A 55,961-nucleotide genomic window follows, 5' to 3' on the forward strand; every position below is an offset into this window, starting at 1 on the left:
CGACTCCACCAACTCGGCGTCACCACCACCCGCCTCGCCACCGGATAACCCCAAACAGTGGCCCCCAGGGCCGCTCCGCGGCCCCGCGGGCCATCCACCCCACCCAACCAAATCCCCAACCGCTGCCTAACAACTGAGCCAAACCAAAAAGCAACAGGCTCCCTTGTGCGCCCGGACCGGAAACCTTCCGCGGGTCTGCACGTCGTCCGCGATGCGGACGAGTGGACGCGGCACTGGGCGGGATCGTCCGCCGGCCAATCATCCGGGCCAGCGGTGCCGGCGGTGGACTGGCAGACCGAGATGTGCGTTGTCGCCGCGCTCGGGGCGTGTTCGAACACCGGATATTCCGTACTCATCGGAGCGATCACCGTCGTCGGCGACCGGATGACGGTCCTGGCGCATGAGATCCGGCCAGGCCCCAACTGTTTTGCGCTGTCTGCCATCACCTATCCGTTCCATGCTGTGGCGACGCCTGCCCACGCCGGCCCGGCCGAGTGGGTCAAGCGCGTCGCCTACGAGGACTGCGAAGCGGGTTCATCTACGTGACTTTCGGCCACGCCCACGCGACCCGGGTGATGATCAGCAGGAGCGCTATCTCGATCATGGTCCCGGCGATGTAGTAGACCCAGGTTTCACCGATGAGCGTGGCCGCGGCGGTGACCACATAGAACAGGCTGACGACCATGTTGGCGATCCGGTTAACTTGCGCCCGGGCGAGCAGCGAGATGACGACCATCAATGCCGCGACCACGATGTACAGCGTCGTGAGTACGAGAAACGTCTGGTCGATCGTGAACTCGGTGCCGGACACCTCACCGGCGAGCACTCCATCGATCACATCAGCGCGGTAGAAGCCGAAGATGTCGACGTAGGCGAACACGAACAGCGTGGTGACCCATAAGCCGCTGAGCATCACCTTGACGTCGGCCCTGGTGTCGAGCAGGGTGCTTGCCTGATTTCCGTTCACGGGTCTTCTCCTCCGGTAGGCGCCCAGTCTCAGGCGTACCGGCGGTGGGGCGCCCGGCTCCTGCGGCCGGGGCTTTCCTGGCCTATCGGCCAGGGAAACGGCTGGTCGCGCGGCGGGTTCGCGGGAAGCGCCCGATCGCTACCGTGACAATCGTGTCCGACGCTGCGACGAGTCTGCTGTCCGCCGTGCGGCGCCCGTCGCCGTACACCCGGCGCGACTGGGCCCTCGCCGCGCTGGTGCTGACCGTGCTCGTGTTCGATGCGGCATTCCGAGACCTGGCTTGGCGGCCGGTAGCCGTCGCATTCGGATCCGGCCTGGCGCTCGCCGTCCTGGTCCGGCGGATCCACCCGCTGCCGGCGGTGGTGTACGCCTTCGGAGGGTTCGCGGTCCTCGACCTCGCCACGTTCGTCATGGGCACCGAACCCGTGGTGCTGCACAGCGGATGGGTGGTTCTGGTGCTGGCCTACTCGCTTCTGCGATGGCGTGCCGGCCGCGAGGTGGTCGTCGGGATGGCAGTCATGGCGGTGGCGCTGACCGTCATTGTCAGCGTCGACCTCCCCGGGTTCGCTGAGGCGATCGCCGGGATCGCCATCGTGCTGCTCGCCGCCGCCCTCGGGGCGTCGGTGCGCTACCGGACAATCGCCCGCGGACAGCTGATCGTGCAGGCCAAGCTTCAGGAACGCGAACAGCTGGCTCGGGAGTTGCACGACACCGTGGCTCACCACGTCTCCGCGATCGCGATCCAGGCGCAGGCAGGCTTGTTCCTTGCCCGGTCATCGTCGCTAAGCGGAGCGACGGAGGCCCTCGAAACCATCAATCAGGAGGCGGCCCGGACGCTGGCGGAGATGCGCACGATGGTCAGTGCACTGCGCGACCACCGGCAGCAGCCGCCGCTGGTACCCCAGCGCGGGATCGCCGACATCGACGGTCTCGCCACCGGCAGCACCGGGGCGCTGCGCATCGACGTCGAGCTGCGCGGTGACCTGACGTCCCTCCCGCCTGCCGTCGAGGGTGCCCTCTACCGCGTGACGCAGGAATCGATCACCAACGTCCAGCGCCACGCCCGGCAGGCGACCCAGGTCATGGTCGAGGTGACCGGCGGCGCCACCGATGTCGAGCTGACGGTCAGCGACGACGGCGCCCGCATCGTGTCTGCCGGCGGCCTGCCCGGATTCGGGCTGCTCGGCATGACCGAACGGATCACGCTCCTGGGTGGCACGCTCACCGCCGGACCGCAACCGGAAGGCGGCTGGATCGTCCGGGCCGTCCTGTCCCGCCGGAGCGCCGCGACATGACCATCCGCGTTCTTATCGCCGACGACCAGGGCATCGTACGAGCGGGACTGTCGACGATCCTCAACGGACAGCCCGGCATCGAGGTGGTCGGGGAAGCGGCCGACGGACGTACGGCCGTCGTGCTCGCCCGCCGGCTGAGGCCGGACGTGTGCCTGTTCGACATCCGGATGCCCGTGCTGGACGGCATCGAGGCCACCCGTCTGCTCGCCGGACCGGACATCGCCGATCCGATCGCCGTCGTCGTGATCACCACGTTCGACACCGACGAGTACATCTACGGAGCCCTCAAGGCGGGCGCCCGCGGCTTCCTGCTCAAGGGCGCCGAACCGGACCAGCTGGTCCAGGCGATCCACGCCGCCGTGCGGGGTGACGCGCTCATCGACCCGGCCGTCACCGGCCGGCTGCTCGCCACGTTCGCCACCAGCGGCCCGGCCACCACACCGGCCCAGCCGGTCCACGCCCTGACCGGCCGGGAGGAAGATGTGCTGGACCGGGTCGCGCGGGGCAGGACGAACGCCGAGATCGCGCGGGAGCTGCACATCAGCATGAGTACGGTCAAGTTCCATCTCACCGGCCTGATGACCAAACTCGGGGCCCGGAACCGCGTCGACCTCGCGCTGTGGGCCTACCAGACCAACCGCGTCACGTGACGCCCGTCCCGGGTGGCGAGCCGGGGTTGATCCCCGGAGCAGTGGTCCGGTGAAAATATGTGGCGCGGTGTGGCGCGTGTGCGAATACTGCCCCGGTGACCGATTCCGCATCACCTCAGTTGCTGCGACCTCGTGCGCTCAGGCCCGGAGATCTCATCGTCATCGCGTCGCTGTCCGGGCCACTGCCAGCGGCCTACGAGCGCAACGTCGAACAGACGGTGGTGGTGCTCCAGCGGATGGGCTTCCGCGTACGCCGGGCACCGTTGCTCGAAGTGGGACGGCACCGGTGGTGGAGCGCGGCGGCGCCGGCCGAGATCGCCGCGGAGTTCAACGGTTTTCTTCGTGATCCTGAGGTGCGTGCGATCGTCGCGGCTGACGGCGGCCAGACGGCGTTCGGCTACCTCGACCTGATCGACTTCGAGGCGATCGTGGCCGACCCGAAGCCGATCCTCGGCTACAGCGACATCTCCCTGCTGCATCTGGTGCTCTACGCACGCGCGGGCCTGGTCGGTTTCCATGCCGACATGGCCGTGCCCGGCTTCGGCGGGCACTGGCAGACGGCGCCGGCGGCGCGCCGAGCGGAACTCGAGACGCTCTACTCCAAGCTGCTGACCGATACCGAGCCGATCGGTGCCCTACCGGCGAGCTCGTCGTGGGAGTGCTGGCGCGCCGGGCGTGCCGAAGGCCCACTGATCGGTGGGGTGATCAATCGCATCGCTCTGGTGCAGGCGACGCGCTTCGCTGTGCCGCTCGAGTGGTTCGACGGTGCCGTGCTGTTCTGGGAGGAGATCGGCGGCCACACTTCGCACGTGTGGAGCTATCTGCAGGTGATGCGGCACTGCGGCATCCTCGATCGGATCTCCGGCATGGTCGTGGGCGTCCCGCGCGACATCGCCGGACTCGAATCGCCCGAGGCGGGCCCGGCGCTGTCCGAGATCGTCCTCGACGTACTCGGCGACCGTGACATCCCGGTGCTGGGCAACGTCGACTTCGGACACGCCGGCCCGAATCTGCCGATGCCGGTCGGCGTCCGCGCCGGCCTCGACACGCGGCAGCGGACGTTGTCGCTGCTCGAACCGGCAGTGCGCCCACGGCGGTAACCTCCAGCCGGACCTGGGCCGCCGGCATGCGAACCGCCACCTTCCGGGGTGGAGATCCGCGTGGATCGAGTGCCCGCCTAACCGGTCAGCTCGGTCAGCTTCGCGCGGGCGAGCGGAACGTGCCGCGTGGAGAAGTGCGGGTCGAGCCGCAACGCGGTCTCCAGCTCCACCCGGGCCGCGTCGCGCCTGCCCAGGTCGGCGAGGATCATCCCGCGGTGGTAGTGCAGAAGTGCGCTACGGGTGCCCAGCCTCAGCGACCGGTCGGCGTAGGGGAGTGCCTCCGCCGGCCGCCCGGCCGCCCGCAGCGCCCAGCCCATCGCGTCCGCGCCGAGGATGCCCGGCCGCTCGGCGTAGAGGCGGCGGGCGGCGTCGAGCGCGGCCGGATTGCGGTTGTCGGCGGCGAACAGCACCGGGTCGGGCTCCGGCGGGTTGCCGCTGCCGGCCGCCGCGGACCAGACCTCCCACGCGCGGGCATGCTCTTTCGCACCCTCGGCCGGTTGGCCGGCGGCGATGAGCAGGTCACCGAACTCGACGGCGGACGCGGGGTCCAGAGCCGGTACGGACCGGAACTCGGCGATGGCTCCGGCGGTGTCGCCGCGGGCCACGCGTACCCGGGCCAGGCCCGCACGCAGCGGCGGATGGCCGGGCAGCAACCGCAGCCCCTCAGTGAAATGGGCCGTCGCGGTGTCGAGGTCGCCGGTCTCCAGGGCCAGCTGCCCGAGGTGCAGCCGCGCGAACGCGGCGTCCGCCGGGTCGGGTGCGGCGTCCAGGGCGCGGCGCATCGCCGCGGTGGCGCGGGCGAGGTCGCCGCGCAGCTCCCAGGTGTAGGACGCCCGGGCGTACGAGGCGGCGTCTGGCCGCAGGTCCACCATCTGCTGGACGGTCGTGAACGCCTCGTCGTAGCGGCCCAGCTCGGTGAGCGCGTCGGCCACCACACCGAGCGCGGCCGCCCGGTACGGATCCACCGCCAGCGCGGCACGACCCTGCTTCAGCGCGGCCGGGAAGTCGTGGTGTGCGGCGGCGAGTGCACCCAGACCGGTCAGCGCTGTCGCGTTCTCCTCCGGCCGGATCGACAGCGACCTGTCCAGAGCCTCCTGGGCGCGGGCGTAGTCGGCCAGGTCCGCGGTGGTCCGGGCGCGTTGGACGTACGCCATGCCGAGCTGACCCCAGGTCGTCCAGTCGTTCGGCACCCGCTCCAGCCGTCGGCGTGCGGCGGCGATCGGGTCGGTGTCGCCGACGGTCCCCTCGCTCGCCGGTGTGCTGTCCTTCCACGGTTCCAGCAGCGCACCGGCCGTCACGACCAGCGCGACGCCGAGCACCGAGACGACGATGAGCATCACCACGCGGCGCATTTGCGGACCTCCTCGGCTGGGTCTTCGTCGGGCGGGATTCGCACGCGGCGGCCTCCCGGATGACCGATGTCGTCAGGCCGACTCGGCACATCCGGGACGCGCCGGGCCACGAACGACCTCCGACAGCCACAGCGGCTCGTCCGGGCCGCAGCGGCTCCGTGGAGGAGGAAGAGATGTTCCGACAACCGACAGGGAGACCGGCGCTCGGCGTCGCGGCGGCACTCGTCGCGGCCGCCTGCGTCGCGTCGCTGGCGCCGGCGATCTCGCAGGCGTCCAGTCACCGGGAGGCGCCGCTCGTCGCCGGTGAGCCCCAGCTGGACAACACCGACGTGTACGCGTTCGTCAGCCCCGACTCGCCGAACACCGTCACGATGATCGCCAACTGGGTGCCCTTCGAGGAGCCCAAGGGCGGGCCGAACTTCTACCCGTTCGCCAACGACGCGGCGTACGACATCAACATCGACAGCGACGGTGACGCACGGGCCGACCTGATCTACCGGTGGACCTTCGACAACACCTACCGCAGCAAGAACACGTACCTCTACAACACGGGCGTGGTGACCACGCTCGACGACCCGGATCTCAACTTCTGGCAGAACTACAAGCTGGAAGCCATCACCGCCTCCGGGAGCACGGTGCTGGTGAACAACGGGCGGGTCGCGCCGTCACGGGTGGGCGCGGCGTCGATGCCGAACTACGCCCAGCTGTCCAACGCGGCGATCACGAACCTGCCGGGCGGTGGCCGGACCTTCGCCGGGCAGGCCGACGACCCGTTCTTCATCGATCTGAACTTCTTCGACAACTACTTCGGCGGAAACTTCTCCGAGGTCGGCGTGGACACCGTCCGCGGCTACAACACCAACACGATCGCCATCCAGGTGCCCAAGAGCGCGCTGGCCCTCAAGGGTGACGCGACCAAGAACCCGGTCGTCGGCATCTGGTCCACCACGTCCCGGCAGCGCATCGAGGTCGTGGACACGCTGAACAACCGCAACCGGTACGGCGGCTGGCAGCAGGTCTCCCGGCTCGGCATGCCGCTGGTCAACGAGGTCGTCATCCCGGTCGGCCGCAAGGACGAGTTCAACGCGACCGCACCGCAGAACGACTCCCGGTTCCTGCCGTTCGTGACCAGCCCGGAGGTGCCCCGCCGGATCCAGGACCTCTACAAGATCCCGGCACCGGCCACACCTCGCAACGACCTGGTCGAGGTGTTCCTCACCGGACTGTGCAAGGCCTGCGGACCGGTCGCGGCGGACCTCAACTCGCAGCGGCTCAACGGCGACGTCGACCCGGCCAAGTTCATGCCCAGTGAGCAGCTTCGCCTGAACATGTCCGTCCCGCCGGCGGCGACACCGAACCGTCTCGGCGTGCTCGGCGGTGACAACGCCGGATTCCCGAACGGGCGCCGGCTCGCCGACGACGTCACCGACGTCACCATCCGGGTGGCCGAGGGTGTGCTGCTGCCGAACCACCCGGCAGCGGTGGACGGGCTCAGCGACGCCGTCGACAACAACACGTTGCCGTTCCGCGGGACGTTCCCCTACGTCGCGCTGCCCAACGTGATCGCGGTGAACCAGAACTGATCGGACGACTCTGGGGCGCCGCGACAGCGGCGCCCCAAGGGAAGGAGCACATCGTGAAGCGTCCACTGATCGTGGCGGCCACACTCACGGCGGCGGGTGTTCTGACCGGAACCGCCGTACTGATCCTGCGTCCCGCCCCGCCGTCGCGGCCACCACTGGTCTTGCCGGCGGTGGAACAGTTCACGCCGGGTGCCTGCCGCGACGCCGCCGAGGCCGTCCGCTCGCTCGCCCGGCTCACCCACGGCGACGACGTCGCGGCGCTGTCGGCCGCCGACCGTACCGAGCTGCGCCGGGTGCAGGACCAGTTCGTGACGCTCGGGCCCACCGCCACCGCGGACGTCCGGGAGCCGATGGAGGCCTTGGTCCTCGCGCTGGGCTACCTCCGCATCCGGCTCGACAGCAAGACGGCCGAACCGCGGTACCTGCGCGACGTGGAGACGGAACGCTCACGGCTGGAGAAGACATGCGTCACCGCCCGGTGACACTCCCGGCGACCCGCAACCCCGAGTGAGGCCGAGGTGGGGATGAGCGCCCTGTCCCAGCAGCGGGACACCGACGCGGTCCGCGACGACGCGATGCTGCGCGACCGGCTCGTGTACGGCGACGAAACCGCGTTCCTCGACCTGTACGAGCGGTTCGAGTCCCTGGTCTTCACGATCGCCGCCCGGGTCACCCGCGACGGTCAGGCCGCCGAGGACGTCACCCAGGAGGTGTTCCTGGCCATCTGGCAGCGTCCGCTCGCCTACGACCCGGCCAAGGGCAGCCTGCGCGGCTGGCTCGCGATGATGGCTCACCGCCGGGCGGTCGACCTGGTACGCCGGGAGGAGACACACCGCCGCAAGTCTCTGGACGGGCGGCTCTACGCCGGTGCGGTCAGCCGTGGCGATCCGGTCGGCGACCAGGTGTCGGACGCCGACGCGGCCCGGCGTCTCGGCACGGCACTGAAGACCCTGCCCGCCCATCTGGCCCGGGCGATCACGCTGGCCTACCTGGAGGGCCACACCTACCGCGAGGTCGCGATCGTGCTGGGTGTGCCCGAGGGCACCGCGAAATCCCAGTTGCGTGACGCCCTGCGCCGGCTGGCCGTGGCTCTGCGCGGCATCCACACTTCCGAAGGGGAGGAGAAATGACCGGCACCGACAGCCACACGACGGTCCTCCCGCTCCTCGGTGCGTGGGCGCTCGACGCCTGTCCACCCGCGGAGCGCGAACTGGTCGAGGCGCACCTCGGCACCTGCACCACCTGCGCGGGGGAGAGCCGGGAGCTGCGCGAGGCCGCCGCCGGCATCGGCGGCGAACACCTACGGCCGCCGGCCGGGTCGCTGGTCCGGCTGCGGTCGGCGGCGTGGGCGCGGCGGCGCCCGGCGACAGCGACCATGGGGTACGCCGCCCCGTACGCCGCCCAGGTCTCAGCCCTTGATCTGCTGCTGTCGAACCTGGCCCCCGGCGACTGGGAGCGAACCGCGGCCTACGGCGAAATGACGGTGCACGACCTCGTCGGGCATCTGGCCGCCACCGACGGCCTGGTCGCCGCCGGCCTCGGGCTGCCCGTCGAGCAGCCGGTCGAGCCGGGCCAGAAACTCGCCGCGCGCACCGCTGCCGTGCTGCGCCGGGAACGCGAACGGCCCGCCGAGCAGACCCGGCAGTCCTGGCGGGCCCAGGCCGACGCGATGTGCCGGTTCCTCGCCGGACAGCTGGCGCCCGGTTCGGTGACGGTCGTCATGGGCCGCCCGTTCCCGCTGGTGGACGCGCTGCTGGCCCGGGCCTTCGAAACCTGGATCCACGGCGAGGACATCGCCGCGGCGATCGGTCACCAGGTCGCCCGGCCGCTGCCCGAGCACGTGCGCCCGATGGTGGAGTTCGCCGTGCGCATGCTGCCCGGGTTCACCTGCCGCCGCATCGCGCCACCCCACGACCGGTATGTGCGCCTGCACCTGACCGGCGCGGGTGGCGGGGTGTGGACCGTGCCACTCGACGCCGCCGCCGTGGTCCCGGCCGTGGTCCGGCCGGCCGCGGTGGTGGCGCTCGACGTGGTCGAGTTCTGCCGGCTGGCCGGCGACCGTCGCGACCCGGGCCGGATCGACGCCGAGATCGGGGGTGACATCACGCTGGCACGGGAGTTCCTCGCCACCGTACCCGCGATGGCCGCCGTACCGTGACGGTCCTCGCCGGCAGCCATTCACCGGCCGGTCCTACACAGACTCCGCCAGATCGCGGATCACGGCGGCCACCGCGGCGGGATGTGTCATCACGACGTTGTGGCCACCGGCGAGGTCCACCAGCTCACGCCGGTCGCGCCCCGCCGCGATACCGGCCACCTCGGAGCGGCGCCGGGCGTAGAACCCCTGGTCGGGCAGCACGATCGTGATCGGGCAGGTGACCAGGTCGTAGACGTCGACGCTGGGATGGACCGCCGCGTCCTGCGGCGCCTCGGTGGTCGCCGCCACCTCCTCGATCGTCGGCAGCCGCACGAAACAGCCGTCGGCCGCCGGCTCGGCGGTGAAACTGCGGGCGGCGACCGCGCGCACCAGCTCCGGGTCGGCACCGGCGTTCAGCCAGTCGGTCGGCACCCGGGAGACCTGCTCCTCGATCCAGGCGTCGCGCGGGCCGCTGTCGAGGCGCAACCCGTAGCCGAACGCGCGGCGCAAGTCCTCGGCGGTCCTCGCCGAGCGGGTCTCGGCGAGCGCCTTCGCCGCGGTCGGCCGGTCGTCGAGGACCAGGCCGTCGACGATGCCGACGGCGGCCGGTTCGACGAGGCCCGCCGCGGTTACCGCGGTGACCGCATAACCCCCGGTGGAGTGGCCGACCAGCAGCGGCCGCTCCCAGCCCAGGGCCTCGACCACCACCGCCAGGTCACGCCAGTACTGCTCGGCGGTCTCCGACACCGCGGTGCTGTGACCGTGCCCGCGCAGATCGACGGCGACCACCCGGTGGCCGGGGAGCAGCCGGTCCGCGACAGCACCCCATGCGGCCGCGTTGTGACCGGTGCCGTGGACCAGCAGCACGGGCCGGCCGGTGCCGCCGTGATCGAGGGCGGCCAGCGACCCACCGGGTACGGCGAAGGAGACCTCAGTGCTCATGGGTCTTCTCTACACCCATGGCGGCCCACTTTTCAGCCCGTGGACATCCTGATCAGCGCGTTGCCGCCGAGCAGCAGCACGTCGGCGCCGGCGACCAGGGCCATGCTCAGGTTGAGCCGCCGGGCGGCGAGCTCCGGATCCGAGCCGGTCAGGCCCCGCACCACGTTGACGATCGCGGCGATGACCAGCGGGATGCCGCCGATCAGCAGGAAGCCGACCTGCGAGGGCGTGTTGCCGCGCGCCACCAGCATGCTGACCAGCACGACCGGCACGATCCCGAAGATCAGCGCGGCGAGTACGGCGTACCAGCGGAGCGGTCCGAGCGCCATCAGGCGTCGAGCCGCAGGTCGGGGTGGCGCCCGGCGATCGTGCGCATCCGCCACCGGTGCGGGAAGAGGGCGAGCAGGGCGTCGTCACGCACCCGCGTCATCACCTCGACGCCGGCCTCGGTCCGCAGGATCTCGCGGCCGGCGGCGTCGGTGCGTGCCGCTGTCTCGTACGGCAGGTGGTCGAGCTGCACCCGCACACCGAACTCGGCCTCCAGGCGATGGGTGGCCACCTCGAACTGCATCGGGCCCACGGCGGCCAGCACCGGCGACTGGTCGCCGCGCTGCTCGGAGCGCAGCACCTGCACGACACCCTCGCCGTCGAGCTGCTCGATGCCGCGGCGGAAGCGCTTGAAGGCCGAGGTGTCGTTGGTGCGCACGGCGGCGAAGTGCTCCGGCGGGAACGACGGCAGGGGCGGGTACTGGACGGGCTCGCCCACGTACAGCGTGTCGCCGATGCCGAGCGACGTGGCGTTGACCAGGCCGACCACATCGCCGGGAAACGCCTCGTCGATCGTGTCGCGGCCCTGCCCGAACATCTGCTGCGCGTACTTCGTGGTGAACGGCCGGCCGGTCCCGGCGTGCGTCGCGATCATGCCGCGCTCGAAGCGCCCCGAGCAGATCCGCACGAACGCCACCTGATCGCGGTGCGCCGGGTTCATGTTCGCCTGGATCTTGAACACGAAGCCGGAGAACGTGCTGTCCACCGGCTGATCCGCACCGGCCTTCGTGGGCCGTGCCGCCGGCGGCGGCGCAAGTTCCACAAGAACATTCAGAAGCTGGCGTACGCCGAGGTTGGCGACCGCCGCACCGAAGAGCACCGGCGTGCTCGTCGCACCGAGGAAGGTGTCCTGGTCGTGATCGGCGCCGGTCATCTCCAGCAGTTCGAGCTCCTCGGTCGCGGTGTCCCAGTCCGCGCCGTATCGCTCGGCTGCCTCCGCTGCGCTCAGCTCCTCCTCGATCGCCAGGTCGGCGCCGCCGGGGGAGCGCTGCATCCGGGTGAACACGCCGGTGCGCCGGTCGATGACGCCGCGGAACTGCCCGGCGATACCCACCGGCCAGGTCAGCGGGGTCGGCTTCAGCCCGATCCGCTGCTCGATCTCGTCCATCAGGGCGAGGGCGTCATGGCCCGGCCGGTCCCACTTGTTGATGAAGGTGATCACCGGGATGCTGCGCTGGCGGCAGACCTCGAAGAGCTTCAGCGTCTGCGGCTCGAGGCCCTTGGCCGCGTCCAGCAGCATGACTGCGCTGTCCACGGCGGTCAGCACCCGGTAGGTGTCCTCGGAGAAGTCGGCGTGCCCGGGGGTGTCCAGCAGGTTGATCACCGAGTCGCGGTAGGCGAACTGCAGCGCCGCCGACGTGACCGAGATGCCACGCTGCTGCTCCATCGCCATCCAGTCGGACACCACACCACGGCGGTCGCCCTTGCCGTGCACCGCGCCCGCCTGCCCGATCACCCGGGCGTGCAGGGCGAGAGCCTCGGTCATCGTCGACTTGCCGGCGTCCGGGTGGGAGATGACCGCGAACGTACGCCTCCGGCCGGCCTCCACAGCGACGCCCGTCATGGATGCCAGCACGTTCTGACTCACCAACCGCTCCTCGCGAAACACCGCATACCGTCCGCCGACGGTTATCCACCCGCAACCTTAACGTCACGTCAGACCGGAACCACGCAGGCCACCAGTGGGACGCGTCATACCATCGGTCAGCGCCGCACCAGCTCGGCGAGCAGGGTCCCCACGCCGGCCCTGATCTCGTCGCGGATCGGGCGGACCGCCTCGACGCCCTTGCCGGCCGGATCCTCGGGGTGCGATCACGGGCATCGGCATCCTTGCTCGGGCCGGCAGCTCACGGCCCGTTTCCCGCACGGCGTCCCATCGATAGCCGTCGAGGGGGCGCGGATGAGCACAGTGGACAGTATGCTGCTCCCGATCATGGTGGTGGCATCCGTGCGGGGACGGATCGGGCTGCGCTGACCCCCCCGTACCGGATGTTTCCGGCTGTCCGTATACGGGAGGTTCATGTGTTAACGCTAGGAACAGGAACGACAACGCGCGGCGTGGTGCGGGGTCTGGCCGTGGTGCTCACCGCGCTGTTCGCCCTGGTGATCGGCATCGGCCAGCCCGCCAGCGCGGCGACCCAGGCCGGTCTGACCCTGACGGCGGCCGAGCCGGTCTCCGCCCTCGCCGCACCGGCCGGTTGCACGGCCGGCAACCTCTGCTTCTGGAACGGCACCGGCTGGAACAGCGGGCCCGGCAAGCTGTCCGGATCCAACCCCAACTGGGCGGCGTTCTCGCACCAGGGCTGCCCGAACAACAAGTGGACCAACTGCGCCTCGTCGATCTACAACAACGGAACCAGCTGCACCGCTGAGGTGTGGCTGTCCGCCAACTACACCGAGGGCCGCGAGTTCCTCGCCCGGGGCCAGGGTGTCAGCAACCTGGCGACCTGGCACACCGACACCGGTCCCTGGAACGACAACATCTCCGCGAACAGCTGGTCCTGCTGATCGGTTCGCTGTACCGCCGGGCCGGTTCCTCGGTATCGCGCCGATGGAGCCGGTCCGCCGGCGATGTGAGGGAAGACAGGAACATGCGCCCGATCCTTGTAGTTGCCGCGCTCCTCGTGGCGGCCGCGACCGCCGGCTGTGGCTCCGCGTCGACCGCCACCCCGCCTGCTCCGGTCATCAGCACCGAGGCGCTCGATCTCGTCAGGCAGGCCGGCGGTTACGCCGCCGGTCAGGATGCGATCACCAGGGCCGAAGGGCGGTTGGTGGCACGCTGCATGACCGCGGCCGGCCTGCGCTACGTCGTCGACGACAAGCCGTCGCCCGCGACCGCGACCGCCACCGACTACGGTCTGTACGCCACGCACGTGGGCAAGCAGGCCGACCCGAGCGCGAACCGGGCGACGAACGACTACTACCTGGCACGTCTGCCCGACGCCGAACGAGCCGCCTACCTCGAGGTGCTGCGCAGCGCGGACCAGGCGGCCGTGCAGCTGTCCGACGGGCGGCAGATCACCTACTCCACCAGGGGCTGCGAGTCGGCCGCCCGGGTGAGCCTCTTCGGTGACCTGGAGACGCAGGTGAAGGTCTACTACGTGCCGCAGATCGTCAACAAGCCCGTACAGAAGCAAGTCCAGCAGGATCCGCGGTACCTCGCGGCCACCGCCGTCTGGAGCAGTTGCATGGCGTCCGGCGGTGCGCCGTACCCGTCTCCCGCCGACGCCCGCAAGCACATCGGCGAGCTGTACGAGAAGACCGGCCCCACCGCCGAGACGCACCGGCGGGAGATCGCCGTCGCCACCCTGGACAGGTCGTGCGCGACGAAGGCGCAGCTCCCGGCGATCGAGGCCACCATCGCCCGGTCCGTACTGACGGCGTTGCCCGAACCGGACCAGCGGGAACTCAACCGGCTCGCCGACGTGTGGCGCAAGTCGGTGGACATCGCCCGCTCAACGCCCTGACCAGGTCACCCGAACGGGGCGTGAAGTCACCCGCAACGCCGTCGCCCGGCTTGTCGCATGTTCATAGGGTCACGGTGTGCGGAGGATCGGGGCGATGGCGGCGGCTGTCCTGCTGCTGCTCGCCGCCTGCGGCACCAGCCCTCGCGCCCAGGCGGGCTCACCGGCCAGCGCCACACCCAGAATCCTGACCCGCGTCCTGAAGCTCGCCCGCGGCAAGGACCGCCCGCTGCCCACCACCCTCTGGTACGCGAGCGGCCCCGACGGCACCGGCATGGCCGCCGGCCGTCACCCGATCGTGCTCTTCAGCCACGGCCTCGGCGGGCTCCCCGAACAGTTCGCGCCGCTCGCCACCGGCTGGGCGAAGGCCGGGTACGTCGTTGCCGCACCCGCCTACCCGCACACCAACGGGCGGGTGAAGGTCGATTCCGGAGACATCCGGCGGCAGCCCGCCGACGCCGCGTACGTGCTGAAGCAGTTGACCGTAAGTGATCTTGCCCCGCATCTGAACGGCGACCGGGTCGCGGCGGTGGGCTTCTCCGCCGGGGGCACGACCACCCTCGGCCTGTTCCGGAAGGGACACTCACCCGCCCTGCGGGCCGCCGTGTCGGTTGCTGGCCGGCGGCCTGCCACCGGGTTCAGCGGGCCCGGCGCCCCGATGCTGTTCCTGCACGGTGACCGGGACCCGGTGGTGCCGATCGAGGCGGGCCGGGCGGCGTACGACGCCGTGCCCTGGCCGAAGCAGTTCGTGACGGTCCCCGGTAAGGGGCACGGCCAGTACCTGAATCCCGGCGACTCGGACTTCCCGCAGGTCTCCGCACGGATCCTCCAGTTTCTGGAGGAGCACGTCTGAGCTCGCCCGTCTCGGGGTGCGGCTGAACCACCGATAATCGGCGGCGTCCGGCGGCGGACAACCGCTACCGTGCCGCCATGGTGGATGCGCACGAGCGATTTGTGGCCTCCGGGCCGTTGCGGCTCTGGACCGAGCGGACCGGGGATCCCGAGCTTCCCGCTGTCCTGATGGTCATGGGTTCGGCCGCACAGGGTGTCCTCTGCCCTGACGCGCTGGTCAGCCGGCTTGTCGAGCGCGGAGTCCAGGTGATCCGCTTCGATCACCGGGACACCGGCCGGTCCAGCCTCGTCGACTTCGACGCCCACCCGTACACGATCGGAGACATGGCTCGCGACTGCCTTGCTGTGCTCGACGGTTATGGTCTGGACTCCGCTCACATAGCCGGCGCGTCGCTGGGCGGGATGATCGCTCAGTGGCTGGGAGTCCACGCGCCCGGCCGGGTCCGCTCCCTGACCGTGATAACCAGCTCGCCGATGGGCCACGACCCGCGTCCGGCGCTGTCACGGGCACTCGCCGGTGAGCCGGCCGACCCGGACGACCTGCCGCCCCCGGCGCCGGAGTTCCTCGCGCACACGGCCGCCGGGCTGCCGCCGGGCGTGGAATCCGACGTGGCCCTGTTCCGGGTCTTCAACGGCCCGGTCCGCCCGTTCGACGAGCCGTCCGCCCGGGCGATGCTCGAGCTGGCCCTGTCCCGCGCCACCGACCCGTCAGCCGCGGCCAACCACAACCGGGCCGCGTGGATGCCCGACCCTGACCTGAAGGCCCCCCTGTCGTCGATCACCGCGCCGACCTCCGTCGTGCACGGCGACCAGGACCCGGTCTTCCCGCTCCGCCACGGGGAGGCCCTGGCCGCCGCGATTCCGGGCGCGGAACTGCACATCGTCCCCGGCATGGGCCACGTCATGACCTCTCCCGGCCTCCCCGAGGAGGTCGCCGGCCTGATCCGGCTGTGACCGGCCTCGCGCGGGCCGCAGCCGAGCGTGCCACCGGCCCGCGGCGGCAGTGGGGGTGGCACGGTGTGGGCGCGACCGTGTGCGCCTCCGTGGGCTATGGGCACTACCAGGTCGCACGCAACCTCAACGTGTGCGACAAGGGCGGTTTGACATTGACTTATCTCTATTGCTATTAGATGTCAATAGGCTTCGCTCATGCGAAAGGTTGCCCGTTCGGACGAGGGGACGGCAATGTGCCCCGAGGCTTTGCCGATGCCCATTCTGCCGGGCAAATGGACACCCCGCGACCAGTGCCTTACCGACTGCTGAACACGTTCAGTCACCGCACGATTGCGCTAAGGCCCAGTTAAGGAGCGTTCTTCTGCTCCATGCGAAACCTCGCGAGCCGGTCTTCAAGCTTGAGATCCCTCCTAAGTGGAGCAAATCATGGGTGCTGGGCTGATCACCCGGGCTTGTCACGTAGCGATGAACGACGTGTTGCCGTCCCGGCCCGAAGTTGGCACGTCAGCGTCAGGTTGAGGCGTGCCGATGGTATTGCCGGATCGTTGTCCCGCACCAACTGAACCGGTCCCTTAGCACCGGCCGGCGCTCAACGTCAACGCTCCGTGCTGTCAAACAAAATGTCCGCTATCAATGGGCAGAAAATCCTTAAATCTTGCTTAGACTCGCCGTCGGCCCATTCCTGGCGAACGACCGAGTCCGGCCCGCGCCCGCCGCGGCACCGCTCCCTCGTTTGCTTCGTCCCGGAGGACGCCCGATGACTCCTGCCGCTCCCTCGCGCCGTCGCCCGGTGCGTATCGCCCTCGCCGCCATCTGCGCCGGCCTCCTGGTAGCCGCCCTGCCGGCCCCAGCCGCCGCGCAGCCGTCCTCGCCGAAGCAGCCAGGCGCGGTCGCGCCACGGGTGCCCGGTTACGGCGAGGTGGCGCGCCCCGAAGCGACCCGCCCGGCCGCGCTGCCACGGCGTACCGGCAAGGTGGCCGTGCGCTCCGCCACCTCCGCGCTGCCCTCGGCCCGTGCCGCGGCGGGCAACGACCGGGTGGCGCTGCGAGCGCTGGTGATCGCCACGAACACCGAGGACTTCGGCGTGCCCACGTGGAAGACCACGCTCGACCGGGTCGGCGCGGCCTACGACGTGCTCTACACCGCCGACACGCCGCTGACCATCGACACGCTCGCGCGCGCCGACGGCACCGGCCGGTACAACGCGATCCTGCTGACCAACAGCATGCTCGTGTACGCGTCCGGCGGCAGCTACCTCACCGGGCTGGACAGCGCCGAGTGGAACATCCTCTGGGCCTACGAACGCAACTTCGGGGTCCGCCAGGCCGCCCTGTACACCAGTTACGGCACCTGGCCGGAGGATTACTGCCTGACCTCGGCCGGGGAGACCGCGGTCGGCGACACCCCGCTGAACGTCGACCTGACCACGGCCGGCGCTGACGTCTTCGACTACCTCCGGGCCGGCGTGACCGTTCCGGTGGTGCAGTCGTACGTCTACCGCACCCGGATCACCGCGGGCTGTTCCGCCGAGGCGATCGCCACCAGCGGCGCCGACGTGCTGGGTGTCCGTACCACCTCCACCGACGGCCGCGAGCGGATCGCCCTCACCTTCACCCTCAACCAGTACCTGCTCCAGTCCGACCTGCTGGTCTACGGCCTGTTCCGGTGGACCAGCCGGGGCCTGTTCCTCGGTGAGCAACGGCACCACCTCAACGTCGACATCGACGACTGGTTCAACACCGCGGAGCACTACTACCCGGACGGCCACATCGAGTACGAACCCGGCTTCCGGGTGTCGGCGCGCGAGATGGTGAACCTGGACAACCAGCAGAGCGCACTGCGCGCCGCGCATCCGCAGGCCGCCGGGTTCACCTACAACCTGGCGTTCAACGGCAGCGACATCGACCCGTTCGCCGGCAACACGTGCAGCCCGGACGGCGGCCCGAACGAGCTGACCGCGACCACGAAATGCCTGGCGAGCCATTTCCGCTGGCTGAACCACACGCTCAACCACCCCGAGCTGAACCAGACCGACTACGCCACGACGTACGCCGAGATCCGGGACAACCGGGTGGCCGGCAACGCGATCGGGCTGACCGCGCCGGACGACGTCCTGAAGACCCCGGAGTACTCCGGCCTCGGCGTCTACACGGTCGACCCGGACGACGACACCGGCGCCCCGGTGGATCACGGCCTGGCCGGCTCCAACCCGAACCTGCTCCAGGCGGCCACCGACCTGGGTGTGAAGTACCTGCACGGCAACATGTCGTTCACCAGCCACCAGCCGGCGCATCTCAACACCGGTATCGCGCACCCGATGGCACCGGGCATCTCGGTGGTGTCGGACTGGCCGACGAACATCGCCTACTTCGTCACCACGCCGGAGGAGGAGACCGCGTTCTACAACTCCTTCTACGGGCCGAACGGCAAGTTCCCGTACTGGCCGACCGACCGGACCTATCAGCAGATCCTCGACTACGAGGCGGGCGTCGCGCTCCAGCACGTGGCGGCCGGCGGTATCAACACGCACACCTTCCACATCGCCAACGTCCACGACTACGGCGGCGGTGGCTCGCTGGTCAACGACTGGGTGCGGACCGTGATCGGCAAGTACGAGTCGTACTACGCCGTGCCGCTGCTCAACTCGGACTGGTCGGGGATCGGCGCGTACACCAGCGTGCGGGACGCGCACTTCGCGCAGCTCGCGGGCGGTGTCGACGCGGTCTACGACCGGGTGGCCGGTACGGTCGCGGTGAGCTCGCCGCTGGCCGGGACGGTCCAGGTGGGCGGTGTGCAGACGGCGGCCACCACGTCGTACGGCAGCGACCGCACGGCACCGGTGACGCTCACGGCGAACACCGCGGTGACGCTCACCGCGGTTCCGCGGGTCTGAGCGGCGTACCGGCCGGGGGCGGGTGACACGTGCGGATCGCGTTGGTGTCGGAGGGGACGTACCCCTTCGCGATGGGCGGCGTCAGCATCTGGTGCGAGCAGCTCATCCGCGGCATGCCCGACTACCGCTGGCAGGTTGTCGCGCTGACGGTCGACGGCACCGAGAAACCCGTCTTCGGCGCGCCGGCGAACCTGGACCGGGTGCACTCGGTCCCGCTGTGGGGCGGTGGTCCCGGTGACCACCGCGCCCGGCTGGCCCGCCAGGTGCGGCCCGGTACCGCGTTCACCGAGTCGTACCAGGTTCTGCTGCGTGCGCTGGTGACCCCGCTGGAGACCACCACCGAGGAGCAGCGCGCGGCCAACCGCAACCTGTTCCTGCTCGCTCTGCGCGGGCTCCACGAGTACGCGGCCGGCGGTGGCGACCTCAGCGCGGCGCTGATGTCGAACGAGGCGCTGGCCATGATGGTCGACGCGTGGCGTGACCTGCGCGTCGGCGAGTCCGGCCCGGCGCCGACGCTGGCCGACGCGCTGCAGGCCACCTGGCTGATCGAGCACATGCTGCGGCCGCTCAGCGCACCGGTGGTCGAGGCGGACATCGTGCACTGTTCGATGAACGGGCTCTCCACCCTGGTCGCGATGACCGCCAAGTGGCGCCACGGCACACCGTCGGTGATGAGCGAGCACGGCATCTACCTGCGTGAACGCTACATGTCGTACCTGGAGCAGGACGTCTCGCACGCGGTCCGCGTCCTGGTGCTGAGCTTCTTCCGGTCGCTGGCCGGTGCGGCGTACCTGACCTCCGACGTGCTGGCGCCGCACTCCGCGTACAACCGGCGCTGGCAGCTGCACAACGGCGCCGACCCGGAGCGCATGTGGACGATGTACAACGGCGTCGAGCCGGGCGACTTCCCGGCCGCTCTGGAGGAGCCGCAGACACCGACGATCGCGTTCATGGGCCGGATCGACCCGCTGAAGGACCTGCACACCCTGATCCGCGCGTTCACCCTGGTGCGTGCGGAGATGCCGGCCGCCCGGCTGCGGATCTTCGGCGGCACTCCGGCGGTCAACCAGTTCTACCTGGAGTCCTGCCGGCAGCTGATCGACGAGCTCGGGCTGACCGGCGCCGCCGTGCTGGAGGGCCGGATCGGCAACGCTGTCGACGCCTATCACGCGGGCAACATCGTCGCGCTGACCAGCATTTCCGAGGGTTTCCCGTACACCGTGGTCGAGGCCATGGCCTGTGGCCGGCCGACGGTCTGCACCAACGTCGGCGGGGTGGCCGAGGCGGTCGGTGACACCGGGATCGTGGTGGCGCCGCGCGACCACGCCGCGGTGGCCAAGGCCTGCCTGACCCTGCTGCGGGACGACGATCTGCGCCGCCGGCTGGGTGAGGCGGCCCGGCAGCGCGTCCTGGAACATTTCACGCTCAGCCAGTCGCTGCAGATGTACCGCAACGTCTACGAGGGACTCGCCGCACCGCTGAGCGCCGGACAGCCGCCGCGGCACCTGCGGGGGAACGGGCCGCTGCAGCGGCCCACGGACGGTTTCGGGATCAACGAGGTGCTGCGATGAGCGCCGGCGAGGGGGAGACGCCGGGCAGCACCCTGCGGCTGGCGGCCGACACCGAGACAGAGACAAACACCAAGACCGATCCTGTACGCCGAGAGCCCGGTGCCGCTTCGGATGCGCCCCGCGCGCCCCGGCAGCACCCGGCCGGCCGCCGGTTCGCCGCCGGCGATCACCCCGCACCGCCCAGCCACCCGGTGGTGCTTCCGCAGATCTCCACGGACCCGGTGGACGAACTGGTCGACCGGATGCGCCCGCGCCTGCGCCGGGCCGTCGACGGGCTCCAGGTGGCGGCGGCACTGGAGGCGGACGGCTGCACCGACCGCATCGCCCGGGTCGAGTACGGATTCACCGACGTCTTCAGCCTGGCGACCGCGGTCTTCAGCCGGCTCGGGCCGCTCACACCGGACGAAGCGCCGCCGGCCGCCGCGAGCCGCGGCCGGTGGGAGCGGGTCCGGGTGCTGGCGCACGGCCCGCTCTACGCGCTGCCCAGTGCGGTGTTCCCCGCCGTGCTCGCGGTTCTCGGGCAGCGCTCCCTCGTGCTGGCCCTGGCTCTGGCCGGTGGCCTGGGCTGGATGTACTCCGGTACAGCGGCCTACGCGGCGTACAAGTTGCTCGGCGCCGGCCGGTTGCGGGCGACCGCCCGGCTGCTGGCCGGCACCACACTGGCCGCGCCGCTGGCCGGCGCGGCGGCCGGCGTCGCGGTGGTCTTCCTCGCCGGCGGCGGGGCCACGCTGATCCTGCTGACGGCGGGCCAGCTCGCCTATCAGATGGCCGGCACCGTCCTGGTCTTCTACCGGCAGGAGGAACGGCTGGCGGCGACCATGCTGCCCGCGGCCGTCGCGGGCGGCGCCTACCTGATCGCCGGGCCGCAGCTGCGCCCGGCGGCCGTCGCGTTCGCCGTGGCCGGGATGCTCGCCGCGTTCGGTGTGGCGCTGCTGGCGACCCGGGGCCGTGGCACCGACGGGGAGCCGTCCGGCCGCCCGGTCCTGCGGTCGCACCGGTTCGGCCTGGTCGGCGTGACCTGCTACGGGTTCTGCTCCGCCGTACTGCTGCTGCACGCCCAGGCGCCGTACCTGCTGACCCGCTTCGACGTGGCGGCGTCGGTGGCGCCGCTGATCCTGGTGATGGGCTTCGTCGAGTGGCGGGCCGAACGGTTCCACCGCCTGGTCGTCGCCATGACCCACCGCATCGAGCGGCCGATGGAGTTCCGGCCGGCGGTGTGGCGGCTGATCGCCCGGGACACGATCGCCTGCCTGGGTGTGACCGCGGTGCCGGCCGTCGCGCTGGTCGCCCTGTTCGCCGTCACCGGCCGGCTCTCCGCGGGCGGCGTCCTGATGATCGCGGCGCATGTCGTGCTCGGCGGCGCCTACCTGGCCGGCTTCCTGCTCGCGGGCTTCGAACGGCACGGGTGGCTCTGCTCCGCCCTGCTAGCCGCGATCGCGGTGCACGTGGGCGCCGGGCTGCTGCTCGGTGTCAGCCCGCTGTTCGGCGGCCCGGGCGTGGTCGCGGTCGACGCGGCGCTCTATCTGGGCAGCGTCCTGGCGCTGCAAGCCCTTTTCCTGCTGGGCCTGGTCCCGCTCGTGGGACAGGCACGGCACTACCGGTAGATCCCGACTGGGAGGTAGATGTGCTATGCACGCGGTGATCCTCGCCGGTGGCAAGGGAGTGCGGCTGCGGCCGTACACCACGACGCTGCCCAAGCCGTTGATGCCGATCGGCGACCACCACGCGATCCTGGAGATCGTCCTGAACCAGCTGGCCGACTGCGGCTTCCGGTCGGTGACGCTGGCGATCAACCACCTCGGCGCGCTGATCCGGGCGTTCGTCGGTGACGGCAAACGCTGGGGGATGCGCGTCGACTACGTCGAGGAGGACCGGCCACTCTCGACGGTCGGCCCGCTGTTCAACATCCGCGACCGGCTCCCCGAGCACTTCCTGGTGATGAACGGCGACGTGCTGACCGACCTCGACTACAGCGATCTGCTGCACCAGCACGAGCTCGCCCGGTGCGGCCTGACCGTGGCGGTCGCCGAGCGCACGCACCGGGTCGACTTCGGGGTGCTGGACGTGGAGTCGTCCCGGATCGTCGGCTTCCGGGAGAAGCCCAGCCTGCGCTACCAGGTCAGCATGGGCGTGTACGGGATGTCGCGGCGCACCCTCGCCCCGTACCAGCCCGGCCGGTCGTTCGGCTTCGACGAGCTGGTGCTGGATCTGCTGGCCCGCGGCGAGAACCCGGACACCTACCCGTTCACCGGGTTCTGGCTCGACATCGGCCGGCCCGAGGACTACGACGAGGCCAACCGCTGCTTCGCCGAGCTCAAGCCCGTGTTGTTCCGTCAGCGTCAGGAGGAACCCGTATGACCTCGCGAGTGCTGCTGTTCGGCTCGTCCGGCTTCATCGGCGCCCACGTGCGCGCCACGCTGGAGGCCGACCCGGAGGTGGGTGAGCTGATCAGTCCGGGCCGGGCCCGTTACGACCTGGTCGACGGCGACCGGGACGGGCTGATCGCACTGTTGCGTGAGATCGCCCCGGACGCGGTGATCTGCTGTGTCGGCCGGCTGGGCGGCACGAACGAGGAGCTGACCCGGGCGAACACACTGGTCGCGGCGAAACTGCTGGACGCGGTCGAGGCGGCCGCGCCGGACGCCCGGCTGGTGCGGCTCGGCTCGGCCGGCGAGTACGGCGTGGTCCCGCACGGGCACGCGGTCACCGAGACCGACCCCACCGAGCCGATCGGCGCGTACGGGATCAGCCACCTCGCCGGCACGAGGCTGTTCGCGCTCGCCGGTGCGGCCGGCCGGGTGGACGCGATCTCGGTGCGGGTGTTCAACCCGATCGGCCCCGGCCAGTCCGGCGAGAACGTGCTGGGCCGGGCACAGCTGCGGTTGCGGGAGGCGGCGCAACTCAACTCGTCGGAGATCGTCCTCGGGCCGCTGGGCGCGTACCGGGACTTCGTCGACGTGCGTGACCTGGCCGCCGTGCTGCGCTCCCTGGTGCTGGCCCCCCGCCTGTCCAGCCGGATCTACAACGCCGGCAGCGGTCAGGCGGTGACCGTGCGCTCGGCGGTGCAACTGCTGGCCGAGCAGGCCGGGTTCACCGGTGTGATCCGCGAGCACGGCAGCGGACCACAGCGCTCCGCGGCGGTGGACTGGATCCAGGCCGACATCAGCCGGGCCGCGGACGAGCTGGGCTGGGTTCCGGCCGTCGACCTGGCCACCTCGATCAAGGACATCTGGGCCACCGGGGCACCGGGGTGAGTCCGGCCCGGATCCCCCGGCCGGCCGTCGTGGTGGTGGCGGTCGTGGCGGCGGCAGCGGTGGTGGTGGCCGTGATCGTCTCGGCCACCCGTCCCGCCGGGCGGTCGGCGGGGCCGGTGACGGTGCCATCGGCGTCGCCGCCGGCCGGAGGATTCAGCTCCTGGGCCTACCAGCTCCAGAACTATCCCGCGGGCCGCCTCGACCAGCTCGCCGCGGGCCCGTTTCAACTCGTCGTGATCGACCTGGCCCGTGACGCGTACACCGGCTTCTTCTCCGCCCAGGAGATCGCCCGGGTCCGCAGCACCGGCAAGAAGGTCCTGGCGTATTTCGAGATCGGCAGCATCGAGGACTTCCGGCCGGAGTACCCGGGGCTGCGGCGCGACGCCGACGATCTGCTCGCCAACGAGTGGGCCGAGTGGCCGGGCGAATACTTCGTGCGCTACTGGGATCAGCGCTGGTGGGAGCGGGTCGTACGGCCCCGGGTGGATCAGGCGCTGCGGGCCGGCTTCGACGGGGTCTATCTGGACACTCCGCTGGCGTACGAGGAACTGGATCTTTCTGAAACGCAGGGCCGTGACCGTGCCGCCCTGGCCGGTGCGATGGCCGATCTGATCGTCGCGATCAGCCGGTACGCCAAGGACCGGCGGCCGGACTTCCTGATCGTCCCGCAGAACTCCCCGGAGCTGCGCCGGCAGCCCGGCTACACCGCCGCGGTGGACGGCATCGCGATGGAGGAGCTGTTCTACGAGGCCACGAATCGGCGGTGCACCGCCGATTACTGCGCCGAGAACCTCGCCGAGACCAGGGCGCTGCGCGACGCCGGCAAGTTCGTGCTCAGCGTCGATTACGCCACCCGGCCCGCCGCCGTCCGCTCCGCCTGTGCGCGGTACCGGGACGAGAGCTTCGCCGGGACGGTCACCGTTGTCGATCTCGACCGTACCGCCCAGCCGTGCGCGTGAGCGTCACGGACACATCAGGAGGAGGAACCACATGCCTATGACGATCGGGGTCGTCGGCCTCGGTTACGTCGGGCTCACGCTCACCGCCGCCCTGGCCGACAAAGGCTTCACGGTGTACGGCGCCGACGTGTCACCCAAGGTCATCGAGACTCTCCAGCAGGGCCGCTCGCACATCTTCGAGCCCGGCGTCGAGGAGATCTTCACCGCCGAGGTGGGCGACCACATCCACGTCGCCGCGGAGCTGCCCCGCGACACCGTGGACGTCGCCGTGATCAGCGTGTCCACGCCGGTCGACGAGGCGACGTACCGGCCCAACCTGAACAATCTGGCGGCGGCGGCCCGTAGCGTCGCGGGGACGTGCCGGCCCGGAACGCTCGTCGTGGTCCGCAGCACCGTGCCGGTCGGCACCAGCCGCGCGGTCGTGCTGCCCCAGCTGCGTGCCGCCTGGGGCGACGACGTCCTGCTGGTGATGGCGCCCGAGCGCACCATCCAGGGTCAGGCGCTGCGCGAACTGGTCGAGTTGCCGCAGGTGATCGGCGGTCTGGACGAGGCGTCGCTGCGCGCCGGCGTGGCATTCTTCGCCGGCCTGGCGCAGAGCGTCGTCGAGGTGTCCAGCCTCGAGGCGGCCGAACTCGTCAAACTCTCCAACAACTGTCACACCGACCTGATCTACTCGTTCGGCAACGAGGTGGCGCTGATCGCCGAGCAGCACGGGCTGGACCCGCTCGAGGTGCTGCGGGCGACGAACGCCGGCTACCCGCGGCCCGACCTGTCCAAGCCCGGTTACGTCGGTGGCGGCTGCCTCTCCAAGGATCCGTACATCATGCTGGACAGCGCCGGTGACTACCGGCCGTACCTGGTCGGCCGGGCCCGGCAGCTCAACGAGTTCCTGCCGGTGCACGTGGCCGACACGATCGTCCGGCTGCTGCGCGAGACCCGCGGCGAGACGCAGGGGGCGCGGCTGGCGGTGCTGGGCTGGGCGTACAAGGGCTGGCCGCCCACCGACGACATGCGGGGCACGCCGATCGCCACGATGATGCCGATCTTCACGGCCGCCGGGATCACCGTGACCGGCCACGACCCGATGGTCAGCGCCGACGTCATCCGGCAGTACGGCGGCGAGCCGGTCAGCCTCGACAAGGCGTTCACCGACAGCGACGCGATCCTGGTGATCAACGACCACCCCGACTACCGGGCCATCGACGTGACCCGGATGCTCGGCGACGCCCGCCCGGCGCTGATCTTCGACTCGTGGCGGATCCTCGACGGTGCGGCGGTGAGCGCCGCCGGCATCCGCTACGCCGGGCTCGGTTACCTGCCGCGTACCGAGGAGGTGGCCGCGTGAAGGCCCTGCTGCTCGGCGGCGCCGGCTTCATCGGCCTGCATCTGGCCCGGCGGCTGGTCGCCGACGGGCACGAGGTCACCGTCGTCGACGACTTCTCCCGGGGCCGGCGGGACGCCGACCTGGACGCGCTGCGCGCACACCCGTCGGTCCGGGTGGTGTCCGCGGACCTGACCGATCCGCACACGTACGCCGCCCTGCCGCACGGCTGGGACCAGATCTACCTGCTCGCCGCGGTCGTCGGGGTGCGCAACGTCGAACAGGACCCGGCCCGCGTGGTACGGGTGAACACGCTGGTGGCGATGCACCTGCTCGACTGGGTGGCACCCGGCGAACGGGTCTTCTTCGCCTCCACCAGCGAGGTCTACGCGGGTGGGGTGGACGCCGGTGTGGTCGGCGTGCCCACCGCCGAGAACGTCCCGGCGATGATCTCGGACATCACGGCGCCGCGGTTCGCGTACGCGGTCAGCAAACTGCTCGGGGAGGCCGCGTTCCTGCACACCGCCCGGGCCCGCGGTTTCGAGGCGGTCGTCGGCCGCTTCCACAATGTGTACGGGCCGCGGATGGGCGCCGACCACGTCATCCCGGAGATGGCCCTGCGCGCGGCCGGCGGCGAGGACCCGTTCCGGGTGCCCGGCGCCGACCAGTTCCGGGCGTTCTGCCACGTCGACGACGCGGTGCAGGCGATGGTGCGGCTGATGGCGACCCCCGAGGCGGCCGGCCAGATCGTGCACATCGGCAACGACCGGGAGGAGACCAACATCGGCGACCTCGCCAAGCTGGTCCTGCGGGTGGCGGACCGCAGCGCCACTCTCGAGGCCGAGCCGGCACCACCCGGCTCGGTGCACCGGCGCTGCCCGGACCTGGGCCGGCTGCGCGAGCTGACCGGGTACGAGCCGGCCGTCACGCTGGAGGAGGGCGTACGGTCGACGTTCGCCTGGTACCGCGACCACGGGCGCCCGTCGTGACCGGCGAGCGCCCGCCGATCTGGTTCTACTACGGCGCCGGGCGGCTCGCCGACCTGGCCGAGTACCCGCGGGTGGTCCTCCAGCCGGACTTCTACAACCCGGCCGAGCTGGCCTACCTCGCCGAGCGGGGCGTGGAGACCCTCGGCTACCTCTGCCTCTCCGAGGACCAGGGCCCGCCCGCGCCGTGGCAGCGCCCGGAACGCAACCAGGACTGGGGCGGCGCGTTCGTCAACGTCGGGCACCCACAATGGGTGGAGCACGTGGTCCGGCAGGCCCGGGCGGCCGTGGACGCCGGATTCGCCGGCCTGTTCCTCGACCAGCTCAACGTCGAGCTGACCTTCCCGGAGGACGTGCCGCACCTGCTCACCCTGATCGCGGCGATCCGCAACGAGGTGAAGCCCCGCTACCTCCTGGCCAACCGCGGCTTCGGCATGCTCCCGCGCCTCGCCGAACTCGTCGACGGTGTCCTCTTCGAATCGTTCTCGGCCCGCTGGACCGACGACGGCTACGCGCCGTGGCCGCCGGACGTGCTGGAGTTCCACGCCCAGATCGCCGAGCAACTGCTCCAACTACAGATCGACCTGTACGCGCTGGACTACGCCGACAGCCCCGGCCTGACCGATTTCGCCATCCGCCGCGCCCGCCAGTTCGGCATGCACTGCGCAGTCAGCGACCGAGCCCTGTCCCGGGTGTGACAAGCCACCGGCCGGCGCCCCACCGGCGCCGGCCGCGGGTTTCGGGCGGCCGGCTGCCGGCCACCGGCCCCGGGCCGCGGGAGGTCACGCGCCGGTCGGCACTTCGGGTGCGGTGCCTTCGGCGAGGGTGTGCGCGACGAGAGCGTTGGCGTGGCCGTGTCCGAGCCCATGCTCCGTCTTCAGCCAGGAGACGAGTTCCATGTGCCTGGTCAGCGGTGAGGAGCGGATGAGCGCCTTCCAGTGCGTGATCGGGACGCCGTACTTCTTCTCGATCGTCGGAAAATAGCTGGCGGGGCCTTTCGCGGGCTGAGTCATGCCTGGTAGACCGCTCCCGCGGCGCGAACTCATCGGTGACCCCCAACACAGTGCGCTGGTCCGGGCGGCGCCGGCTCAACGTGTGCGCTGATCCGGGTGGCGCTGGGCCTCGCGGGCGGCGAGCCAGTCGACGCCGGCGAGCATGATGACGACCAGGCCGACGATCAGCGCGCTGAGGGTTGCCAGCGTTGCCGCGTGGTAGCCGCTGACGAACGGTGCGGCGAGCAGCCACAGGCCGAGCAGCACGTTGACCAGGCTCAGGGCGGAGGTGCCTCGCGGGCGGAGGATCCGGATGGTGGCGAATATCGCCAGGGTGCCGCCGACGAGCACATCGTTCCAGGCGGCGAAGGCGACGCCGGCGGTGTGATGGTCGAGCAGCAGCGGGGTGACGGCGAGCCAGCCACCGGCGATCACGACGGAGATGTTGGGTACCCGCTCCGCCTCGGGCGGTGGCCGTTGCGGGCTGCGACGCTGAGTCCGAGTCTGCACCTGTCCACCTCCGGTGACTGCCTGATCACCCAGCCTCCGCCCCCCACTTCTTCATCCCGACACAGTCGCGCCACAGCTCTATGGCGACTTCATGACGGCGACCGGGTGCCCGGTCGCCCCTCGTCCTGGTCGGCAAGACGGCAAGTCGGCAAGACGGCAAGTCGGCAAGACGGCAAGTCGGCAAGACGGCAAGACGGCAAGACGGCAAGACGGCAAGACGCAAGTCGGCCGGGCGGCGAGGCGGGCTTTCAGGATGACAAGGGGCTGACAACGATCACTCTTTCGCCGCCTGCGATGGCGATACTGGTTCCGTCTGGGGAGAACACCGGTGCGGCCGTGACCGGGAATGGGAGCTCCATCGTGACCACGTCGGATCGTGCGTCCGCGTTCAGTACGGTCAGCGTCATATTGTCGCAAACGGCTATTCGGGGTGTCGTCGGCGACCAGGCGACGTGTACCCCGGGGACATTCGATGCCGCTCCTCTGCCGTCGACGGCGTAGATCACGGTGCGCCCGTTCCTCGCACTGGAAACTGCGATGTGCCCGCCGTCCGCGGACAGCTGGAAGTCCGGCGCCCCGATTCCCGCGAACAGTGGGCGCCGAATCGGATCCGCGGCGACGTAGTCGTCGGTGACGAGGCTGAGTTCGCGCAGGTCGATGATGAGCCTGCGCAACGGCCGGCGCTTGTCGTTCGTCGAGACGACCATTGCGGCGCGCCTGCCCGGCAGTGTCTGGAGGTGAAGGACGTCCTCATGGCGCACCTCCAGGGGAACCCGTCCGCGGAGGTCGTATGTCTGCGCGTCGTACACGGACAGACCCCCCGATCCCTTCAGTACCGCGTTGACGCGGCCGGGAATGAGCATCGGCAACAGGCTCCGGGTCAGCTGCCTGCCGACGTCTTTCATGTCGGGCAGGAATCCGCTGGTGACCAGCCAAGCCGGATCCCCGTCACCGGTCAGGTCCCAGTGAATCGTTCTGTTGTGAAGGAGGTAGTAGAGGTTGCTGTTGGCCAGCCTTTTCGCCGTCGACGCTCGGCTGGGGCCCGACAGCGACCCATCACGCAGGCCCACCTGGTGCCAGGCGCCCACGCTGATGATGGTGGCGGAGTCCTTGCCGGCACCTGCTGCGGGCAGGATGGAGCTGAACGTCGCCGCAGCATGGGGGAGCGGCAGTGGCGGGTGGTCGAGGCGTTCATCATCCGGCTGTGTCCAGGACACGACGTGGATTCGCGCCAGCCGGGCGCGGTCCACGGGGTTGCGTGTCCTGCTCGAATCCGAGTACGAGGTGATTTCGAATCGGCGTCCAGTCGTGGACGTCGATGTCACGACGGCACCGATTGTCCCAGGTTCGAAACAGACTCCGAGTACCGTTCCGCCCGCTTCGAGACCGCGCACTTCGATCGGCGGCGGTAAAGCGGGCGGAGAAGCGGGCATGGTGCTGATGTGGTCCGGATGGCCGGCGCCCAGGGGATCCGAACGGTCCCGGGTGCCCTCGGAAGGGGGCGCGACGTTCGTTCGCTCACCGGCTCTGTTGATGCCCAGCGCCAGCTCCAGGACGGTTTCCGTGTTCTGCTGCTCGGGCTTGGGGCGGCCGGCCGTTCGCAGGCGCCGGGTCACACCTCGGTAGACGGTCATCATGTCCAGCAGTTCTGGTCCGTCGGGTTCGCCGTTCCACAACAGGTCGAGTAGGGCCCCGGTGAAAGCCGTGTAGGTTTCGCCGGCCGGCGCGTGCGCAGTTTTGGTGGCGCTGGTGGAGGTCAATGTGTACGAACCGGCCACCTCCACGTCACCACCGCAGACCGTTCCGCCCATCGCGCTGATGGCACGTCCGCTGTAACAGCAGTCCAGCAGGACCAAGCGATTCTTGGCTTGAGCATCGGCGAGGGTTCGGCGGACCACCTCGTACGGAAGGCTGCGCAGTCTCCGCCGGTGATTCGACGACTGTGTGGTGGCCAGGTAGAGGTCGCCGACGTCGTCGAGTAAGCCGTGTCCGGCGAAATAGAACAGAATGGTGTCCGCGTCACGATCGGCGAGATCGAGCAGGGCTTCTTCCAGATCGGCGGGATTGCTCGGGTCCCGGATGACAACCGCATGCTCCGGCAGGATCGCATTCTCACGGGCCAGGGTGAGCACCTCGAGCATCGATCCGAGATTTCTGGACACGGCCGGCAGGGCCGGTAACGATCCGTCCGCCGAGGGTGAGGCGGTGCCGGCCAGTAACAGCCACGTGCGCTGGGGATCAGGAAGTCGCATCGGGTGCCGGCACCAAGCCGGTCATCGTGCCCGCTTGGCGAAGGTGCCTGTCGATGTCGCCGGCACTCATGCGAGCATCAAGATCAATCGCTCCCTGCGGCCCCTCCACCCGAATCTTGACATTGCGGCGAGTCGTCAAGAAGGCACTGACGGCGCTGATCAGGGCGGCGCCCGCACCCGCGGGCCCCAGAATGGCCGTGATCGTTTCCACATCGATGCCCATCCGCTCCTCGTGGACGACACCGTCAAGGCGCAGCCGGGCACCGTGCAGATCCGGCTCGTCGCGCAGCCAAGCCAGCAACTTGCGGACTTCCGCCGCGCTGTCGCCGTCAGCGTGGAGCACCTTGAGTGCTGCTTCCACGTCACCCACCTTCTCTCCCCGCCGACCCGCCTGGACTTCTCCTGGGCGTGGACGTGTGATCGCCTCTGTCGGAACCGCCTTCCCGACACGGTCCGCCCATTTCGTCCCCCGCGATAGCGGCGGATCGTCCACGTCAGCGTCAGATGCCCGACTGTCGCAGCGATCGGGTCGCGCCCGAGGCGAGGTGGATCTACTGCCGGCCGCCGAAGGCCCAGTTGTGCACCTCGATGCCGGCGTAGCGGTCCCGCGTCAGGACCGCGCGCGCCGCTTCCGGGTCTGGTGCGCGAATCAGCACCGCGGTGCCCAGCCAAGCGGTACCGTCGTCGGAGAGCAGTGGCCCGTACGCGATCAGCTCTTTGCTGTTGATCGGCACCTCGAGGTCGGTGGGCTGGCCGGTGCCGAGGCCGATCACCAGGTATCGGTTGCCACCGGTGCGGCCGCCGGGGAAGTCCCACATGGTGCGGCCGAGCGTGTTGCGCCATCGGCGGAGCAGCACATCGCGGTAGACGCCGGCCTGGTAGTTGGGCTCGTCGAAGGCGAAAGCGCGGGCGGCGGCGGGGCCGGGCAGGTCGAGGATGTGCACGCTGCCGGTGGGTGTGTCGCCGTCGGGGGCGAGGGTCGGGCCGCGGGCGATCATGCCGGCGGCGAAACCGTCCATGTAGGACCAGTGGTCCTCCAGGAGTTCGTGGCGTAGCGCCACTGATCCGGGCCGGTCACGGTGGTAGCAGAGGAACTCCATCCTCCCAGTCTTCACCAACGCGCCACCCGTCATGCCGAGGGCACAAAACGGTCGAAAATCTATAAAAGGCGAATCGCTCACGGGTCTGATCGGGCGGCCGATGAGATGGGCGTGGAGAGTGCGCCCAGCCTCGGCTCTGACGAGGTTCACGTTCGGCCGTGGCGGCTGAGTCGCACGCTTCTCGCGGCGATCTGCGTGGACGTGGTCGCCTGGCTGTGGTTCCTGGTCGGCATCGGCCGTCCCACGCCGCCCGTGGTCGGCTGGACGCTGCTGATGTTCGCGGTGCCGATCGCCACCGTCACGGCCTGGCACGCCGGGGCCGGGGGGCGCACGTTCTGGCGGTACGTCTCGGTCGGCATGGTCGGCATGGGCCTGGCCTCGATCGCCGCGGCCCGTGACTACTTCAGCGGCGAGCAGACCGGTCAGCAGATCGGCGGGTTCACCGCGATGCTCTACGTCGCGGGCCTGCTGTCGATGCTGCTCGGACTGCTGCGCATCCCCGGTGCGCAACGTTCACGGATGGAGTGGATCCGCTTCGGCCTGGACGTCGCCACCATGGTCGTCACCGTCTTGACCTTCGGCTGGCACCTGATCCTGCCGCGCTGGGAGAGCTGGACCGACGCCAGCGCGGCCGGCACCGCCTCGGTGGTGGTGATCGTCGCCGCCGCGGTCATCGGCATGCTGGCGTTCGTCAAGGTCGCCTTCACCGGCACCGGGCCGATCGACAGGCCTGCGCTGTACATCCTGGCGCTGACCGGCGCGGTCGGATCCGTCGGCGGTGCCCTGGCGCCCCTGCTCGACGAGCGACCGTATTTGAACACTGGTCACGTGCTCCTGCCGACCACCAGCCTGCTGGTCTGCTTCGCCGCCGACCGGCAGATGCGGGTGGCCGCCGCGGCCCGGGCGGTGGCTCGGCCGCTGTCGCGCAGGCCGAGCATCATGCCGTACACGGCGGTGCTGGGAACCGGTGCGCTGCTGCTGGCCGGCGCCGCGGACGGCGCGGCCGATCTGATGGCGATCGCGGCCGGCTCGGTCGTTGTCACGCTGCTCGTCGCGACGCGGCAGATCGTCGCGCTGCGGGACAACGCGCGGCTGCTCGACGCTCTCGACGCCCGCCAGCACGAGCTGGCCTACCAGGCCGGCCACGACGGGCTCACCGGGCTGGCGAACCGCACCACGCTCTCCCAGGAGATCAACGCCGCGCTCGCCGCCGACCCGTCGAACGTTGTCGTCGCCCTGATCGACCTGGACGACTTCAAGGCGATCAACGACGACCTCGGGCATACGGTCGGTGACGCGCTGCTCGCCGCCGTCGCCGAGCGGATCGCCGCACAACTCCCGGCCGGGCGGCTCGTGGCCCGGCTGGGCGGCGACGAGTACGCCCTGCTGCTCTGCGCCGACCACGCCGACACCATCGCCGCGATCGCCGCGCACCTGCGCCGCCCGCTGCACGCCGGCGGTTACGAGCTGGTCATCGAGGCGAGCATCGGCCTGGCACCGGCCCGCGCCGGCGACACCGCCGGTGAGCTGCTGCGCCGCGCCGACGTCGCGATGTACGAGGCGAAGGGCCAGGGCAAGGGCCGCCAGCTCGTCTACGACGAGCGGATGGACCAGCGCACCGCTGAGCAGTCCCGGCTCGCCGCCGACCTGCGCGGGTCCCTCGACACCGACCAGCTGCACCTGCTCTACCAGCCGATCGTCCAGATGCCCGGTGGTGAGCTGTTCGGGGTGGAGGCGCTGGTCCGCTGGACCCACCCGGAGCGCGGTTCGATCGGTCCCGGCGTCTTCATCCCGGCCGCCGAACGTACCGGCCTGATCGTGCCGCTCGGCGCGTGGATCCTGGAGGAGGCGTGCCGGCAGGCGGTCCGGTGGCAGCACGAGCTGGGTGACGCCGCGCCGCGTACGGTCACCGTCAACGTCTCGGCCCGCCAGCTGCGCGAGGTCGGTTTCGCCACCGAGGTGGCAGCGGTGCTCGGGCGTACGGGCTTGCCGCCGGACATCCTGACCGTCGAGGTGACCGAGACAGCGGTGTTCGACGGCGGCACAGCACTGGACGAGCTGAAGGCCATCGCGGCCCTGGGCGTGAAGATCGCCCTCGACGACTTCGGCACCGGGCACTCGTCGCTGGGTCTGCTGCGCACCTGCCCCGCCGACATCCTCAAGGTCGACAAGTCGTTCGTCGACGACGTCACCGAGGGCGGCCAGCAGGCGATCGTGGTGGCCGCGCTGATCGGCATCTGCGACGGCATGGGCCTGCGCGCGGTCGCCGAGGGCGTGGAGACGGCGGACCAGGCCGCCGAGCTCTACCGGCTCGGCTATCGGTACGCGCAGGGCTACCTCTACGGCCGGCCCATGCACGCCGACGCGATCGCCGCCTTCCGCCCGGCACACACCGGCGGCCGCGTCGCCGCGTAGGGCCGCCCGCCTACTTGACGGCCTGGCGTCCCTTGAGGAAGCCCATGACGATCGAGGCGACCAGGGCGATGAGACCGATGATGATCAGCCACTTGACGGCCTTGATGAGCAGGCCGAGGGCGATCAGTACGACGGCGACGACGGCGAGCGTGATGAGCAGCGAGCGCACTTGTTTCTCCTGACGTTGAGGGTCTCAGAGTGCCCAGGTTGGCCGCCGATCAACCCGGCATTGTCGTTTCTGTACAAGACGGCGGTGGGCGGCGGCTCGTAGCCTGCGATCAGTAATCAACACGGAGGAGTGCATCGCATGCGTGAGCTGGTCTACACCGGGTTCATGTCGCTCGACGGCGTGGTGGATTCGCCGGGAGGCGGGCCGGGGGAGGAGCACCGCAGTGGTGGCTGGGTGTTCAAGGACGTCGAGTTCCTGCCGGAGGCGTTCGCGCTCAAGGGCGAGGAGCTCGAGGAAACCTCGGCGCTGATGTTCGGGCGCCGTAGTTACGAGGCGTTCGCACCGACCTGGCGAGAGTCGGACGACCACGCCGCCTACAAGGACCTGCCGAAGTACGTCGTCTCGGGCTCGCTGACCGACGACGCGATTGCCGACGGGTGGGGTCCGACGACGATCCTGCGGTCGGCCGAGGATGTCGCGGAGCTGAAGAAGGGTGAGGGCGGTGCGATCTTCATCCACGGCAGCGCGGAACTCGCCCGGCGCCTGTCCGACGCCGGGCTGATCGACCGCTACCACCTGCTGGTCTTCCCGGTGCTGCTGGGTGGCGGGAAGAGCCTGTTCAGTACGGCGGACCGGGAGAAGCAGGTGCTCAGGCTCCGCGAGTCCGCCGCCTATCCGAACGGGATCACGAAGCTGATCTATGAGGTCGCCGGCTGATCGAGGCTCAGGGCGATCGCGCCGCCGGTGCCGTCGCGCAGGTGCCGGGCCGTCCTGCCGACATAGCGGCGCAGCGCCCGGGCGAGGTGCGGCTCGTCGAAGTAGTCGAGCCCGGTCACGACGTCAGCGACCGGGCTGCCCGAGGCGAGCAGCGTGGCGGCCTCGCGTGCGCGCTCGATCTGCCGCACGGCGCCGCGGGTGAACCCGGTCGCCGCCCGGAACCGGCGTTCGACGGTGCGTTCCGTGACCGCCGGGCCCTGGCCCCGGCGGATCTCGGCGACGAGCGGGTCACGGACCACGGCTCCGGAGCGGACGAGGCGCGCCACCAGGGCCTCGGCGTCGTCGGCGCCGGGTGTCTCCCACCGCACGCCGTCCAGCCGGAACGCCCTGCGGGTGGCGTCGGGCAGATCGACACCGCCGTCGACCAGGGCCGGCGCGGGCAGGGTACGCAGGGACGTACCGACGGCGAACTCGATGCCGACGAAGGACGCGCCCTCCGGCACGGGTGCCGTACCGGTGGCGGTCTCGGGGCCGGTGATGCTCGCGTACGCCCGGCCGTCCTGGTTCCAGAACACCAGGCCCCAGCAGGCGGTCGCCACCGAGGTCATCTCGGTGACCTGGTCGCTCGTACTGGTCCACACCGAGTGGATCCACGGCGAGTCGGACGCCCGCGTCCGGAAGTGCAGGCCCGCCATCAGCTCGACCCTCGCACCGTGAGCGTGGTCGGCAACCGCCCCGGTGCCGGCAGCCCCGGGTCGAGCAGGTGGGAGACAGCTGATGCCGCCTCGTCCTCGACCGGCATGTAGACCGACGACAGGTCCGCCGCCTCCGCCAGCGCGCTGCCGTCGAAGCCGACGACGGCGACATCGTGCGGTACCCGCCGTCCCGCCTCGCGCAGTGCCTGAAGCACACCCATGGCAGTGACGTCGCAAGCGGCGAACACCGCGTCGAGCTGGGGATCGCGGGCCAGCAGCTCCTTGGCCGCCGCGTAGGCGCGGGCGCGGGTGAAGTCACCGTCGGCGGCGACCACCGCCTGCGCCGCGCCGTTCATCACCCGCAGGAACCCGGCCCTGCGCTCCCGCGCGCACGGCGTCGGCGGGCCGAACACCGCACCGATCCGCCGCCGGCCGGTGGTCACCAGGTGAACCGCGGCCTGGTGGCCGCCACTGTCGTTGTCCGGGGCGACGAACGCGACGCCGGGCGCGGACCGGCCCAGAGCGACCGTACGGGAACGCCGCGCGTAGGCCGCACCACTCTCCCCGGGCATGTTGATCAGAAGGCGCCCGAACGGCGGGTCGGTGTCCTCGGCCGGCGGCGCCGAGACCCGGCGGACGTCGAGCGAGATGTCCTGGTCGCCCAGCGCACGCATCGCTCCGGTCAGCACCCGCCCGTAGAACGGTTTCGCACTCATCGCCTCCGGATCGGGGTCGACGATCAGCACCTCGATGCGCTCCCGCCGTCCCGCGCTCGCCCGTCCCGTCGCCAGCGCGCGAGCCACCGAGTGCGGCTCGAAGCCGAGCTCCGCCGCGACCGCGCGAACCCGTTCCCGCACGGCCTCGGAAGCGCCGTACGTCCCGTTGATCGCGCGTGACGCCGCAGCCCTCGACACACCGGCCACGCGCGCAACGTCGGCGAGGGTCGCCCGCTTGTTGTTCATGGGACCCGACGATACCCAGACAGCATGCGCGGCGCGGGCACCGAGCTGCTGTGTCCGGCGCCGCGAGCCAGCACCGGAGCCAGCCGGCGGGCCGACGTCGAAGGGGGACGCAGCTCAGCCTCCACCGCGAAAATGTCTAGATCGGCACCGTGTCCAACACCTCGCGGACGGCGGCCAGCGCGGCGGGAAGCTCGTCCGCCGGCGTTCCGAGAGCGAGCCGGATGCCGTGCGGGACGTGCTGCGTGGTGGCGAACAGATCCGCCGCGCACACCCGGATCCCGCGCCGCGACAGCTCGGCGGCGACCCGGTCCATCCGCTGCTCCGGGTTGATCGGCAGCCACGCGAAGTACGAGCTGGGATGGGCGATCACCGGCAGGTCACCGAGCTCGCGCCGGAGCACCCGCTGATGCTCCCGCGCCACCCTCCGGCTCGCCGCCTCCAGCGAGACCACAGTCCCGTCGCCCATCCAGCGCATCGCCAGCGCCGTGATCAGGCCGGGCAGGCTGGCCATGTTGGTGCGCAGCGCGCTGGTCATCGCCGGCCGGGCCCCCGCGGGTGCCACCACCATCCCGAACCGCAGGCCGGCGGCGACGCTCTTGGTCAGGCTCGACACCCAGAAGGTGCGCTCGGGCGCCAGGGCCACGACCGGCGGCGGTGCCGGCTCGGCCAGGAAGGCGTAGGCCGCGTCCTCGATCAGCGTGAGATCGTGCTCGCGGGCGATCTCGGCGAGGCGCTCGCGGGCGGCGAGTCCGGTCACCCAGCCGAGCGGGTTGTGCAGGGTCGGCATCGTGTAGACGGCCCGGATCCGCCGCCGCCGGCACAGCCCGGCCAGCGCCGCGAGATCAGGCCCGTCGCTGGTGCCGGGCACCGGGACCAGGTGCAGCCGGTGCGTCCGCGCCAGCATCCGGAACCCCGGATAGGTCAGCTCGTCCACAGCGACCGCGTCGCCCGGCGCCAGCACGGCACGCGCCACCAGGTCCAGCCCGTGCTGGGCGCCGCCGGTGAGGAACACCCGGTCGGGGTCGGCCTCGATACCGCGCCCGGCCAGGAACGCCGCTGTCGCCTGCCGGTCCTGCGGCCGCCCGCCCGGTGGTTGCTGCCGCAGCACCGCGTCGAGGTCCCCGGACGCCGCGAGCTCGCGCAACGCCGTTCGCAACAGTTCCGCGCGGCGCGGCGACATCGGCTGGGTCAGCGACAGGTCGGCCTGGACCGCGTCGGCGCCGGGTCCGTATTCGGCCGGAACCAGACGAACAGATCTGTCGCGTACGAAGGTGCCGCGCCCCGGTTCGCCCACCACCAGGCCGAGGCGCTTGAGCTCGGCGAACGCCCGGGTGGCGGTGGCCACCGCGATGCCGAACTCGGCGGCCAGCTGCCGATGGGTGGGCAGCCGCTGCGCCGGAGCCCACCGCCCGCCGCGGATCTGCCCCGCGAGGTCGTCGGCCACGTCCCGGTAGGACCGCATCGGCCCACTGTACCTAGGACAATGTGTTGATTGTCCCGCGCGGCGCTCCGTAACGTTCCCGCCCATGATTATTCGTGACCGTGAGCTGCCGGTTCTCGAGTTGCTCCGGCGGCAGATCGCCGGCGTCGCCACCGAGGACGAACTGAGCCGCTTCCGCTATCCGACAGCCATCTCGCGCACGCTCGGGATCCGGCTGGTCGCCGTCGAGCTCGGCTCCGCGACGGTCGAGATCGACACCGACCCCGCGATCCACGGCAACCAGCAGGGCACCGTGCACGGCGGCCTCCTCACCGAGCTGGCGGACGCGGCCATCGGCACCGCCCACTCCACCGTCGTGGGCCCCGGCGAGTCGTTCACCAGCATCGACCTGCGAGCGGTGTTCCTGCGCCCGGTCTGGGAGGACACCCTGCGCGCCACCGCCCGGCCCGTGCACGCCGGCCGCACGATCACCCACTACAGCTGCGAGGTCGTCCGCGGCGACGGCAAGGCAGTAGCCGTCGTCACCAGCGTCGTGACCACGCTGAGTGCCGCTCGATCGCACGGTCGGTGACCTGATCGGGTGACCCCGTGAACCGGATCGCGGCCGGGGTCGTGGTGGCAGTGAGTTCGCCGGACGGGCGAACCGCAGGAGAGGACACCGCCATGAACCTTCGCCGCATCGCCGCCTCGCTGCTCTCCGGGGCCGCGCTCGCCACCATCCTCGCCGTCGGCACCGGGTCCGCCGCTCAGGCCGCCGGGCCGCAGTGCGACAACGGGGACCGCTCGTCCGCCCGCTTCTGGTCCGACACCGGCGACTACTACACCCCGGTCCGGCGTACGTGGACCAACGGCACCTCCTACAACAAGGTCGAGCTGCGCTTCAACGAGGACAGCCAGTGCGCCTGGGGTGTCTACAGCGGCGGCCGCCGGGCCAACCTCTACCTGGAGTACCGGGAGGACGGCTACCGCTACCAGGTGGACCGCCGCAGCAGCAGCCGGTACGCGTACACCGGTGTCTGGTCCGACCAGGAGCCGCGCGAGATGCGCGCGTGCGCCGCGGACGCCGGCCGCGTCTACTGCACCGGCTGGTACTGATCCGGTACCCATGCGCGCGGCCTGGCCCGACCGGGCCGGGCCGGCAATGGGCTCAGCGGTGGGCGGCGATCGCGTCGGCGACGGCGGCGCGGATCGGATCGGGGTTCGACCAGCTCCAGTTCGGGTGGGCCCGGTTGGTCAGCAGGACGAGGACCGCGCAGCGCGTGCCCGGCGGCGGTGTGCATGGTGACCTTGCCGCCGACCATGGTCAGCGCGACCGCGCCGGCATACCCCGGGTGCCTCTGTCCCGCTGCCGGCTTCAGATGGCGGGTCAGAATCTGACCAACGGCTTTGGCGTACGGCGCCGCTGCGGCCGCCGCACGGTGGGAATCGGGGACACGGCGCCGCTGACCGGGGTGGTCGCCGAGGCCCTGGCGCCGGTCTTGGCGGCACAGCCGGTCAGCGCGGCGGTGCCGGCGGCGAGACCGGCACCGAGGACGGTACGGCGGGAGTGAGGCGCCCGAGCATGGTCGCAGAGCCGGGCGACCGCCGGAAGCCGGGCCACCGGGAGCTGGGAGCCCAGCCGCCGGAGGGCCCGAAGCCGGGCGGTCAGGACGCGGTGCGGCCGGTGACCAGGAACTGCATCTGGAGCTCGTGGCCCGGTGCGACGCCGTACTGCTGGTCGAGGTGGTAGATCGAGGTGAGCGGGACGGCCGTGACGTCGGACAGGCCGGCGTTCGCGAGCATCAGCACGGTCTCGTCGATCGACTTGGCGGTCGCGAGCGGCAGCGCGGCGACGACCTCCGCGTCGTAGAAGCCGGGGACGTCGCCGGGGAACCAGGTGCTGTCGACGACGGCGATCGTGCCGCCGGGGCGCAGCAGCCGGATCCAGTTCGCCAGGGCGGTCTGCGGCTCGCGCAGCGTCCACATCAGATAGCGGCTCGTCACGGCGTCGAAGCTGCCGTCCGGAAAGCTGGGGGAGACGGCGTCGCCGAGCTGGAAGTCCGGGCCGCCGGCCACGGTCGAGGCATGCTGGCGGGCCTGCTCGATCATGCCCGCGGACAGGTCGATACCGGTCACCCGGTGGCCGAGCCCGGCGAGCACCATGGCGACCTGGCCGCTGCCGGTACCGGCGTCGAGCACGTCGAGCGGTCCGGCCGGCAGGCCCTGCGCCCAGACTTCCGACCAGGCCTTGGTGTCGTCGGCGAGCCGCTCGGGACGCTGCTGGTACTGGTCGTAGGCGGGTGCGCGGCCGGTCCAGTAGGAGGTGATGCGGTCCTGAGCGGTCATGTGTCTCCTTCGAAGGGATGGAAGATCAGGTGCGGGTGGCCGTCGAGGTCGATGCGCTTGATACCGATCTCATATATCGGCTCCAGGATCGCCGGGTCGAGCACATCGCCGGCCGGACCGGCCGCGACCACCGCACCGCCACCGAGCAGAACCAGGTCGTCGCAGTAACGGGCGGCCAGGTTGAGGTCGTGCAGCACGACGATCGAGCAGGTGCCGAGGCCGCGGACGAGGCGCAGGATCTCGTGCTGGAAACGGATGTCGAGGTGGTTGGTCGGCTCGTCGAGCAGCAGGTGGGTGGCCTGCTGGGCGAGCGCGCGGGCGATCAGCACCCGCTGGCGCTCACCACCGGAGAGGCCGGCGAACGCCCGCGCGGCCAGATGGCCGGCACCGACCCGCTCCAGGCACCCGGCGGCGATCTCGTGGTCGGCCACGCCGGTGCGCTGGAACGCCGACTGGTGCGGGCCGCGGCCGAGCAGCACCATCTCGGCCACCGTGAGAGCGGTCTCGCCGCCGGTCTCCTGCACCACCACCGCCATCCGGCGGGCGGCCTCGCGCGGCGACAGTCCGGCCAGCGTGTCGCCGTCGACGGTGACCTGCCCGGTGGGGCTGCGCAGCGCGCCGTGGAGCAGCCGCAGCAGGGTGGTCTTGCCGCTGCCGTTCGGGCCGATCAGCCCGAGCATCCGGCCGGGGCGGGCGGTGACCCCCACCCCGTCGATGACCGGGTTGACGCCGTAACGCCAGCTGACCTCGGTTGCTTCGATCATGAGTCGGCCGAGAACCGATGCACGATCTTCTCCAGGCCGTCGATGGACAGCGGCGACTGCGGTTCGGTGAAGTTGAACAGTTGGGTCATGACGTTGCCGCCGGAGATCGCCTTGAGCTTGCCGGCGCCGGGCAGGCCGGTCACCGCCGCCTCCACGGCCTTCGGGTCGCCGTCGCTGTAGAGCAGGATCAGCACGTCGGGGTTCCGGCCGAGCAGTTCTTCCAGGGTGATCTCGAAGACGCGCTCCTTGCTCTCGGCGAACACGTTGGTGAACCCAGCCGCCTCCAGCTGTGGATGAGCCATGCTGGTCGATCCGTAGGCATAGGTGACGCCACCGCCGACAGTGGGGTAGAGCACTGCGGCCGTACGCTGCGGGGTTGTCTTCTTGATGCCGGCCATGCGCGCCTGGAGCGCGCTGACCGCCGCCTCGGCCTCGGCCGGACGGTCGAAGATCCTGCCGTAGGACCGCATCTGCGCGTAGATGTCGTCGAAGGCCGGAACCGCGGTGGCGCCCGGGCACAACGCCGGCTCCTCCAGCAGCGGAATGTCCACCGCGGAGAGGGTGTCGCGGGAGAGGTTGTCGACCTCACCGAGGACCAGGTCGGGCTGCTGGCTGATCACGACTTCCTTGGAGATCTGGAGGTGCCCGCTGGTGTCGGTCTTGTCGGTGAGCAGCGAGATCCTGTCGAGGCCGGCTTGCGTCGCGGCGTCGTAATAGTCCTTGGGGTACTGCCCGGCCTTGGCGGTGACCCGGTCCAGGACGCCGAGCGAGTGCAGGTACGGCACCGCGGCGCTCTTGAGCAGCACGACGCGTTGCGGCGCTTCGTCGAAGGTGACGTCCGCTCCGCAGTTGCTGACGGTGAGCGGATAGCCGCTTCCGGCGGCTGCTGCCTCGTCGCCGGTGGAGTCGTTCGCGCCGCATCCAGCGGCGAGCAGGACAGCGGCGGCGGAGACGGCGAACAGGCGCAGGGCCCTCATGGGTGTCCTCTCTAGGTGACGTGCAGGCGGCGGATGAGGATCAGCAGGAAGGGCGCACCGAGCAGGGCGGTGATGATGCCGATCGGGATCTCCTGCGGAGCGAGCAGGACACGGGCGACCACGTCGGCCCAGACCAGCAGGATCGCGCCGAGCAGCGCGGAGACCGGTACCACCCGTACGTGCGGTGCGCCGACGATGCGCCGGGCCAGGTGCGGTACGACCAGGCCGACGAACCCGATGCTGCCGGAGGCGGAGACCAGCACGCCGACACCGATCGAGACGATCACCAGCAGCCGCATCCGGAGCCGGTCGGGGGAGGCGCCGAGGGTGTGCGCTGTCTCATCACCGACGGCGAGCGCGTCGAGGCTGCGCCCGGTGACGGTCAGGTAGGTGGTGGTGCCACCGATCACGATCGCGGCCACGGCGAGCAGCGCGTCCCAGCGGGCCAGGCCGAGCGTGCCGAGCAGCCAGAACATCACCGAGCGGGAGCCCTCGGCGGAGTTGGACGCGAAGATCAGGAAGCTGGTGGTGGCGTAGAGGGCGTAACCGACGGCGACCCCGGCGAGCAGCAGCCGCATCGAGGTGACCCGGCCGCCGCTGCGGGCGATCAGGAAGACCAGCAGGGAGGCGGCCAGCGCGCCGAGGAACGCGCTGGTGGACAGGGCGTACTGGCCGAAGCCGGCGCCGGCGCCGAACAACAGCGCGGCGGCCGCACCGCTGGAGGCGCCCGAGTTGATGCCGAGCAGGTACGGGTCGGCGAGGACGTTGCGGACCATCGCCTGGAGGGCCACCCCGCACACCGCGAGGCCGGCGCCGACCAGGATGCCGAGCAGGACGCGGGGGAGGCGTACCTGCCAGACGATCGCCTCCTGCGGCGGTGACCAGGTCACCTCGCCGACGCCGAACAGCTGGTGTACGACGATGCCGGCGACGGCGGCCGGACTGATCCCGACCGCCCCCGTGCCGACCGCGATCAGCGCGGTCAGGATCAGTCCGGCGGTCAGGGCCGTCAGCCAGAGGGCGGTGCGGCGTCGCTGCCCGCTGACGCCGAGCACGTCCTGGGCGGTCACCTGCTATCCCCTCGCTGTTGCAAATTCTGTGCAACAAGCTATCAGCAAGATCGAAACAGGTGAAGGGGCCGGTGTCGGGTGGCCGTCCGGCGGTGTCCGCGCTGGCGGGCCTGGCCTACCCTGTGGCCATCGGTCGATGACCGGGCAAAACGGGGGAGGGTACGGCGTGGCGGCGGCGACCATGGTGTTCCTGGCGATCGGCGCGGTCGGCGTTGTGATCCTCGCCATCGCGCTGCTCGGTGGCGAACTCGCGAGCATCGGACACTTCGGCACCGACGGGTTCGTGCCCCTGGAAGCGGTCGCCGGATTCATCGGCGCGCTCGGGTTCGCCGGAGCCATCGCGTCGGAAGCGCTCGATGCCCGTACCCCCGCATTGATCTTGATCGCGGCGGTGGTCGCGACCGTGGCCGCGATCGTGACCGCCTGGCTCGCGCTGCGGCTCTCGCGCGCCGCGCGCAACATGCGCACCGACGCCACACCCACCCGGCAGCACCTGGTCGGCACCCTCGGCGTGGTCGTCACGCCGGTGCCCGCCGGCATCGGTTACGGCGAGGTCCGCATCCGGCTCGGTGGGCAGCCGGTCAAACTCAACGCCCGCGCCGACCAGGCCCTGCCGGCCGGCACCCAGATCTTCGTGGTGGAAGCACCCACCGACACCTCGGTCGTCGTCGAGGCGACCCCAACCCCCGGAAGGGAATAGATGTCACCCCTGCTGATCGCCATCGGCGGCGCCGTGCTGCTGGTCATTCTCATCGTGCTTTTCGTGCTGTCCCGGATCAAGGTGGCCGGGCCGAACGAGGCCTTCATCATCACCGGCCGTAAGGGCCGGGTGACCCAGTCGGCGGACGGCAGCAGCAGCACCGACCTGTCCGGGCAGAAGGTCGTGATGGGCGCCTCGGTGTTCGTCATGCCCGTCGTCCAGCGGCTCCAGTCGCTCGACCTGTCCAGCCGCCGCATCGACGTCGGCATCAAGGGCGCGGTGTCCAAGCAGGGCATCCGCGCGGAGTTGCACGGCGTGGCGATCGTCAAGGTCGGCGGCACCGAGGACGCCATCCGCGCCGCCGCACAGCGGTTCCTGCACCAGCAGGCCGAGATCGAGGACTTCACCCGTGAGGTCCTGGCCGGTGCGCTGCGCTCCATCGTCGGCCGGCTCACCATCGAGGAGATCATCCGGGACCGGGCGGCGTTCGCCAGCGCGGTCGCCGAGGAGGCCGAGCACTCGATGACCAACCAGGGTCTGGTGCTCGACACCTTCCAGCTCCAGGACATCCTCGCCGAAGGCTCCTACCTGCAGGACCTGGGCCGTCCCGAGGCCGCCCGCGTGCTCAAGGACGCCGCCATCGCCGAGGCCCGCGCCCGGCAGGCCGCCGAGCAGGAGCGCCTGCTCGCCGAGGAGGCCATCGCCGAGGCCAACCGGAACCTGTCGCTCAAGCAGGCCGGCATCCAGGCCGAGATCGACGCGGCCAAGGCCCAGTCGGCGGCGGCCGGCCCGCTCGCCCAGGCCGAGCGCGACCAGAAGATCCTCGCCGAGCAGCAGAAGGTCGCCGAGCAGAACGCCGAGCTCAAGCAGCGTCAGCTCGACACCGAGGTCCGCAAGCCCGCCGACGCCGCGCGGTACAAGCTCGAGCAGGAGGCCGAAGCCGCCCGCAACGCCGCCGTCATCGGTGCCGACGCGCAGCGCCAGGCCACCATCGCCGCCGCACAGGCGTCCGCCGAGCAGGCCCGCCTCACCGGTGAGGGCGAGCGGGCCCGCCGGGCCGCGCTCGCCGAGGCGCACGCCATCGAGGGTGCCAAGGAGGGTGAGGCGGAGCAGCGCCGCCGTACCGCGATCGCCGAAGCCGTCGAGCGCGAGGGCACCGCCGAGGCCACGGCGATCCTGGCCCGCGGCCAGGCCGAGGCCGAGGCGATGGCGCGCAAGGCGGAGGCGTTCGCGGCGTACGGCGAAGCGGCCGTCCTGGACCTTCTCGTCAAGGTGCTGCCGCAGGTGGTGGAGGCGGCCAGCGCTCCGTTGAGCGCCATCGACAACATGACGGTGATCTCGACCGATGGCGCGTCGTCGCTGACCAAGTCGGTGGCGAGCAACGTGGCTCAGGGGTTGCAGCTGGGTACCGACCTGACCGGTGTCGACCTGGCGGGGCTGCTCGCCAAGCTGGGGTCGGCCGGGGTTCGCGGCACCAGCGAGGCCAACGGCCGCACGCTCGAGGCCGAGCGGGAGTAGCAGTCGCCTGAAAGGGCCGGCCCGAACGGGCCGGCCCTTTTCCGTCCCCGCCCCCGTTTCGGCTGACTGCTTCGGCTGGCGCTCAGAGGGGCTTTCGCGGCCGAAAGGCACCGCTCACGGCCAGCTGGGTTTGTCGGCTGGCGCTGAGGGGGGCTTTTGCGGCCGAAAGGCACCGCTCACGGCCAGCTGGCGCTGAGGGGGGCTTTTGCGGCCGAAAGGCACCGCTCACGGCCAGCTGGCGCTGAGGGGGGCTTTCGCGGCCGAAAGGCACCGCTCACGGCCAGCTGGGTTTGTCGGCTGGCGCTGAGGGGGGCTTTTGCGGCCGGAGGTGACCGCTCACGGCCAGCTGGCTCGCAGGGGGTGCCCGTGCGCCTTTTTCTCCGAAGAGGACAACCGGAGGGTGGGGCGGGCCCGTCTGAGGGGTGGACAAGTCGGCGGAGGGGCGAAACGCATGCAGGATGCCACGGAGGAGTACGTCGAGTACGTCGCGGCGCGGATTCCCGCGTTACGGCGGCTGGCGTTCGTCCTGAGCGGCGACGGTCATCGAGCCGACGACCTGGTTCAGCAGACCATCACCACGCTGTATCTGAAGTGGCGGCAGGCAAAGACCGCCGGCAACCTCGACGCGTACGTGCGCACCATGCTGGTCCGCCGCTACATCGACGAGCGCAGGCTGGCGTGGGCACGGGTCCGGCTGTTCCGGGACGCGCCCGAGCCGGCGCCGTACGAGGATGCCGGCGCCGAGGACCGGCACGTCGTACGGGCGGCGTTGCGACGGTTGCCCCGGCGGCAGCAGGCAGTGCTGGTGCTGCGGTTCTTCTACGACCTGCCGGTCGACGAGGTGGCCGCGATGCTCGGCTGCACGGGCGGCACGGTCAAGAGCCACACGTCTCGCGGGCTGGCCACGCTGCGGCGCCAGCTCGGTTCGCACGAATTCGCCGCACGGACCAGCTGAGCTCGCTGCACGGACCAGGTGAGTTCGCTGCACCGACGATCTGACATAAGGGAGCCGGTATGCCATCCGAAGCAGAACTGGTGCGGTCGCTCGACGACGAGCCGGACACACCATCCACAGTCGACATCCGGCGTGCCATCGCCACCGCGGAACGCCACCGTAAGGTCCGGCGCCGGGCCGGATACGCGGGTGCGGCGGCCATCACCGCGGTCGCCGTCGCCGGCGGGTCGGTCGCCGGGAACCTGGGATCCGGCGAACCGCAGCCGCGGGTGGCGGCAACCGCGAAGGCCTCGACCGCCGCGAAGGCCTCGACCGCCGCGAAGCCGGCGTACACGATCCCGGGCACGGCCGGCTGGGACGTGGCGGCGGCGCCCGCGCCGACCAGCTGCAAGCTCGAACGCCTGACGGCACCCGCCGGCGCGCCGATGGCACTGGTGAGCGGCGCCGACCCGGCGGGCCGGTACATCGTCGGGCGCTCGTACCCGAAGTCCGGCGGGTATCAGGCGGTGATCTGGGACAACGGCAAGGGCAGGGAGGTGAAGCTCCCGGGCGACATCGAGGAGTCGCTGACCGACGTGAACGGGTCCGGCACCGCTGTCGGCTGGAGCTATCAGGGTTCCGCCCCGGTGCCGTACGCGTACCGGGACGGGAAGGTCACGAAGCTCGGCGGTGCGCGGCACGGGTCGGCGTACGCGATCAACGAAGCGGGTGCGATCCTGGGCGACGACGACGCCGGTCACGTGCTGGTGTGGCCGTCGGTGGACGCGAAGCCGACCCGGCTGCCGGTGCCGTCCGGTACGGAGCGGGCGCAGGCGCGGGACCTCGACGAGGATGGAACGGTGGTCGGCAGCCTCGACCTGGAGCGCCCGTACGTGTGGTTCGGCGACGGAACCCACCGCCAGCTGCCGATGCCGTCGGTCGACGGCAAACCCGTGCCCGTCGCGCAGGCCTTCAACATCCGCAACGGCTGGGTCACCGGGATGGCGAGTTCGGGCTCGCTCAAGAGCCCCGCGCACAAGGACATGAAGATCTGGGCGGTGACCTGGAACCTGCGTACGGGTGAGACGAAGATCGTCGACGAGGTGCCCTCGCCGGTGGACGCCGTGAACGCGCACGGCTGGCAGGTCGGCACCGACGCCGGCGGGTACGCGGTCATGGTCACCGACTCCGGCACCGTGCGGCTTCCTGACCTGGCGAAACACCGGACCGACGGAACCTCGACCATCGCCTCCACGATCAGCGACGACGGCCGCGTGGTGGCCGGCCAGTCGGACGACGAGACCGACACGATCCAGGCGATCGTCTGGCGCTGCACCTGAGCGCCGCGGGCCCGGATCGAATGCGCCCGGATGCTCGGCACCGAGCATCCGGGCGCATTGATTTCCGCCGCCGCATCGGTATGCTGACGCATCGACAGGCGTCGACGAATCCCGTTTCCCCGCTCCGCCCCTCGCGGCGGGGCATTCGTAACGCTTGTCATGGGAGCGCTCCCAACCTTGGAAAGCCCGCAGCTCAACGCAAGGGGAGTCGATGAAACGCCTCGCCGCAGCCCTGCTCGCCGGTGGCCTCGCCGCCACCGTCGCCGCCCAGCCGGCCGCCGCGGAAGGACCGGCCACCGCGAAACAGCCGGTCACCGCTAAACGGCCGCCCTGCGCCGGATACGTCGGGCTGACCTTCGACGACGGCCCCTCCACCGGCACCACCGCGGCGCTGCTGGAAGCCCTGACCACCGCCCGGCTGCGGGCGACGATGTTCAACACCGGCCAGAACGTCGAGGCCAACCCCGCCCTGGCCAAGGCACAGGTGGCCGCCGGCATGTGGCTCGGCAACCACAGCTGGGACCACCCGCACATGCTCCAGCTCACCGCTGCCGAGCAGGCGTCCCAGATCTCCCGGACCCAGGACGTCATCCGGCAGGTGACCGGGGTGACCCCGGCCCTGTTCCGGCCGCCCTACCTGGAGACCGACGACGCCCTGCGCGCCGTGCAGCGGCAGCTCGGCCTCACCGAGATCAACACCGACGTCGACTCGCAGGACTGGAACAACGCGACAGTCGACCAGATCGTGGCCGCCGTCGGCCGGCTCCAGGCCGGCGACGTCATCCTCATGCACGACTGGCCCGCCAACACCGTCACCGCGATCCCTCAGATCGCCGCCGACCTGCGCGAACGCGGGCTCTGCGCCGGCCAGATCTCCCCGGTCACCGGCCGGGCCGTCGCTCCGCGGGCGCGGGCCCTGTCCGGGGCGCACACCGTGGGACGGCTCGACGACCGCGGTGCCGGTGTGCGGTACACCTGGCCCGGCGTGTACTTCGAGGGGCGCGTCCGCGGAACCAGCGTCGGCATCGTGCTCGACGACGCCGTCAACGACTACGAGATCGAGGTCGACGGCCGGGCGCCGGTCAACCTCGTGACGCCCGGCCGGACCACGCACTGGATCACCGGGCTCACCGGGGGAGTCCACTCCGTACGCATCGCGAAGCGTACGGAAAGCCCCTGGTCTCCTGGTCAGTTCGGCGGTTTCGTCGCCGGAGCCGGAGGCGCCGTCCTCAGCACGCCCGCCGCCCGCAGCCGCCAGATCGAGTTCATCGGTGACTCGTGGACCGCCGGGTACGGCAACATGTCCACCACCCGCGACTGCGCGGCCGTCGGCGGCGTCGACCGCAACTCCAACGCCAACCAGACGTTCGGAGCCCTGACGGCGCGTTCCCTCGGCGCCGACTACCAGCTCAACGCCTGGTCCGGCATGGGCATGGTGCGCAACTACAACGGCGGGAACCCGGACGTCGACTACCGGACCTACTACGACCGCACCCTCCAGGCCGCCGACGGCGCGGTGTGGCAGCGGCCTCGCAACTGGAAACCGCAGGTGGTCGTGGTCGGGCTGGGCATCAACGACTTCTCCACGCCCGTCAACCCGGGCGAGCGCTGGGCGGACGAGGCAGCCCTGGCGGCCGACTTCCGCACCGCCTACCTGGGCTTCCTCGACAAGCTGCGGCACCGGTACGGCAAGGACACCCACCTGGTGCTGACCTACCCGTACATGTGGAACACGACGGCTCTGGCGGAGTCGGTCGAGCAGGTCGTCCAGCAGCGCACCGCCGGAGGCGACCGCCGGGTCAGCTCGCTGTACTACGACACCAACGCCCTCGGGCTCGACGCTCTCGGCTGCGACTGGCACCCGTCGGCCCGCGACCACCAGCTGCTGTCCGGCGCGCTGACCCCGTACATCAACGGCCTCCGGGTCCGGTGGTGACCAGCTCGCGGCAGAGCTCCAGCAGCCGCTCGTCCTCGCTGATCTCCCCGGGTGGCAGGCCGTAGCTGTTCACGTTGTGACGAACGACGGTGTCCAGCTCGGCCTGCGCATACCGGGCCCCGTACCGGGCGTTCCCGGAATCCACCCAGGCGCGGGCGATCCGGGGGCGCAGCAGCGGCATCGACTCCCAGGCACGGCCCAGGGTGCGGGCGGCCTCCCGGCTTCCCGCCACCCGCCACAGCGCGTCGGCGGCGGCGACCACCACGTCACCGCCGGACCGGCCGGTCATCCGCCTGGTCAGCCGGCGCGCGCGGCCGGAGACGCGGATGCCCAGCTGTCCGAGGCCGTCGATCGCCGCCACCGCGTACTCGGCGGGGGTGTTCCGGTCGTCGAAGTACCTGTCGTAGACGGCCGCGGCGGCCTCCGCGTCGCCGGCGACCTGCCAGATCGCCTGGGCCGCGGCCAGTTCCACGGCCGGGTCGCCGCTGGTCAGGGCGGTACGGATGTCCGGGATCCGGGCGGCGGCCGACCGGCCGGCGCGGGCCAGCAGGCCGAGGGTGGCCACGTCGGCGGGTTCCTGCGCGAGGTGCTCGGCGGCCTCGTTCGGGGCGACCGCCGTCAGTGCTTCGAGGAGGCCCTTGCGCTGTGCGTCGTACCGCCACGGGTCGGCGAAGTCGTCCGGCCGCAGCCCGCGCAGCCGCCGCCGCAGGGTCCGGCTGAGCCCGCGCGCCCGTACCCCGTAGCCCGCGATGCGCCGATGCAGGTCGCCCGCTTCCGGCGCCTCGTCGAGGAGCCGTTCCAGTTTCGGCAGGATGCGCTCGTCGCGCAGCTCGGCGAGCATCTGCACGGCCGGGCCGAGGACCGGGCCCTGGGCGCGCCAGTCGACCCAGACCACGTCACCGTCCTGGGCGGCGTACGGCCGAACCCGCAGATCCGCCCCCGACAGCGCCACCCACACCGCGTCCGCGCCCGGCCGCCCCACCTCACCGATGCTCTGCAACAGCCGTAACGCCTCGCCCCGTACCCACGGCTCCGGCCCCAGCAGCAGCTCGGCGGCCCTGCGCACCAGCGGCAGATAGGGCCCGCGCAACCGCTGCACCAGCGACCGCGCCTCGTACAGGCCGTCCCGCCAGGCGTCCGGGGAGTCCAGCGCCAGCATTCCCGCCAGCAGATCCAGGTGCGCGCCGACGTCGTTACGGAACGTCGCCCGTACCGCGCTCACCACCTGGTGATAGCCCGGCACCGCCCCCCGCGCACCCACCCGCCATCCGGCCGGCAGCGGCGCCGGCTCGCGGTGCAGGCCCTCCCGGTAGGCGGACACCAGCGTGTCCCGCGCCGTCTCGGCGTCGAACGGCGGCGGGTCGGGCAGCGCCATCAGCTCGGTCAGCGCGGTCGCGCGTACCCGCAGGTCACCGTCGGTGTCAGCCACCCACGCCAGCCACGTCCGAGTCGGTTCGTGACCGCTGCCGACCGCCCCGATGATCACACCGCTGCACAGCAGGGTCACCCGCACGGCCGGATCCGGCTCCTCGACGTACCGCTCCCACAACATCTCGGCCAGCCCCGGCGTCAGCCGCGCGACAGCCCGCACGGTGTAGGCGGCCGCGTCCCGTACCTCATGATCCTCATCCGCCAGCAGATCGGTCAGACCGGCGAAATCGGCCAGCCGCCTTTTTGCCCGCAGCGTCTCGCCCGCCATGTACCAGGTGCGGTCGGCCCCCGTCAGGTCACCGACCAGGCGCAGAATGCGGCCACGGTCGGGCTGTTCAGCATCCGCCACCAGCGCAAGCAGCGCCGGCAGGGCCTCCGCCACCCACGGCCGCACGTCAACACCGTCGGGCGCGATCCGCGCGAGGTCGCGCAGCGCCGTGGTCCGGGCAGCAGGATCACTTCCGGTCAAGTCATTCAGGAGCTGGCGTACGGGGGAACCGCGCTCCAGCGCCGGCCAGTCGACGTCGTGCGCACCGGTCCGCGGAAGGTCGGTCTCCGTCATGCCGTAGATCATGGGGTGCCGAGCCGCCGCTGGCTACCGGGGGATCGCCCTGTTCCACGCCGGCTCACCCGGTGGGAGGTAAAGCCCGCTCTGACGGGTGTGTCCCCTTGCGCCGTCAAGCGGCCAGGTGCTTCCGAATGCGGAGCAGAACCTGACCGGGTGGGCCGTCGACGAAGGCGGCGCTGTCGGCGAGGGCGGTGATGAAGGGCAGCCCGCGCCCGCCGACGGTGAGCGGATCCGGCAGGCCGGCCTGGAACCCGGCGCCGTCGGGGCTGATGCCGCGGTTGCTGACCTCGATCAGGCAGTCCTTGTCGTCGATGACGATGGTGACGTCGACGCTGCTGTTGGGATCGGAGTGCGTCACGGCGTTGGCGCACGCCTCGGAGATGAGCACGGCGAGGTGGCCGCGCACCTCCTCGTCGGTGTCGGTGAGGCTCAGCAGCGTGGTGAGTATCTGGCGGGCGCGGGTCACGGTGGATGGGTGCCGGGGTAACGACAGCGTCACGGTGGCGTGCACTCCGCTGCTCCTCCTGAGTCCTCGGTCGACCGCATCCGGCGGGTGTACCGCCGGGCAGGTAAGCTGCGCCGGCTCCCGACCGCACTACCCGAGCGTGGAGATGTCAAACGATCGTGGGTCTGCGGCGGCAGCCGAGTGGGTGGCCGCATAGGGTGGAACGCGGATCATCAACTGAGGAGGATGTTGTGGACCTGCGGGTGGCGGCTCGGCCGGGCCGGGGATACACCGTGGTGGAGGTGCGCGGTGACCTCGACATGGCGACGGCGCCCCGGTTGCGGGAGAGCCTGCAGCAGCTCATCGACGCCGGGGACCGCCACGTGGTGGTGGACCTCGCCGAGGTGGACTTCATGGACTCCAGCGCGCTGGGCGCACTGGTGATGATGTTCAAGGCCTTACGTGATGCCGGCGGCAGGTTGACCCTCGCCGCCGTGCAGCCGCCCGTGCTCAGCGTCCTCACGATCACCTCCGTTGATCAAGCCATCGACCTCTTCGACACCGTGGAGGCGGCTGAGGCTGACGCGGCGTCGCCCGGCGACTGACCGCGGGTCAATCCGGCATCGCCGGGCTGGTCCGCGCCGCATCGGCGCCGGCGCTGGTGCTGCGTTCCGCATCGTGACCGTCGTGCCAGTCGAGCATCAACAGGGTCGCGTCATCGGCCAGGACCGGTCCGGCCACCGCCAGCACGGCGTCGGCGAGGGAGCGGACGGCCTCACGGGGATGCAGGCCCGTCAACTCACGCAGCCGCGCCGGTATGTCCAGGCGGGCGGCCTTGCGCTCGCGCATGCCGTCGGTGAGGACAACGAGGCGATCTCCCGGGCGCAGCATGATCTCCCCGGCGCTGAAGGTGCTCTCGGGGAACATGCCGAGCGGGAAGTTGCCGGGCAGCGGCAGATCCCGGGCCTCGCCGTCGCGGACCAGCAGCGGTGTGACGTGCCCGGCGTTGAGCAGGGAGCATCGCCCGGTGAGCAGTTCGAGGCGGCCGAGGAGCGCTGTGACATAGCCGCCGGGCACGACCGCGTTCTGCGCCAGGGCGGCGTTCGCGGTGTCCGCCTGCTCGACGAGGCCGACGCCGCCGCGGCGGCTGTTTCGCAGGCTGCCGACGCCGAGGGTGGCGGTCAGCGCGCTGGCCACCCCGTGGCCCATCGCGTCGGTGACGCTGAAGTGCAGCACGTCACGGGCGAGGCTGTAGTCGAAGGTGTCGCCGCCGATGCTGGCCGCGGGCTCCAGCCAGCCGGACAGGGTGAACGAGCTGGCCTCGCACGTGAAAGCGCCCGGAAGCAGCCGCCGCTGGATCTCCGCCGACAGCGTGAACGGTGTGGTGCGCTGGCCCCACTCGAACAGGTCGGTGTGCCGCCGGTTGGCGATCACCACGAACGCCAGTGCGTGCGCGGTGCGGGTGATCTCCGCCAGCGTCCCGGCGGCCGGCTCCTCCGGCAGGGTCATCTCCAGCAGGCCGATCACCTCACCGCGGTCGGTCACCGGTGCCAGCACCGTCCACCCGCCGGCCAGAGCGAAGCTCTGTACCTGCTGGGTGCGCAGCGCCTGCTCGGCCGGCCCGCCGTCGAACGGCAGCACGGTCGCGACCTCGTCACCGTCGCGGCGGGCACCGTCGCCGCCGTTGAACGGCACGTGTGACAGCCGGACCAGGGCCCGGCCGCTGAGATCAGCGATCAGAAAAGAGACGGTCCGTGCGCCGAGCGCCGAGGCGAGTTCCCTGGTGACCGCCTCCACCGCGTCCACCGGCGCGGCGTTCTCCGCCGCGTCCAGGATGCCGGCGAGGACTTGCGGTTGACTGCTTTCCACACCCTGCACCCTACGAGAGCCCTCCGGCACCTGAACATCGCCCGGAGCGTCAGGAGCCGATTTGTCGCTTGACCTTGACACGGTGACAACCTGTTTTCTTGGTCGAGGAGGTGGTTCCGATGACCATGCAGGCTATGCGGGCGCTGGAGAGCGGGGACTCGTCGGTGCGGCTGCGGGCGGCGCTCGCGGTCGGCACCAGCCCTGACCCCGGGTTCGTCGGCAAGCTTCTCGAACGGTGCGCGATCGAGCCCGAGTTCGCCGTGCGCGAGATGCTCACCTGGGCACTTCTGCGCCACCCGCCGTCGCTGGTGGTGCCGAAGCTCATCGAGGAGCTCCGGTCGGAGCACGCGCAGCCCCGGAGCCAGGCGCTGCACACGCTCTCCAAGATCGGGGACCGGCGGGCGTGGCCGGCGATCACACGGGCACTGCTGACCGACCCCGACGACGAGGTTGCGCGCAGTGCCTGGCGGGCGGCGATCGTCCTGGTGCCGGAGGGCCGGGCGCCCGAGCTGGCCGCGGTGCTGGCAACCCAGCTCGGGCGGGGCGGGCGTGCGACACAGTTGAGCCTGAGCCGGGCCCTGATCGCGCTCGGCGAAACGATCACGCCGATCCTCTCCACCGCGAAGGACAATGCAGATCCTCGGGTACGGGCACATGCGCTCGCCACCGAACGATTGCTGCGTGACCCGGACTCCGGTTTCGAGTTCGCGATCGACGAGGCGACACGTGTCGTGGCGCTGGGTGGGGCGGGCGAGAAAGGATAGTGAACTGTGCTGATCGGTGAGGTGGCACGGCGGAGCGGGGTGAGCGCGCGCATGCTCCGGCACTACGACTCGCTGGGCCTGGTCCGTCCGACGGGCCGTAGCCACGCCGGCTACCGCGAGTACTCCGGCGAGGACATCCGGCGGATCTTCCACATCGAGAGCCTGCGATCGCTGGGGCTGTCGCTGCGTGAGGCCGGGCGCGCCCTCGACGAGCCCGGCTTCACGCCCGCCGCACTCGTCGACGACCTCATCGGCCAGACGCGCGAACGCATCGCGAAGGAGACCGAGTTGCTCGCCCGGCTCCGCAGCATCGACGCCACGGAACCGGCCGGCTGGGAGGACGTCCTGCGGGTGGTGGCGCTCCTGCACGCGCTGGGGTCGGAGAGCGCCGGGAAGCGCCAGCGCGCGGCCCTGTCCTCGGCCGGCGAGGCGCAGATGCCGGTGGAGGCACTCGTCGAGGCGGCGCTGAGCGAGACGGACCCGAACGTCGCCGGAGCCCTGCGATGGGCCCTGGCGCAGTCCGGCGGTCGCGGCCTGGCCCTGCTCGCGGAGGGCCTCGGCTCGCCGGCGGGTGCGGTGCGGGAGCGTGCCGTCCGGGCCGTCGCCGAGATGCCGGACGAGGCCGCGACCGCGCTGCTGCGGGAGTCCCTCGCAAGCCCGGATCCCGTGGTCCGCAACTGTGCGGCGTTGGCTCTCGGTGCTCGTGGTGTGGCCGACGCGATCCCGGCGCTCGTCGACATGGTGGTCGAGGAGGCCAACGACGTCGATGCTGCCGACGCGCTGGGAGCGCTGGCGAGCGATCCGGTATTGGCGGACCGGATCGCCATGAGGCTCGTGGACTGTCTCGCCGACGGCACTGCCGGCGTGTCCGCGCGGCGGCGGCTGACCCAGGCACTCGGGGACATCCCGGGGATCACGGCCTCCGGAGCCCTGGCGGACCTGTCGAACGATCAGGACCCGGCTGTCGCGCTCACCGCGAAATACCTCTCCCAGCTCCGTGCCGCCGGGTGACCATTTCGTGTGAGGGAGTTGTTGTTCGGCGGGACGACGGCACCGGTTTCCCTATGTTCTGGGCATGAGGTCTCGCGGTTCATTTCTGGCGTGTGCGGGCGGCGCTGCGGTCACGTTGATGCTGCTCGGCTCGAGCCTGGCCGGTGCTGCGCCACGTGTTGATCCGCCGGCGGGAGGGCTGCCGGGGGTGGCGGTTCCGGTGCTGGACTGGACGGACTGCGGTGACGGCGTCTATCAGTGCACGCCCGCGCAGGTGCCGCTGGACTATCGGCGGCCGGAGGGGACCCGGGTGACGCTGCAACTGCGGCGATGGCCGGCTGCTGATCCGGCCTCCAGGATCGGCACGCTGTTCATCTATGCCGGTGGGCCGGGGAGTTCCGGGTGGAACTGGGTGCAGTCGTTCGCCACCTCGTCGATTCCGGAGATCCGCAACCGCTTCGACATCGTCG

At 71.0% G+C, this 55,961-nt stretch carries 55 protein-coding genes and 1 pseudogene (1 of these 56 running past the window's edge); 34 read left to right on the forward strand and 22 right to left on the reverse strand.

What is annotated here, in order from left to right; translation table 11 throughout:
• The first annotated feature begins 282 nt into the window (after window positions 1-282).
• Entirely contained in the window at window positions 283-546 is a 264-nt protein-coding gene (locus tag ACFQV6_RS39180; protein ID WP_378032777.1) for a protease complex subunit PrcB family protein, read from the forward strand.
• On the opposite strand, the gene ACFQV6_RS39185 is transcribed toward ACFQV6_RS39180, so the two are convergent.
• Complete coding sequence (locus tag ACFQV6_RS39185) at window positions 539-967, reverse strand: DUF6326 family protein (protein WP_378032778.1); 429 nt, start codon at window positions 965-967, stop codon at window positions 539-541. The two genes, ACFQV6_RS39180 and ACFQV6_RS39185, sit on opposite strands and share 8 nt — an antisense overlap.
• Window positions 968-1,119: 152 nt before the next feature.
• Here ACFQV6_RS39185 and ACFQV6_RS39190 point away from each other — a divergent pair, with 152 nt between their 5' ends.
• The 3 genes from ACFQV6_RS39190 (at window position 1,120) to ACFQV6_RS39200 (ending at window position 4,012) form a co-directional block, all read left to right on the forward strand.
• The gene (locus tag ACFQV6_RS39190; protein WP_378032779.1) at window positions 1,120-2,262 is read left to right on the forward strand and encodes a sensor histidine kinase; all 1,143 of its coding nucleotides are present in this window, start codon (window positions 1,120-1,122) and stop codon (window positions 2,260-2,262) included.
• The gene (locus tag ACFQV6_RS39195) at window positions 2,259-2,912 is read left to right on the forward strand and encodes a response regulator (protein WP_378032780.1); all 654 of its coding nucleotides are present in this window, start codon (window positions 2,259-2,261) and stop codon (window positions 2,910-2,912) included. Before ACFQV6_RS39190 ends, ACFQV6_RS39195 begins: the two co-directional genes overlap by 4 nt.
• Before the next feature lie 95 nt (window positions 2,913-3,007).
• Window positions 3,008-4,012: an LD-carboxypeptidase gene (locus ACFQV6_RS39200; RefSeq protein ID WP_378032781.1), complete on the forward strand. Its 1,005-nt coding sequence runs from the start codon at window positions 3,008-3,010 to the stop codon at window positions 4,010-4,012.
• A gap of 77 nt (window positions 4,013-4,089) precedes the next feature.
• Here ACFQV6_RS39200 and ACFQV6_RS39205 read toward each other — a convergent pair whose 3' ends face one another.
• A complete protein-coding gene (locus ACFQV6_RS39205; protein ID WP_378032782.1) occupies window positions 4,090-5,364 on the reverse strand; it encodes a tetratricopeptide repeat protein in 1,275 nt (424 codons plus the stop codon).
• Window positions 5,365-5,537: 173 nt separating this feature from the next.
• Here ACFQV6_RS39205 and ACFQV6_RS39210 point away from each other — a divergent pair, with 173 nt between their 5' ends.
• From ACFQV6_RS39210 to ACFQV6_RS39225, 4 genes are read left to right on the forward strand one after another with little or no spacing between them, the layout of a single operon-like run.
• Window positions 5,538-6,947 (forward strand): DUF4331 domain-containing protein, encoded by a 1,410-nt coding sequence (locus ACFQV6_RS39210; protein WP_378032783.1) that lies wholly within the window; start codon window positions 5,538-5,540, stop codon window positions 6,945-6,947.
• 53 nt (window positions 6,948-7,000) lie between these two features.
• Window positions 7,001-7,429: a hypothetical protein gene (locus ACFQV6_RS39215; RefSeq protein ID WP_378032784.1), complete on the forward strand. Its 429-nt coding sequence runs from the start codon at window positions 7,001-7,003 to the stop codon at window positions 7,427-7,429.
• A gap of 42 nt (window positions 7,430-7,471) precedes the next feature.
• Window positions 7,472-8,077 (forward strand): sigma-70 family RNA polymerase sigma factor, encoded by a 606-nt coding sequence (locus tag ACFQV6_RS39220; RefSeq protein ID WP_378032785.1) that lies wholly within the window; start codon window positions 7,472-7,474, stop codon window positions 8,075-8,077.
• Window positions 8,074-9,105: a maleylpyruvate isomerase family mycothiol-dependent enzyme gene (locus ACFQV6_RS39225; protein WP_378032786.1), complete on the forward strand. Its 1,032-nt coding sequence runs from the start codon at window positions 8,074-8,076 to the stop codon at window positions 9,103-9,105. The genes ACFQV6_RS39220 and ACFQV6_RS39225 overlap by 4 nt, the downstream gene beginning before the upstream one ends.
• Window positions 9,106-9,138: 33 nt before the next feature.
• Here the strand turns inward: ACFQV6_RS39225 and ACFQV6_RS39230 are convergent, their stop codons facing one another.
• The 4 genes and pseudogenes from ACFQV6_RS39230 to ACFQV6_RS39245 form a co-directional block, all read right to left on the reverse strand.
• Window positions 9,139-10,026: an alpha/beta fold hydrolase gene (locus ACFQV6_RS39230; protein WP_378032787.1), complete on the reverse strand. Its 888-nt coding sequence runs from the start codon at window positions 10,024-10,026 to the stop codon at window positions 9,139-9,141.
• A gap of 32 nt (window positions 10,027-10,058) precedes the next feature.
• On the reverse strand, window positions 10,059-10,355 hold the full coding sequence (locus ACFQV6_RS39235; protein ID WP_378032788.1) for a hypothetical protein: 297 nt from the start codon (window positions 10,353-10,355) through the stop codon (window positions 10,059-10,061).
• Window positions 10,355-11,941 (reverse strand): peptide chain release factor 3, encoded by a 1,587-nt coding sequence (locus ACFQV6_RS39240; RefSeq protein ID WP_378032789.1) that lies wholly within the window; start codon window positions 11,939-11,941, stop codon window positions 10,355-10,357. Before ACFQV6_RS39240 ends, ACFQV6_RS39235 begins: the two co-directional genes overlap by 1 nt.
• Before the next feature lie 116 nt (window positions 11,942-12,057).
• Window positions 12,058-12,156: pseudogene (locus ACFQV6_RS39245) on the reverse strand (heat-shock protein HtpX); the annotation flags it as partial.
• 255 nt (window positions 12,157-12,411) lie between these two features.
• Between ACFQV6_RS39245 and ACFQV6_RS39250 the strand changes: the two are divergent.
• From ACFQV6_RS39250 to ACFQV6_RS39310, 13 genes are all read left to right on the forward strand, one after another.
• Window positions 12,412-12,861 carry a peptidase inhibitor family I36 protein gene (locus tag ACFQV6_RS39250; RefSeq protein ID WP_378032790.1) on the forward strand — a complete coding sequence of 150 codons (450 nt, stop codon included), beginning with the start codon at window positions 12,412-12,414 and terminating at the stop codon, window positions 12,859-12,861.
• Between the two features lie 83 nt (window positions 12,862-12,944).
• Window positions 12,945-13,820 (forward strand): hypothetical protein, encoded by an 876-nt coding sequence (locus ACFQV6_RS39255; protein ID WP_378032791.1) that lies wholly within the window; start codon window positions 12,945-12,947, stop codon window positions 13,818-13,820.
• A gap of 76 nt (window positions 13,821-13,896) precedes the next feature.
• The gene (locus ACFQV6_RS39260; RefSeq protein WP_378032792.1) at window positions 13,897-14,670 is read left to right on the forward strand and encodes an alpha/beta hydrolase family protein; all 774 of its coding nucleotides are present in this window, start codon (window positions 13,897-13,899) and stop codon (window positions 14,668-14,670) included.
• 77 nt (window positions 14,671-14,747) lie between these two features.
• Complete coding sequence (locus tag ACFQV6_RS39265) at window positions 14,748-15,623, forward strand: alpha/beta fold hydrolase (RefSeq protein ID WP_378032793.1); 876 nt, start codon at window positions 14,748-14,750, stop codon at window positions 15,621-15,623.
• Window positions 15,624-16,380: 757 nt separating this feature from the next.
• Window positions 16,381-18,516 (forward strand): hypothetical protein, encoded by a 2,136-nt coding sequence (locus tag ACFQV6_RS39270; protein WP_378032794.1) that lies wholly within the window; start codon window positions 16,381-16,383, stop codon window positions 18,514-18,516.
• A gap of 29 nt (window positions 18,517-18,545) precedes the next feature.
• Window positions 18,546-20,087 (forward strand): GT4 family glycosyltransferase PelF, encoded by a 1,542-nt coding sequence (pelF, locus tag ACFQV6_RS39275; RefSeq protein ID WP_378032795.1) that lies wholly within the window; start codon window positions 18,546-18,548, stop codon window positions 20,085-20,087.
• Entirely contained in the window at window positions 20,084-21,691 is a 1,608-nt protein-coding gene (locus ACFQV6_RS39280) for a hypothetical protein (RefSeq protein WP_378032796.1), read from the forward strand. The genes pelF and ACFQV6_RS39280 overlap by 4 nt, the downstream gene beginning before the upstream one ends.
• A gap of 25 nt (window positions 21,692-21,716) precedes the next feature.
• Window positions 21,717-22,445: a sugar phosphate nucleotidyltransferase gene (locus ACFQV6_RS39285; protein ID WP_378032797.1), complete on the forward strand. Its 729-nt coding sequence runs from the start codon at window positions 21,717-21,719 to the stop codon at window positions 22,443-22,445.
• On the forward strand, window positions 22,442-23,341 hold the full coding sequence (locus tag ACFQV6_RS39290; RefSeq protein ID WP_378032798.1) for an NAD-dependent epimerase/dehydratase family protein: 900 nt from the start codon (window positions 22,442-22,444) through the stop codon (window positions 23,339-23,341). The genes ACFQV6_RS39285 and ACFQV6_RS39290 overlap by 4 nt, the downstream gene beginning before the upstream one ends.
• Window positions 23,338-24,300, forward strand: a complete 963-nt coding sequence (locus tag ACFQV6_RS39295; RefSeq protein ID WP_378032799.1) for an MJ1477/TM1410 family putative glycoside hydrolase — start codon at window positions 23,338-23,340, stop codon at window positions 24,298-24,300. The genes ACFQV6_RS39290 and ACFQV6_RS39295 overlap by 4 nt, the downstream gene beginning before the upstream one ends.
• A gap of 31 nt (window positions 24,301-24,331) precedes the next feature.
• Window positions 24,332-25,645 carry a nucleotide sugar dehydrogenase gene (locus ACFQV6_RS39300; RefSeq protein ID WP_378032800.1) on the forward strand — a complete coding sequence of 438 codons (1,314 nt, stop codon included), beginning with the start codon at window positions 24,332-24,334 and terminating at the stop codon, window positions 25,643-25,645.
• Complete coding sequence (locus tag ACFQV6_RS39305; RefSeq protein ID WP_378032801.1) at window positions 25,642-26,610, forward strand: NAD-dependent epimerase/dehydratase family protein; 969 nt, start codon at window positions 25,642-25,644, stop codon at window positions 26,608-26,610. Before ACFQV6_RS39300 ends, ACFQV6_RS39305 begins: the two co-directional genes overlap by 4 nt.
• Window positions 26,607-27,305: a hypothetical protein gene (locus tag ACFQV6_RS39310; RefSeq protein WP_378032802.1), complete on the forward strand. Its 699-nt coding sequence runs from the start codon at window positions 26,607-26,609 to the stop codon at window positions 27,303-27,305. Before ACFQV6_RS39305 ends, ACFQV6_RS39310 begins: the two co-directional genes overlap by 4 nt.
• An 84-nt stretch (window positions 27,306-27,389) precedes the next feature.
• Here ACFQV6_RS39310 and ACFQV6_RS39315 read toward each other — a convergent pair whose 3' ends face one another.
• From ACFQV6_RS39315 to ACFQV6_RS39335, 5 genes are all read right to left on the reverse strand, one after another.
• Window positions 27,390-27,620, reverse strand: coding sequence for a DUF4287 domain-containing protein (locus tag ACFQV6_RS39315; protein WP_378032803.1), 231 nt, complete (start codon window positions 27,618-27,620; stop codon window positions 27,390-27,392).
• A gap of 75 nt (window positions 27,621-27,695) precedes the next feature.
• Complete coding sequence (locus ACFQV6_RS39320; protein ID WP_378032804.1) at window positions 27,696-28,109, reverse strand: SPW repeat protein; 414 nt, start codon at window positions 28,107-28,109, stop codon at window positions 27,696-27,698.
• Between the two features lie 248 nt (window positions 28,110-28,357).
• Entirely contained in the window at window positions 28,358-30,250 is a 1,893-nt protein-coding gene (locus ACFQV6_RS39325) for a caspase family protein (RefSeq protein WP_378032805.1), read from the reverse strand.
• Window positions 30,251-30,347: 97 nt separating this feature from the next.
• Window positions 30,348-30,722 (reverse strand): hypothetical protein, encoded by a 375-nt coding sequence (locus ACFQV6_RS39330; RefSeq protein ID WP_378032806.1) that lies wholly within the window; start codon window positions 30,720-30,722, stop codon window positions 30,348-30,350.
• 190 nt (window positions 30,723-30,912) lie between these two features.
• A complete protein-coding gene (locus ACFQV6_RS39335; RefSeq protein WP_378032807.1) occupies window positions 30,913-31,461 on the reverse strand; it encodes a YciI family protein in 549 nt (182 codons plus the stop codon).
• 111 nt (window positions 31,462-31,572) lie between these two features.
• Here ACFQV6_RS39335 and ACFQV6_RS39340 point away from each other — a divergent pair, with 111 nt between their 5' ends.
• Window positions 31,573-33,876, forward strand: coding sequence for a putative bifunctional diguanylate cyclase/phosphodiesterase (locus ACFQV6_RS39340; protein WP_378032808.1), 2,304 nt, complete (start codon window positions 31,573-31,575; stop codon window positions 33,874-33,876).
• 10 nt (window positions 33,877-33,886) lie between these two features.
• On the opposite strand, the gene ACFQV6_RS39345 is transcribed toward ACFQV6_RS39340, so the two are convergent.
• Window positions 33,887-34,045 (reverse strand): hypothetical protein, encoded by a 159-nt coding sequence (locus ACFQV6_RS39345; protein WP_378032809.1) that lies wholly within the window; start codon window positions 34,043-34,045, stop codon window positions 33,887-33,889.
• Window positions 34,046-34,183: 138 nt separating this feature from the next.
• Here ACFQV6_RS39345 and ACFQV6_RS39350 point away from each other — a divergent pair, with 138 nt between their 5' ends.
• Window positions 34,184-34,762 carry a dihydrofolate reductase family protein gene (locus ACFQV6_RS39350; protein WP_378032810.1) on the forward strand — a complete coding sequence of 193 codons (579 nt, stop codon included), beginning with the start codon at window positions 34,184-34,186 and terminating at the stop codon, window positions 34,760-34,762.
• Here ACFQV6_RS39350 and ACFQV6_RS39355 read toward each other — a convergent pair.
• From ACFQV6_RS39355 to ACFQV6_RS39365, 3 genes are all read right to left on the reverse strand, one after another.
• Entirely contained in the window at window positions 34,744-35,457 is a 714-nt protein-coding gene (locus ACFQV6_RS39355; RefSeq protein WP_378032811.1) for a helix-turn-helix domain-containing protein, read from the reverse strand. The two genes, ACFQV6_RS39350 and ACFQV6_RS39355, sit on opposite strands and share 19 nt — an antisense overlap.
• Window positions 35,457-36,419 carry a LacI family DNA-binding transcriptional regulator gene (locus tag ACFQV6_RS39360; protein ID WP_378032812.1) on the reverse strand — a complete coding sequence of 321 codons (963 nt, stop codon included), beginning with the start codon at window positions 36,417-36,419 and terminating at the stop codon, window positions 35,457-35,459. The genes ACFQV6_RS39355 and ACFQV6_RS39360 overlap by 1 nt, the downstream gene beginning before the upstream one ends.
• A 136-nt stretch (window positions 36,420-36,555) precedes the next feature.
• A complete protein-coding gene (locus ACFQV6_RS39365; RefSeq protein ID WP_378032813.1) occupies window positions 36,556-37,881 on the reverse strand; it encodes a PLP-dependent aminotransferase family protein in 1,326 nt (441 codons plus the stop codon).
• 64 nt (window positions 37,882-37,945) lie between these two features.
• Between ACFQV6_RS39365 and ACFQV6_RS39370 the strand changes: the two genes are divergently transcribed.
• On the forward strand, window positions 37,946-38,431 hold the full coding sequence (locus tag ACFQV6_RS39370) for a PaaI family thioesterase (RefSeq protein ID WP_378032814.1): 486 nt from the start codon (window positions 37,946-37,948) through the stop codon (window positions 38,429-38,431).
• Between the two features lie 92 nt (window positions 38,432-38,523).
• Window positions 38,524-38,955 (forward strand): hypothetical protein, encoded by a 432-nt coding sequence (locus tag ACFQV6_RS39375; protein ID WP_378032815.1) that lies wholly within the window; start codon window positions 38,524-38,526, stop codon window positions 38,953-38,955.
• 549 nt (window positions 38,956-39,504) lie between these two features.
• Here the strand turns inward: ACFQV6_RS39375 and ACFQV6_RS39380 are convergent.
• Genes ACFQV6_RS39380 through ACFQV6_RS39395 form a run of 4 tightly spaced genes read right to left on the reverse strand, consistent with a single transcriptional unit; the run spans window position 39,505 to window position 42,996 of the window.
• Window positions 39,505-40,185, reverse strand: a complete 681-nt coding sequence (locus tag ACFQV6_RS39380) for a class I SAM-dependent methyltransferase (RefSeq protein ID WP_378032816.1) — start codon at window positions 40,183-40,185, stop codon at window positions 39,505-39,507.
• Complete coding sequence (locus ACFQV6_RS39385; protein ID WP_378032817.1) at window positions 40,182-40,949, reverse strand: ABC transporter ATP-binding protein; 768 nt, start codon at window positions 40,947-40,949, stop codon at window positions 40,182-40,184. The genes ACFQV6_RS39380 and ACFQV6_RS39385 overlap by 4 nt, the downstream gene beginning before the upstream one ends.
• Entirely contained in the window at window positions 40,946-41,926 is a 981-nt protein-coding gene (locus ACFQV6_RS39390; RefSeq protein WP_378032818.1) for an ABC transporter substrate-binding protein, read from the reverse strand. The genes ACFQV6_RS39385 and ACFQV6_RS39390 overlap by 4 nt, the downstream gene beginning before the upstream one ends.
• Before the next feature lie 11 nt (window positions 41,927-41,937).
• Window positions 41,938-42,996: a FecCD family ABC transporter permease gene (locus tag ACFQV6_RS39395; protein ID WP_378032819.1), complete on the reverse strand. Its 1,059-nt coding sequence runs from the start codon at window positions 42,994-42,996 to the stop codon at window positions 41,938-41,940.
• Between the two features lie 181 nt (window positions 42,997-43,177).
• Here ACFQV6_RS39395 and ACFQV6_RS39400 point away from each other — a divergent pair, with 181 nt between their 5' ends.
• The 5 genes from ACFQV6_RS39400 (at window position 43,178) to ACFQV6_RS39420 (ending at window position 49,424) form a co-directional block, all read left to right on the forward strand.
• The gene (locus tag ACFQV6_RS39400; RefSeq protein WP_378032846.1) at window positions 43,178-43,696 is read left to right on the forward strand and encodes an NfeD family protein; all 519 of its coding nucleotides are present in this window, start codon (window positions 43,178-43,180) and stop codon (window positions 43,694-43,696) included.
• A complete protein-coding gene (locus tag ACFQV6_RS39405) occupies window positions 43,697-45,214 on the forward strand; it encodes a flotillin family protein (protein WP_378032820.1) in 1,518 nt (505 codons plus the stop codon). It begins immediately after the preceding gene.
• Window positions 45,215-45,665: 451 nt separating this feature from the next.
• Complete coding sequence (locus tag ACFQV6_RS39410) at window positions 45,666-46,169, forward strand: SigE family RNA polymerase sigma factor (RefSeq protein ID WP_378032821.1); 504 nt, start codon at window positions 45,666-45,668, stop codon at window positions 46,167-46,169.
• Between the two features lie 59 nt (window positions 46,170-46,228).
• The gene (locus tag ACFQV6_RS39415) at window positions 46,229-47,488 is read left to right on the forward strand and encodes a hypothetical protein (protein ID WP_378032822.1); all 1,260 of its coding nucleotides are present in this window, start codon (window positions 46,229-46,231) and stop codon (window positions 47,486-47,488) included.
• Window positions 47,489-47,699: 211 nt separating this feature from the next.
• Window positions 47,700-49,424, forward strand: a complete 1,725-nt coding sequence (locus ACFQV6_RS39420; RefSeq protein WP_378032823.1) for a polysaccharide deacetylase family protein — start codon at window positions 47,700-47,702, stop codon at window positions 49,422-49,424.
• Here the strand turns inward: ACFQV6_RS39420 and ACFQV6_RS39425 are convergent.
• Together ACFQV6_RS39425 and ACFQV6_RS39430 are read right to left on the reverse strand one after the other, a co-directional pair.
• Window positions 49,399-51,417 (reverse strand): hypothetical protein, encoded by a 2,019-nt coding sequence (locus ACFQV6_RS39425; RefSeq protein WP_378032824.1) that lies wholly within the window; start codon window positions 51,415-51,417, stop codon window positions 49,399-49,401. The genes ACFQV6_RS39420 and ACFQV6_RS39425 overlap by 26 nt on opposite strands.
• A gap of 115 nt (window positions 51,418-51,532) precedes the next feature.
• Entirely contained in the window at window positions 51,533-51,934 is a 402-nt protein-coding gene (locus tag ACFQV6_RS39430; RefSeq protein WP_378032825.1) for an ATP-binding protein, read from the reverse strand.
• A gap of 185 nt (window positions 51,935-52,119) precedes the next feature.
• Here ACFQV6_RS39430 and ACFQV6_RS39435 point away from each other — a divergent pair, with 185 nt between their 5' ends.
• A complete protein-coding gene (locus ACFQV6_RS39435; RefSeq protein WP_378032826.1) occupies window positions 52,120-52,473 on the forward strand; it encodes an STAS domain-containing protein in 354 nt (117 codons plus the stop codon).
• A 7-nt stretch (window positions 52,474-52,480) separates the two neighbouring features.
• On the opposite strand, the gene ACFQV6_RS39440 is transcribed toward ACFQV6_RS39435, so the two are convergent.
• On the reverse strand, window positions 52,481-53,737 hold the full coding sequence (locus ACFQV6_RS39440; protein WP_378032827.1) for a PP2C family protein-serine/threonine phosphatase: 1,257 nt from the start codon (window positions 53,735-53,737) through the stop codon (window positions 52,481-52,483).
• Window positions 53,738-53,856: 119 nt separating this feature from the next.
• Between ACFQV6_RS39440 and ACFQV6_RS39445 the strand changes: the two genes are divergently transcribed.
• The 3 genes from ACFQV6_RS39445 to ACFQV6_RS39455 all read left to right on the forward strand — a co-directional run.
• Window positions 53,857-54,501, forward strand: a complete 645-nt coding sequence (locus ACFQV6_RS39445; protein ID WP_378032828.1) for a HEAT repeat domain-containing protein — start codon at window positions 53,857-53,859, stop codon at window positions 54,499-54,501.
• Window positions 54,502-54,507: 6 nt separating this feature from the next.
• A complete protein-coding gene (locus ACFQV6_RS39450; RefSeq protein ID WP_378032829.1) occupies window positions 54,508-55,512 on the forward strand; it encodes a HEAT repeat domain-containing protein in 1,005 nt (334 codons plus the stop codon).
• A 64-nt stretch (window positions 55,513-55,576) separates the two neighbouring features.
• Window positions 55,577-55,961: the 5' end (the start) of an alpha/beta hydrolase gene (locus ACFQV6_RS39455; protein WP_378032830.1), read on the forward strand. Its footprint extends 1,169 nt past the window's final position; only the first 385 of its 1,554 coding nucleotides appear in the window; it begins with the start codon at window positions 55,577-55,579; its stop codon lies off the right edge, out of view.

Source organism: Actinoplanes sp. GCM10030250 (assembly GCF_042666575.1).
In the GTDB taxonomy this organism is placed as follows: Bacteria; Actinomycetota; Actinomycetes; order Mycobacteriales; family Micromonosporaceae; genus Actinoplanes.

What these genes read in the sequence shown, in the direction of transcription:
- ACFQV6_RS39315 (WP_378032803.1), bottom strand. Translation starts at nt 27,620, where the DNA reads ATGACTCAGCCCGCGAAAGGCCCCGCCAGCTATTTTCCGACGATCGAG.
- ACFQV6_RS39410 (WP_378032821.1), top strand. Translation starts at nt 45,666, where the DNA reads ATGCAGGATGCCACGGAGGAGTACGTCGAGTACGTCGCGGCGCGGATT.
- ACFQV6_RS39420 (WP_378032823.1), top strand. Translation starts at nt 47,700, where the DNA reads ATGAAACGCCTCGCCGCAGCCCTGCTCGCCGGTGGCCTCGCCGCCACC.
- ACFQV6_RS39360 (WP_378032812.1), bottom strand. Translation starts at nt 36,419, where the DNA reads ATGAACAACAAGCGGGCGACCCTCGCCGACGTTGCGCGCGTGGCCGGT.
- ACFQV6_RS39280 (WP_378032796.1), top strand. Translation starts at nt 20,084, where the DNA reads ATGAGCGCCGGCGAGGGGGAGACGCCGGGCAGCACCCTGCGGCTGGCG.
- ACFQV6_RS39415 (WP_378032822.1), top strand. Translation starts at nt 46,229, where the DNA reads ATGCCATCCGAAGCAGAACTGGTGCGGTCGCTCGACGACGAGCCGGAC.
- ACFQV6_RS39405 (WP_378032820.1), top strand. Translation starts at nt 43,697, where the DNA reads ATGTCACCCCTGCTGATCGCCATCGGCGGCGCCGTGCTGCTGGTCATT.
- ACFQV6_RS39325 (WP_378032805.1), bottom strand. Translation starts at nt 30,250, where the DNA reads ATGCTCGAGGTGCTCACCCTGGCCCGTGAGAATGCGATCCTGCCGGAG.
- ACFQV6_RS39425 (WP_378032824.1), bottom strand. Translation starts at nt 51,417, where the DNA reads ATGACGGAGACCGACCTTCCGCGGACCGGTGCGCACGACGTCGACTGG.
- ACFQV6_RS39195 (WP_378032780.1), top strand. Translation starts at nt 2,259, where the DNA reads ATGACCATCCGCGTTCTTATCGCCGACGACCAGGGCATCGTACGAGCG.
- ACFQV6_RS39270 (WP_378032794.1), top strand. Translation starts at nt 16,381, where the DNA reads ATGACTCCTGCCGCTCCCTCGCGCCGTCGCCCGGTGCGTATCGCCCTC.
- ACFQV6_RS39355 (WP_378032811.1), bottom strand. Translation starts at nt 35,457, where the DNA reads ATGGCGGGCCTGCACTTCCGGACGCGGGCGTCCGACTCGCCGTGGATC.
- ACFQV6_RS39380 (WP_378032816.1), bottom strand. Translation starts at nt 40,185, where the DNA reads ATGACCGCTCAGGACCGCATCACCTCCTACTGGACCGGCCGCGCACCC.
- ACFQV6_RS39205 (WP_378032782.1), bottom strand. Translation starts at nt 5,364, where the DNA reads ATGCGCCGCGTGGTGATGCTCATCGTCGTCTCGGTGCTCGGCGTCGCG.
- ACFQV6_RS39290 (WP_378032798.1), top strand. Translation starts at nt 22,442, where the DNA reads ATGACCTCGCGAGTGCTGCTGTTCGGCTCGTCCGGCTTCATCGGCGCC.
- ACFQV6_RS39370 (WP_378032814.1), top strand. Translation starts at nt 37,946, where the DNA reads ATGATTATTCGTGACCGTGAGCTGCCGGTTCTCGAGTTGCTCCGGCGG.
- ACFQV6_RS39285 (WP_378032797.1), top strand. Translation starts at nt 21,717, where the DNA reads ATGCACGCGGTGATCCTCGCCGGTGGCAAGGGAGTGCGGCTGCGGCCG.
- ACFQV6_RS39375 (WP_378032815.1), top strand. Translation starts at nt 38,524, where the DNA reads ATGAACCTTCGCCGCATCGCCGCCTCGCTGCTCTCCGGGGCCGCGCTC.
- ACFQV6_RS39400 (WP_378032846.1), top strand. Translation starts at nt 43,178, where the DNA reads ATGGTGTTCCTGGCGATCGGCGCGGTCGGCGTTGTGATCCTCGCCATC.
- ACFQV6_RS39235 (WP_378032788.1), bottom strand. Translation starts at nt 10,355, where the DNA reads ATGGCGCTCGGACCGCTCCGCTGGTACGCCGTACTCGCCGCGCTGATC.
- ACFQV6_RS39255 (WP_378032791.1), top strand. Translation starts at nt 12,945, where the DNA reads ATGCGCCCGATCCTTGTAGTTGCCGCGCTCCTCGTGGCGGCCGCGACC.
- ACFQV6_RS39445 (WP_378032828.1), top strand. Translation starts at nt 53,857, where the DNA reads ATGACCATGCAGGCTATGCGGGCGCTGGAGAGCGGGGACTCGTCGGTG.
- ACFQV6_RS39365 (WP_378032813.1), bottom strand. Translation starts at nt 37,881, where the DNA reads ATGCGGTCCTACCGGGACGTGGCCGACGACCTCGCGGGGCAGATCCGC.
- ACFQV6_RS39265 (WP_378032793.1), top strand. Translation starts at nt 14,748, where the DNA reads ATGGTGGATGCGCACGAGCGATTTGTGGCCTCCGGGCCGTTGCGGCTC.
- ACFQV6_RS39220 (WP_378032785.1), top strand. Translation starts at nt 7,472, where the DNA reads ATGAGCGCCCTGTCCCAGCAGCGGGACACCGACGCGGTCCGCGACGAC.
- ACFQV6_RS39225 (WP_378032786.1), top strand. Translation starts at nt 8,074, where the DNA reads ATGACCGGCACCGACAGCCACACGACGGTCCTCCCGCTCCTCGGTGCG.
- ACFQV6_RS39335 (WP_378032807.1), bottom strand. Translation starts at nt 31,461, where the DNA reads ATGGAGTTCCTCTGCTACCACCGTGACCGGCCCGGATCAGTGGCGCTA.
- ACFQV6_RS39230 (WP_378032787.1), bottom strand. Translation starts at nt 10,026, where the DNA reads ATGAGCACTGAGGTCTCCTTCGCCGTACCCGGTGGGTCGCTGGCCGCC.
- ACFQV6_RS39385 (WP_378032817.1), bottom strand. Translation starts at nt 40,949, where the DNA reads ATGATCGAAGCAACCGAGGTCAGCTGGCGTTACGGCGTCAACCCGGTC.
- ACFQV6_RS39300 (WP_378032800.1), top strand. Translation starts at nt 24,332, where the DNA reads ATGCCTATGACGATCGGGGTCGTCGGCCTCGGTTACGTCGGGCTCACG.
- ACFQV6_RS39210 (WP_378032783.1), top strand. Translation starts at nt 5,538, where the DNA reads ATGTTCCGACAACCGACAGGGAGACCGGCGCTCGGCGTCGCGGCGGCA.
- ACFQV6_RS39390 (WP_378032818.1), bottom strand. Translation starts at nt 41,926, where the DNA reads ATGAGGGCCCTGCGCCTGTTCGCCGTCTCCGCCGCCGCTGTCCTGCTC.
- ACFQV6_RS39350 (WP_378032810.1), top strand. Translation starts at nt 34,184, where the DNA reads ATGCGTGAGCTGGTCTACACCGGGTTCATGTCGCTCGACGGCGTGGTG.